The sequence below is a fragment of the Pseudoalteromonas sp. SG43-3 genome (assembly GCF_014164385.1).
Taxonomy (GTDB): Bacteria; Pseudomonadota; Gammaproteobacteria; order Enterobacterales; family Alteromonadaceae; genus Pseudoalteromonas; species Pseudoalteromonas distincta.
This window is the reverse complement of the sequence record NZ_JACJFC010000026.1, coordinates 1-53,874: the sequence shown is the minus strand read 5'-3', so window position 1 is coordinate 53,874 and position 53,874 is coordinate 1. Positions and strand designations below refer to the sequence as shown.

41 protein-coding genes are annotated in these 53,874 nt (G+C 39.4%); 25 read left to right on the top strand and 16 right to left on the bottom strand.

Annotation, left to right across the window (positions count from 1 at the left end):
* Positions 1-380 precede the first annotated feature (380 nt).
* Positions 381-3,308: a TonB-dependent receptor gene (locus tag H5157_RS18450; RefSeq protein ID WP_182725243.1), complete on the bottom strand. Its 2,928-nt coding sequence runs from the start codon at positions 3,306-3,308 to the stop codon at positions 381-383.
* Between the two features lie 529 nt (positions 3,309-3,837).
* Here H5157_RS18450 and H5157_RS18445 point away from each other — a divergent pair.
* Positions 3,838-6,144, top strand: a complete 2,307-nt coding sequence (locus tag H5157_RS18445) for a hypothetical protein (RefSeq protein WP_182725242.1) — start codon at positions 3,838-3,840, stop codon at positions 6,142-6,144.
* 311 nt (positions 6,145-6,455) lie between these two features.
* On the opposite strand, the gene H5157_RS18440 is transcribed toward H5157_RS18445, so the two are convergent.
* The gene (locus H5157_RS18440; RefSeq protein ID WP_182693715.1) at positions 6,456-7,157 is read right to left on the bottom strand and encodes a metallophosphoesterase; all 702 of its coding nucleotides are present in this window, start codon (positions 7,155-7,157) and stop codon (positions 6,456-6,458) included.
* Positions 7,158-7,372: 215 nt separating this feature from the next.
* Entirely contained in the window at positions 7,373-7,621 is a 249-nt protein-coding gene (locus tag H5157_RS18435; protein WP_010554958.1) for a YfhL family 4Fe-4S dicluster ferredoxin, read from the bottom strand.
* A gap of 596 nt (positions 7,622-8,217) precedes the next feature.
* Between H5157_RS18435 and H5157_RS18430 the strand changes: the two genes are divergently transcribed.
* The 3 genes from H5157_RS18430 to H5157_RS18420 all read left to right on the top strand — a co-directional run bounded on the left by H5157_RS18430 (position 8,218) and on the right by H5157_RS18420 (position 12,666).
* A complete protein-coding gene (locus H5157_RS18430) occupies positions 8,218-8,745 on the top strand; it encodes an RNA polymerase sigma factor (RefSeq protein ID WP_182725241.1) in 528 nt (175 codons plus the stop codon).
* 63 nt (positions 8,746-8,808) lie between these two features.
* Positions 8,809-9,786 (top strand): FecR family protein, encoded by a 978-nt coding sequence (locus H5157_RS18425; RefSeq protein ID WP_182692786.1) that lies wholly within the window; start codon positions 8,809-8,811, stop codon positions 9,784-9,786.
* A 24-nt stretch (positions 9,787-9,810) separates the two neighbouring features.
* Positions 9,811-12,666, top strand: coding sequence for a TonB-dependent receptor (locus tag H5157_RS18420; protein WP_182725240.1), 2,856 nt, complete (start codon positions 9,811-9,813; stop codon positions 12,664-12,666).
* On the opposite strand, the gene H5157_RS18415 is transcribed toward H5157_RS18420, so the two are convergent.
* A complete protein-coding gene (locus H5157_RS18415) occupies positions 12,663-14,450 on the bottom strand; it encodes a metallophosphoesterase (RefSeq protein WP_182725239.1) in 1,788 nt (595 codons plus the stop codon). The genes H5157_RS18420 and H5157_RS18415 overlap by 4 nt on opposite strands.
* Positions 14,451-14,630: 180 nt before the next feature.
* On the opposite strand from H5157_RS18415, the gene H5157_RS18410 reads away from it, so the two are divergent.
* The 3 genes from H5157_RS18410 (at position 14,631) to H5157_RS18400 (ending at position 19,696) form a co-directional block, all read left to right on the top strand.
* Positions 14,631-15,692 carry a Ca2+-dependent phosphoinositide-specific phospholipase C gene (locus H5157_RS18410; RefSeq protein ID WP_182725238.1) on the top strand — a complete coding sequence of 354 codons (1,062 nt, stop codon included), beginning with the start codon at positions 14,631-14,633 and terminating at the stop codon, positions 15,690-15,692.
* Positions 15,693-15,713: 21 nt separating this feature from the next.
* Positions 15,714-18,437, top strand: a complete 2,724-nt coding sequence (locus tag H5157_RS18405; protein ID WP_182725237.1) for a TonB-dependent receptor — start codon at positions 15,714-15,716, stop codon at positions 18,435-18,437.
* Between the two features lie 365 nt (positions 18,438-18,802).
* Complete coding sequence (locus H5157_RS18400; protein ID WP_182725236.1) at positions 18,803-19,696, top strand: LysR family transcriptional regulator; 894 nt, start codon at positions 18,803-18,805, stop codon at positions 19,694-19,696.
* 44 nt (positions 19,697-19,740) lie between these two features.
* Here H5157_RS18400 and H5157_RS18395 read toward each other — a convergent pair whose 3' ends face one another.
* A complete protein-coding gene (locus H5157_RS18395; protein WP_182725235.1) occupies positions 19,741-20,613 on the bottom strand; it encodes a DMT family transporter in 873 nt (290 codons plus the stop codon).
* A gap of 258 nt (positions 20,614-20,871) precedes the next feature.
* Positions 20,872-22,257 (bottom strand): tRNA 5-hydroxyuridine modification protein YegQ, encoded by a 1,386-nt coding sequence (yegQ, locus tag H5157_RS18390; protein WP_182725234.1) that lies wholly within the window; start codon positions 22,255-22,257, stop codon positions 20,872-20,874.
* Between the two features lie 275 nt (positions 22,258-22,532).
* Between yegQ and ndk the strand changes: the two genes are divergently transcribed.
* The 9 genes from ndk to der all read left to right on the top strand — a co-directional run bounded on the left by ndk (position 22,533) and on the right by der (position 33,023).
* Positions 22,533-22,964, top strand: coding sequence for a nucleoside-diphosphate kinase (ndk, locus tag H5157_RS18385; protein WP_002961288.1), 432 nt, complete (start codon positions 22,533-22,535; stop codon positions 22,962-22,964).
* A 170-nt stretch (positions 22,965-23,134) separates the two neighbouring features.
* Positions 23,135-24,265, top strand: coding sequence for a bifunctional tRNA (adenosine(37)-C2)-methyltransferase TrmG/ribosomal RNA large subunit methyltransferase RlmN (locus H5157_RS18380; protein WP_002961289.1), 1,131 nt, complete (start codon positions 23,135-23,137; stop codon positions 24,263-24,265).
* A gap of 126 nt (positions 24,266-24,391) precedes the next feature.
* On the top strand, positions 24,392-26,230 hold the full coding sequence (gene pilW / locus H5157_RS18375; RefSeq protein ID WP_182725233.1) for a type IV pilus biogenesis/stability protein PilW: 1,839 nt from the start codon (positions 24,392-24,394) through the stop codon (positions 26,228-26,230).
* Positions 26,227-27,093, top strand: coding sequence for a RodZ domain-containing protein (locus tag H5157_RS18370; protein WP_002961292.1), 867 nt, complete (start codon positions 26,227-26,229; stop codon positions 27,091-27,093). Before pilW ends, H5157_RS18370 begins: the two co-directional genes overlap by 4 nt.
* 5 nt (positions 27,094-27,098) lie before the next feature.
* Positions 27,099-28,217 carry a flavodoxin-dependent (E)-4-hydroxy-3-methylbut-2-enyl-diphosphate synthase gene (ispG, locus tag H5157_RS18365; RefSeq protein WP_154904108.1) on the top strand — a complete coding sequence of 373 codons (1,119 nt, stop codon included), beginning with the start codon at positions 27,099-27,101 and terminating at the stop codon, positions 28,215-28,217.
* A 136-nt stretch (positions 28,218-28,353) separates the two neighbouring features.
* Complete coding sequence (hisS, locus tag H5157_RS18360; protein ID WP_008168943.1) at positions 28,354-29,634, top strand: histidine--tRNA ligase; 1,281 nt, start codon at positions 28,354-28,356, stop codon at positions 29,632-29,634.
* Between the two features lie 19 nt (positions 29,635-29,653).
* The gene (locus H5157_RS18355) at positions 29,654-30,274 is read left to right on the top strand and encodes a tetratricopeptide repeat protein (protein ID WP_002961300.1); all 621 of its coding nucleotides are present in this window, start codon (positions 29,654-29,656) and stop codon (positions 30,272-30,274) included.
* Positions 30,275-30,284: 10 nt separating this feature from the next.
* Positions 30,285-31,463 (top strand): outer membrane protein assembly factor BamB, encoded by a 1,179-nt coding sequence (bamB, locus tag H5157_RS18350; RefSeq protein WP_002961301.1) that lies wholly within the window; start codon positions 30,285-30,287, stop codon positions 31,461-31,463.
* Positions 31,464-31,556: 93 nt separating this feature from the next.
* Positions 31,557-33,023, top strand: coding sequence for a ribosome biogenesis GTPase Der (gene der / locus H5157_RS18345; RefSeq protein WP_024597862.1), 1,467 nt, complete (start codon positions 31,557-31,559; stop codon positions 33,021-33,023).
* Positions 33,024-33,083: 60 nt separating this feature from the next.
* On the opposite strand, the gene H5157_RS18340 is transcribed toward der, so the two are convergent.
* Positions 33,084-33,587 carry a zf-TFIIB domain-containing protein gene (locus H5157_RS18340; RefSeq protein WP_024597861.1) on the bottom strand — a complete coding sequence of 168 codons (504 nt, stop codon included), beginning with the start codon at positions 33,585-33,587 and terminating at the stop codon, positions 33,084-33,086.
* 27 nt (positions 33,588-33,614) lie between these two features.
* Entirely contained in the window at positions 33,615-34,202 is a 588-nt protein-coding gene (locus tag H5157_RS18335; protein ID WP_182725232.1) for a DUF4202 domain-containing protein, read from the bottom strand.
* A gap of 226 nt (positions 34,203-34,428) precedes the next feature.
* On the opposite strand from H5157_RS18335, the gene H5157_RS18330 reads away from it, so the two are divergent.
* Complete coding sequence (locus H5157_RS18330) at positions 34,429-36,156, top strand: DUF885 family protein (protein ID WP_182725231.1); 1,728 nt, start codon at positions 34,429-34,431, stop codon at positions 36,154-36,156.
* A gap of 119 nt (positions 36,157-36,275) precedes the next feature.
* On the top strand, positions 36,276-37,583 hold the full coding sequence (locus H5157_RS18325) for a DASH family cryptochrome (RefSeq protein WP_182725230.1): 1,308 nt from the start codon (positions 36,276-36,278) through the stop codon (positions 37,581-37,583).
* Positions 37,584-37,612: 29 nt separating this feature from the next.
* Here the strand turns inward: H5157_RS18325 and H5157_RS18320 are convergent, their stop codons facing one another.
* Positions 37,613-38,689 (bottom strand): YeiH family protein, encoded by a 1,077-nt coding sequence (locus H5157_RS18320; RefSeq protein WP_182725229.1) that lies wholly within the window; start codon positions 38,687-38,689, stop codon positions 37,613-37,615.
* A gap of 121 nt (positions 38,690-38,810) precedes the next feature.
* Between H5157_RS18320 and H5157_RS18315 the strand changes: the two genes are divergently transcribed.
* Positions 38,811-39,689 carry a LysR family transcriptional regulator gene (locus tag H5157_RS18315; RefSeq protein ID WP_182725228.1) on the top strand — a complete coding sequence of 293 codons (879 nt, stop codon included), beginning with the start codon at positions 38,811-38,813 and terminating at the stop codon, positions 39,687-39,689.
* A 65-nt stretch (positions 39,690-39,754) separates the two neighbouring features.
* On the opposite strand, the gene H5157_RS18310 is transcribed toward H5157_RS18315, so the two are convergent.
* The 4 genes from H5157_RS18310 to H5157_RS18295 form a co-directional block, all read right to left on the bottom strand.
* Complete coding sequence (locus tag H5157_RS18310) at positions 39,755-40,141, bottom strand: hypothetical protein (protein ID WP_139015396.1); 387 nt, start codon at positions 40,139-40,141, stop codon at positions 39,755-39,757.
* A gap of 213 nt (positions 40,142-40,354) precedes the next feature.
* A complete protein-coding gene (locus tag H5157_RS18305; protein WP_182725227.1) occupies positions 40,355-40,813 on the bottom strand; it encodes a thioredoxin family protein in 459 nt (152 codons plus the stop codon).
* Between the two features lie 95 nt (positions 40,814-40,908).
* Positions 40,909-42,876: a hypothetical protein gene (locus H5157_RS18300; protein ID WP_182725226.1), complete on the bottom strand. Its 1,968-nt coding sequence runs from the start codon at positions 42,874-42,876 to the stop codon at positions 40,909-40,911.
* A 243-nt stretch (positions 42,877-43,119) separates the two neighbouring features.
* Complete coding sequence (locus H5157_RS18295) at positions 43,120-44,031, bottom strand: LysR family transcriptional regulator (protein WP_182725225.1); 912 nt, start codon at positions 44,029-44,031, stop codon at positions 43,120-43,122.
* A 174-nt stretch (positions 44,032-44,205) separates the two neighbouring features.
* On the opposite strand from H5157_RS18295, the gene H5157_RS18290 reads away from it, so the two are divergent.
* The 6 genes from H5157_RS18290 (at position 44,206) to H5157_RS18265 (ending at position 51,573) form a co-directional block, all read left to right on the top strand.
* Complete coding sequence (locus tag H5157_RS18290; RefSeq protein WP_182725224.1) at positions 44,206-44,883, top strand: glutathione S-transferase family protein; 678 nt, start codon at positions 44,206-44,208, stop codon at positions 44,881-44,883.
* Between the two features lie 105 nt (positions 44,884-44,988).
* On the top strand, positions 44,989-46,116 hold the full coding sequence (locus tag H5157_RS18285; protein ID WP_182725223.1) for a zinc-binding dehydrogenase: 1,128 nt from the start codon (positions 44,989-44,991) through the stop codon (positions 46,114-46,116).
* Between the two features lie 221 nt (positions 46,117-46,337).
* Positions 46,338-48,896, top strand: a complete 2,559-nt coding sequence (locus H5157_RS18280; protein ID WP_182725222.1) for a CotH kinase family protein — start codon at positions 46,338-46,340, stop codon at positions 48,894-48,896.
* Between the two features lie 77 nt (positions 48,897-48,973).
* Positions 48,974-49,888: a polyphosphate polymerase domain-containing protein gene (locus H5157_RS18275; RefSeq protein ID WP_182725221.1), complete on the top strand. Its 915-nt coding sequence runs from the start codon at positions 48,974-48,976 to the stop codon at positions 49,886-49,888.
* A gap of 1 nt (position 49,889) precedes the next feature.
* On the top strand, positions 49,890-50,477 hold the full coding sequence (locus H5157_RS18270) for a DUF4956 domain-containing protein (protein WP_033022227.1): 588 nt from the start codon (positions 49,890-49,892) through the stop codon (positions 50,475-50,477).
* Position 50,478: 1 nt separating this feature from the next.
* Positions 50,479-51,573 (top strand): OprO/OprP family phosphate-selective porin, encoded by a 1,095-nt coding sequence (locus H5157_RS18265; protein ID WP_182725220.1) that lies wholly within the window; start codon positions 50,479-50,481, stop codon positions 51,571-51,573.
* A 116-nt stretch (positions 51,574-51,689) separates the two neighbouring features.
* Here the strand turns inward: H5157_RS18265 and H5157_RS18260 are convergent, their stop codons facing one another.
* The 3 genes from H5157_RS18260 to H5157_RS18250 form a co-directional block, all read right to left on the bottom strand.
* Entirely contained in the window at positions 51,690-52,175 is a 486-nt protein-coding gene (locus H5157_RS18260; RefSeq protein WP_182725219.1) for a hypothetical protein, read from the bottom strand.
* Between the two features lie 456 nt (positions 52,176-52,631).
* A complete protein-coding gene (locus H5157_RS18255) occupies positions 52,632-53,042 on the bottom strand; it encodes a hypothetical protein (RefSeq protein ID WP_182725218.1) in 411 nt (136 codons plus the stop codon).
* Between the two features lie 114 nt (positions 53,043-53,156).
* A complete protein-coding gene (locus H5157_RS18250; RefSeq protein WP_182725217.1) occupies positions 53,157-53,681 on the bottom strand; it encodes a hypothetical protein in 525 nt (174 codons plus the stop codon).
* Positions 53,682-53,874: the final 193 nt, after the last annotated feature.

The window sequence follows — 53,874 nt, the reverse complement described above, 5'->3', positions numbered from 1 at the left end:
AAGAACGTTTTGAGTCGCTTTAGCGTCTCAAGGGATGCGAATAATACACCCTTTATTTTTCGAGTCAACACTTTGTTTTAAACTTTCTTTTTAGAAGATTTAAAACCGAAGTTTTATTTAACTCTGTGAGTAGTTCGTGCCTCGCTATGCGTTGGCGTTTCCCGTCTCATTGGGGTCGCATTATAGGGAGAACAGATTTTTACGCAAGCGTTTTATTGACAAAACTTTAAATAAAGCACTGTTCGCTGAGAATTTAAGCTAAACGCATTAAAAACACAACATAACCAGCATTTTATTAACATTTAACGCTTATTAAAGTGTTTGTTATGGCCTGCGCTATCAAAAAATACTGTCTACAGACCAGCTATTAAGTCATTTATCTAAAAGCTATAGTTAAAGCCCGCGTAAAAACGACGACCTGAGTAGCTAGTATTGAGTAATCGCGCATCGGTGTCATTTCCTAAACGCGTTACTGATTCAGATTTAGTTAAATTAATAACCGCTGCGGTAAGGCTAAGCCCGTCGTATAAATTTACAGATGCATTTACATCGAGTTGCTCGTAAGGGTCTTGGTATACATTTAATCCGCTATTTAAACCGAGTACTGTTTCGCCGCGCTTATTATAAGAAGCACGTACATTAAAATAACCTCCTTCATAATAAACAGAGGTGTTGTACTGATACTTTGCACTACCTATTAAGGCCGACTGACCAAATTCTTCACCATTAATTGTTACATCTGCTTTATTGGTTTTGTTATAGGTGTAATTTGCGTAAAAGCCAAAACCATTATCAAATGCATGCTGAATAAATACTTCCGCGCCTTTTGATACTGCATCGGTGCCATTACCTACAGTGCTGTAAGGGGCTATATTAATAGTCCCTGCATCCACTATATTATTTTTACCAGCAAAGTTTTGCTCTACGTCGATCACCAGTGGCACAACAAAGTTATCTACTTTTTTATGAAAAAGTGCCAACCCAACAGCAGAACCTTCGCCATAATAATACTCAATAGATAAATCAGCTTGAACTGATTCAAATGGTTTCAAGTTTTTATTTCCGCCACTACCGCTAAAACCAGGAAGCTCGTTAAATGCGGCTCTATCTTCTGCCCATTCACCTGATACATAGGTAATGCGCTGCTGCGCACCTAAATCACTATAGTCAGAACGAGATATTACTTTAGCTATTGCCCCACGAATAACTAAATCGTCGGTTGCATCCCACGCTATATTAAAGCTTGGCAAAACTTGAGTGTCTTTGTTTTGCTGAGTGACTAATTGATAGTCTTCTACAAAACGAGCGTCACCTGTTACTGGCTCACCTGTTTCATCATTTGTGTGATCTAATTGGTAGGTATATAAGTCAGTAGATGAAGTAAGTGTTTTTGTTTGCACAACACGCACACCCAAATTACCTCTGACTTCACTAAATTCAAAATCACCTTGTATATAAAAAGCCGATATTTTTTCTTCTATATCGTAAACAAAATTATCTTCAATGCGCGTATAAGGTACATAACTAGCAGTGACAATATCGCGGTATTTATTCCAGTCGATACTTGGCATTTGGTTTATATCAAAACCACCTGCAATATTATTCTCACTAGTAAATACATTTTGAGCTAATGGCATTCCACCATTCCATTGGTAGCTATCAAAACGGGTAATACCTTGTTCACTTGCTTCCCCTGCAGCAATATCAAAATTTGGATCTAAAAAGAAGGTGTTGCCGGTTTCACGGTGAAGAATTGAGTTGCGGTACTTAACACCGGTTCTAATTGTTTTTAAAAAGCCCCAATCTACATAAAAATCCACATCAGCTTGGTAGTAATCTTCTTCTAGCTCACTGCGTACAAAGCTTGAGTTTGAAGAGCCCGCATCACGACCGCCTCCAACTCCATTTTGTAAATTAACTAATGTATTAGGGTCGATATTAAGTGACACATTATTTTGATTGAGCGACCAGCCAGCCGTTTGAGCTGCGTTTTGAATAGTGGCTGCGTTTTCGCCCGCGTTAGAACTTTTATACGCCGCTTCCCAGCTTTCTTCTGGGCCGCCCTCTGATTGTGTATTACCAATTACAAAGCGCGCTTTAAAATTATCACCTTCATAGGTTAAATTAAAATCAAAGGTATGGGAGGTAGATTCCTCACGTACGTAACTGCCACGCATCCACGGAAATTGCATATCATTTTCGACACCACTTGCCATTGCATCGTATTGCATACCAGTAACAATAGTGCCCGACTCATCAAGATTTACATCCGTCAAAAAATCAGGATTTAAAGACCACTCTGGTATATCAATCACAGATTCTGTTCTGTCTTGCCCAAGTGTAAAACCAAAATAATTAAAGCCAAGCTCTAAACGATTTGTTGGTCGCCACTGGGAACTAAATTGAATCCCTTCGCGCTCACGTTTTTCGTTAAGAACAGAACCTCGAACAACTTGCGGAAACCAAACGCCATCGTAACTGTTGCCGTTTGCATCATTAATAGTATCCCAACCGTTATTGTTATCAACTGTATTACCATGTATATCTGTTGCTTGCCCAGTGCCAGTATAGCGCCATACATTAGCATCAGTACCGCCCGAAAGCGTTCTGTTTGTCCGTTCCTGATAGGTATAGCCAACTAATACACCAAAATTTTCGTTGTCATTTTTCCATGAATATAAACCCGTAAACTGCGGTTCGTACTCTTTTGTAACATCAGCGTAAGTACTCTCTACATTAAATACACCTGAGTTTGCATCCATACTCAGAGGTTTTCGGCTATGCATTAATACAGTACCACCAACCCCACCTTCATCTAAGCGTGCTTCTGGCGATTTATAAACCTCTACGCTTTCAATCATTGAAGACGGTAACAAAGCATAATCAAACGAACGCGAAGGCTCCCCCGGGGAAGACGCAATAAAATTACCATTAAGTTGTGTAAAGGTAAGTTCTGACGATAAACCACGAATACTAACCGATGAACCTTCCCCGCCGTCACGCTCAATTACCACACCGGGTACACGCTGAAGTGAGTCTGCAACGTTTTTATCAGGGAACTTTCCAATGTCTTCCGCGGTAATGGCATCAACTACAGATCCCGACATACGTTTTACATCTAAGTTTTCGGCCATACTTGAACGGATACCACGTACTTCTATTACTTCCATATCTTCTTTATTATTAGTTATATCTGCGTAAGCTTTATTGCTGAAGCCTATTGCCGATAAAATAGAAATACAGAGTGTTGATTTGAATAGTTTGGGTGAAGCGTGTAGTGAGTTATTATTGTAGTTAAGTGCTGTCATGAAGAGTTCTATTCCATTGAAAACTGCTTATATTGATTCAAGCAAGTTAATTAATCATTTTGCTGCAATAAATTGACGAAAATATAAAATTTTTTGCCAATTTTATACAACCAAACTTAATCTTTTATTAACGGGAGCTTAAAATTAAATTAATCGCTTTGATAAATGATTACCTGTTTATAATTAACTTAAATTCAGAATAGTAAATCAATTTTAAGCACTAACCGACTGAACTATCTAGTTATTTAAATAAATACAGTTACATGAAGATATGCTGTGAGGATCTATTTTTTTAAAGTTAAGTGGCTCTTCTAAAAAACATAGACTAAGGTTAATTAAAAGTTTTACTGTAAAAATATCAGATATCCAACCTCTAAATGGTTAGCTTTAATTATTACCAACATTCGGCTATATACTAAAAAAATCACTAAAGATAGCTCTTTTTTGTATCGCTATTTATTCAATGCTTTGTTTCCAATACTCAACTATTTGAATAAATATCCCTAAAAACTTTAATAGGAGCCTATTTATGAAAAGTAATATTAAACTGATCATCACTGCGTGTTTTTTCATTTGGTTTATTGGTGATAGTAACGCCAACAATGCAAAGTCTAACTTTGATCTAGACGGCAATGGTTTATATGATGACTTTGAACGCAATTTACTGCTTGATTTTCTCGGAAACCAGTACCCTGAAATCAAAGCTGATTACGACACTAATAATGATGGCAAAGTCACGGTGCTAGAGCAAACCACTGGTCGACTCCCACTATCGCTGCGTATTCCGAAACGCGCAATTGATAGCACAATCAAAGTTACGTGGGCTTTAAACCTTTTTCCTGAGTGGCTTATGTCTGCTTATTTTCAAGAAGACATTGAAATAGGTAATGTAATAAATCATTCTTCGCGCGGGACAATTACAGCGAATGCAACACAAGCAAAGCTCTCCCTTCAACCATCCAAAACAAGAAAAAATAATGGTGTTGAATTTGCGGAGAACTCTGGGCAATATTTAATAATGCCAGGTCAGCGCGATGCTAGGTGGAATTACAGATGGATGCTTTTTACGTTTAGGATCGATGCTAATACAGGTGATAATGCTGAAACGATTTTATTAGATATTAACCATGGAGAAGGTTCAAATAAGTCATCTCCTAAAATCTGGTATAACAAAACAAACGGTCTAAGTATTCAGTATGTCGGTCTTAATAATAATGGTCTTGATAAACGGATTATGACAACTAAAAATGACGTGATTGCAGATGGTAAAACATGGAATGTTATTGTTGCTGGGATCCGCTATGGTCAAATGTTTGCCTCAGTAAATGGAACACCAATCTCTAGCGAAGCAATCCAACCTGATCGCTTTTCAGGCGAATGGATTAGCAATACTTCCTCATACATTGGCGATAAGGATATTGGTAATATGGCTTGGGCATATGATTCACTAGTCTTTGGTTTGACAGAACCATCAGAAGCAATGGTTCAAAAAATGACTGGCTGGGCGGCTTATCGTCTAAGTACGAATCAATCGTTATTTAGTAACGGAATATCTTCAATTGATCTGCCAAACGAACACCCATATAAAAATATTAGACCTACAATGGATGCTGAAGACTTCCCTTATCGCTATATTCATAATGAAAAAGAATGGACAGCTTGGGGGAGCTCTATTGATAGAGCTGAAGTGCGCATTAATGGTGGTGGAGAACGTGTACCTACAGACGACTTTGAAAGAGTATTTTATGATGACTTTCGTAATAACCGAGTAAAAGCGAGTTTTAGTGGTGAATCTGACCTTTGGTCTGCCCCTGGGTTTAATCCGGCAGTTGGCGCGAGCGCTCAGCTGATGCCTCCTAGTGAAACATTTAATGTTTATCCCCACAATAAAGATGAAAAAAAGCAATCTCTTTTACTACGAAAACAAAACGAAAGATGGAAAGCGAGTGCTTTTTATAGCGTGAATGATCTTGGGCATGGCTATACTTGGACTGGGCCAAAAATTTTTCGAATTCGTAGTATGCTTCCTAAAATAGACAAAAATGATTTGCCTGGGGGGTTATTTCCAGCATTTTGGTCTTATAATCCTGATTTTTTGTTTTGGCGAACAGCAAACCGCATCGAAGTAGATTGGTTTGAATTCGATGGAAAAAATGGAGCTTGGTTAAACGGACTTTCTTCTCATTACCACTATGCTCACGTACCAAACATATTTGCAAAAGATGACTCTAGTTATAAAAGTTACAAAGCATATTGGGGAGAACTGACGGAGCAAAAAAGTAAAATTGAAGGTGGTCTTGAATTTTGGGATGGACAATACCATACCTGGGAATTTGTTATTGATAATGACATGACTTATATAAATGTGACTATTAAAGATGAAGCTGGGAATGATAAGTGGGTTGAAGTTGGTCGTGTGCCAACGGCACCAACTTATCTTGAAAGGCTTGATTTGCAACTTGACTATGCGCTTAGGTCTTACGATGGCAATCCGACGAGCGATCAAGAAAGCTTCACCATAGACTCTATTGAAGTACTACAAAAAACATCAGACATAATAAAAATCCCAAAACCCTTTTTCAGTAAACCAATTATTACAGGGGAAAAAGCTGTTGGTGAAACAATAACTTGCCAAGCTAATTTACAAGATATTACAGATATTCGTTATTATTGGTTTGCTGATGGTTATCCGTTAACATACACAGCAACTAATACTTACGATATTACCAGTGAAGAGTCTGGGAAAGAAATTCGCTGTATGGTAAAAGCGGTTGGCGCACTTAACATGCCAGAAGCTTGGACAGAGAAAGTAGTTATAGCAGAACAATATAAATGACGTATGGGTTACAACGGAGCTTGTATATTTACTAACACAAAATAAATAGCCCCTTCAGTAAAATTTAACCATTAAAGAACTACCATTCTTTACTGGTTAAATTTTTCAAACTGGGGATAATTTAATCTTTGTAAAAAGTAAAAACCACCCCAAAAAAGCTTGTACCGCAGCTATTAGGTATTTAAATAGTTATAATTTTCTGATCATTTGTTTAATGCACATATCCACGCTTGGCATCTTTAGTATTGTGCAAAAAAAAGTACTTTACTGAAAATTAACTTATATGAGGTCAACAACCTACGAACTTTATACTACTTCTCTAATTTATTAATAACATCAGAGAGTTCTAAGAGTGTAGGCTTTCCACCATAATAATTGGTATCTATGTGATAGCTATTACCCACCCAAAAAGGCGCTTTAGTTGAGTTATGTCCATGTATTGAAAAGTCGACTCCATGACTTTTAACTACCTGATCTTGTTTAACTACTTCGCGATCCCACAATAAAGATTGCACAATTAGCGATTTATCATCAGGGTAATTTTCCCAATCCCACGATTGTGCAAATGTATGAGACAACCCAATTTTACAACCACGATACTCAAGTACTATTGAAAGCGGTTTAGTTAGTAACTCATCGCACATAACACTGAGCTTTTCACTTGATACCGACTTGTGCCAATTGCCACCATTGTCAGTCCATAATTTAAAAGCCGCTTTATCATTACTTAATAATGATTCCAACATTAAATGCTCATGATTACCTAATATCATACATGCCCTAATGGCTTGTAAGTATGTAAATAAGTCATATGTTTTATCCCCGCGATCAACAAAATCGCCTAGGCAAAACAAAGTATCTCTTTCAGGATTAAAATTTACGTTATTAAGTGCGTTTTTTAAGGCCGGTAAATCACCATCAAGATCGCCAATTACAAATACTCGGCACTCATCATTAATAAATATGGCTTGTTTTGAAGATACAGCCTGAATAGCGTTAATACCTATATCCAAAATAGACTCCTATAGAATGCAATCTAAAACTTAGATTTATACTTGAGTTTATAAAGCCTAAAGGTAACACAATATAGTTGATAATTAATGAAGGTAATAAGATTTGATTGAAACTAAAAATGCATGACTGCGGGCTTTAGCTACAAGCTAAATAAGCAATTTAGGTAGTGCTTTTAACCTATAGTAAAAGCGGCTTAGCAAAATACCTGAACAAGTTATAAGTTAGTCAACAGCACAAACTTATCAGCCAGCTCATCTAAACTTTCACGCTTATTAGGATCGGGCTTTATGCAGTCAATTGGACATACACTTACGCATGTAGGTTTATCGTAATGCCCCACACACTCAGTACATTTATTTGCATCTATTTGGTATATTTTAGCGCCCATATAAATAGCCTCATTAGGGCATTCTGGGTCACACATATCGCAGTTAATGCACTTACTATTTATGAGTAAAGCCACTAATAAGCCCCTTCAATTAAAATCATTATTAAACATATACATAGATTTAAATGAAATGTTTTTTGACTGCTTTTCATACAATCCAAGTTCAATAAAAAACCTTTGTTTTTCATTAAATCGTAGCACACATTCGTAACTCACCATTTTATTTTTAGGTGTAAATTTCAGCCATAAATTATGCCTATTTTTCTCTGTTGCTTTGTTGATCCTAATCAATAAAAATAGCTGCACTTTTACTAAGCTTGATACTATTATTTTAACTTTTCTATGTCATTTTTTAAGCTAATATAAAACTAGCTGATCTGCCGAAAAGCGCTTAAGCCCTCTAGTCATACGCTAATCTCGCCAAAAGAACATTCAAATAAGTGATAACAAGGGAATATAGTACCTCCAAAAATTTAGTCTTTCTCAAAGCGTTATTTGCTCAAATACTCTATGCCTAAAATTAAACCCTATCTAAAGCGTTAAGATGCTCTAAATGATAATTTATTCTTCGTATCATTACTTTAATTTACTTAATCGCCCAACCGTACCTGTAATCAATTGGTCATATTATTCACTTAGTATTTATTTAAAATAAAATTCTAGACTGAGTAATGAAGACTTTTAAAAGCCCCCTGCCATCGAATTTAAATATTTCTTCTGAACAAAGCGATGTAAAAAACGTTATCAGCCATATTCGTAAGTTTGTTAGTCGTCGAACAAATAATACCGATGACGTAGACGACCTAGTCCAAGAAGCTTTGCTGAGAACTTTAAATAGAAATGACACATTAGAAATTGAAAACTTTCAGGCGTACATAAATCAAGTCGCAAAGTCTGTTATGTATAGTGATTGGCAAAAAAATAAAAGCCAACCAAATAAAGCAGAAGATATTGAGCTTTTTACAGATGATAATAGCGATCCAGAGGCGCAGTCTATTACAGAGCAAAAGCTCGAGCTTGTTAAAAGTGCGTTGGAAGAGTTGCCACCTTTAAGAAGAAAAGTATTTAAGCTTCGACGTATTAACGGATTAAGTCGCGAAGAAATTAGTCTGCAGTTAAATATGAGCCAAGAATCTGTAAAAAAACATATTACGCGCGCAATGATACAAATAACGCTTCACATAGAAAAAAATCAATAAAAATGTCCCCTTTATTACACTTTTACGCTCTTTATATTTAATCAACGCAGGTTAGGTTTTTTAATGAACGAACAACGCTTAGAACAGGCAGCAGATTGGGTAGATCGGATTAATGATTTAAATGATCATGACCGTAAAGAACTATCGCTTTGGTTAAAATGCACAGAAAATAAGGCTGCATTTGAGAAAATAGCCAATGTATTTGGCGATCCTGCTGTTAAACAGGCTCTACACATTTACACTAAACAATATAGTTTACCGACTCCAATAATTACGCCTAATGCTAAACGTTCTAGGGCTTTCCCTATGCTCGCCTTAGCAGCTAGTTTTAGCGCTATTGCTTTTGCAGTGTACTGGCTTTCTATATCTCAACAAGCGTTTACACCAACACCTATTGCAAAAACAGCAGTTGAAACTAACCTACCTCAGCTTTTAGAAGCACGTTTAGGCAAACGTGTATCTAAGTTATTAGATGACGGTTCATATTTACACTTAAATGCAGATAGTGAGTTGACTGCGCACTTACTACCACACTCTAGGCAAATCGAATTAAAAAAAGGACAGGTTTTTTTTGATGTAGCCAAAGATAAAACACGGCCATTTATAATAAATTCCGGACAAGCAAGCATTAAAGTACTAGGTACTTCTTTTGATGTAGAGCGCAATAAGGATGAAGTAGTGGTAACAGTGTACGAAGGCAGGGTAGAAGTCTCGGCCTTAGATAAAGTGATATTAACTCCCTCTCAACAAGCTGTTATAAAAAATGGACATATAGCTGTAGATTATAGCCAGCAGTTGACACAACTCCCTGCTTGGCGAATGGGTTGGATTGATGCAAAAAAAGAACCTCTAACCACTGTTATTAAGCAATTGCAGCGTTATAGCCCTATGGTAATTAAAGTAGATAACGCACTAAATAATACTTTAATTAGCGGACGATTTAATCTCGAAACGCCGCAACAAAGCCTTATGCTAATAGCATCTACTTACAACTGGAATGTAGAAAAAAAGAGCAACGAACTTCATTTAACGCGACCTTAAATGAAGTATGTTGATTAAACTCTTATGCTAAAACATGTATGTACATTAGATAAACGTATTTTAGTGTACTTTTTTATTGCTGTTAGTTGCTTAACAGCAATGCCAAGTGCCGCAAAAAACATACATACGTTTGTTTATATACCTGCCGGTTCTCTCAGTGACAGCTTAAGAGAAGTAGCAAATGCATATGCAGTCTCTTTTAGTAGTAACCCTTCCCTTATCGACGACAAAACTACATCCACCTTAATTGGCGATCATACACTTGCTCAAGCACTAGATTTTTTATTAATAGGCAGCGAGTTAACATATAAAATTCAAGACAAGGGTTTTGTTATTTTTCAACAAAAAATAACGACCAATAAAGAAACACTTGAAGAAATAACAGTAAAGGGTATCCGCTATTCGTTGGCTCGCTCACGAAACTTAAAACACAATAATAAAACGATTAGCGAAGCCATTTCTGCACAAGATATTACCGACATTCCCAATACTAACTTGGCTGAAGCCTTACAGTATATTCCGGGTGTAGCCATTACTCGCGAAGCAGGCGAAGGTCGCCAAGTATCAATACGTGGCAGTTATCCTGATTTTAGTTTGGTAACACTCAACGGTATGCCTGTATTGGCAAATAATGATTCACCAATGGATAGTCGAGTGCAAAAACAGCGCGATCGTTCTTTCGACTTCAATATTTTACCTGCCGAACTATTTAAACAAATTCATGTAATTAAAGCCTATTCTGCCGACAAAATTGCAGGTGGAATATCTGGCACTATGGCACTGCAAACTATAAACCCCTTAGATAATGAAGGATTTAAATTTATTATTACACCAGAAGTCGGCTACAACGACTATGTGGGTACAGGCGCAAAACGCTATTCAAGCTTAATTTCTAACACGTGGAATAATTGGGGGGTACTTGCAAGCGTTGCGTACACAAACAGAGAATCGTTAGAGCAAGGCGCTAATACATTTCGCTGGCGAAATATTGCCATAGAAGGCGCTGATCTCTCGGCGTTAACTCAATCACAAGCTCAGCATTTAACTCAAGGCGATTATATAATCCCTCGCGGTAATCGCTACTCGGTATGGCAAGCAACCCAGCAGCGATTTGGGGCAAACCTATCTGTAGAGTATAAAAACGAAACCACGCATTTTGATTTTGATATGCTCTCAGGTTTTTTAAAAGGAGAGCGGCATGAATATCATTTATACCCAAGGGGGGATCAGTCTACGCCTATAATTAAAGGGCTAACAACAGTGACAGACATTCAAGCTAATGAAAATAATGAGCTTGTGTATGCACGTTATGAAAATGCACGAGTGGCAACCGAAAGCCGAACTCAAAAAATAAATACGGCATATCAGCAAGGCGTGCTGTCATTTTCCCAGCAACTAGATAAAAATTGGAAAATAAACGCCATATTAGGAAACGAGCGCTCAAAGTATGACATTCCTTACAGCAATAAAATTTATACCCAAGGTATAAGTGACGTTACGATTGATTACCGTAAAACGCCATTTTATGCCGATATTAAGTACAGTGAAAATTTAAAAAATCCGACAATGTGGCAAATGCATCATGGTGATATAGAGCAATATAATTCAAATAGTGAGTACACGTTTGCAAAGTTAGATTTTCAATATGACGTTAATAGTTTAATAACTCTTCAATTTGGGGCTGATTGGACGCTGTTTGAAAATGAAATGAATAACGCACAGCAAAACGATATTTTTTTTAATGAAATAGCCGATACACCACAACAGTTAACTGACCTTCCTGTATCGTATGTTTCATCGCAAATTGCACATAAAAAACAGCAGTGGTTAAAAATAAACACTAATGAGGCACTTAAGCTTTATGGCATTGACCCATTTAATGTACAAACCAATAATTTTTTAATCACGACCAAAGCAGAACATATAAAGGAATATAGCAGAGGCGCTTATACTCTATTAAGTACAGAGCAAGAAAAATGGGAGGCTCATATTGGTGTGCGTTACCAATCAGAATCTATAACATCTTACACTCAAGCGCCCTACTCCCCTATTTTGTATAACTTATGGTTGCCAACGTTTAATGGCTCATATTTTATCAACGATAATTGGCGATTTCGTGCAGGACTTTCTAAAAACTATTCAAAACCATTACTAAATTCACTCAATTTTGATGGCTCAAACGATACCCCCAATAGTACAAAATACATATTTAACTCAAATCTAAAACCTTACTTATCTTATAATAGCGATATTTCCTTAGAGGCTGATTTTAGTAGTCGCAGTTCGTTTAACATATCACTTTTTTATAAAGATCTAGAGGATTACATAGTCACAACACAAGCGCCTTTATTTGAAGATTCGCCGCCTACAACCTCCGATAGTCAATTACTTTGGCTAAGTAATGCAGAAACGGCCTATCAGTGGGGAGCCGAGGTAAGTTTAAACTACTTAATACATAATTCTGATTGGGGCATTAATATACAAGCGGCTTATAATAAAGGTAAAGTCACCTATTATGACTCAAATAGTGGCACTGCTTTATTTAAAAAAAACCTGCCTTTTTTATCTAAAATTACCGCATCTAGTATGATTTTTTACGACCACCCTAAATTCAATTTTAAACTCGGCGCTATTTTTAGAGATAAATATTTAGTGCGTGCTGGGAGCCTTTTACTCGATGAAAACGAAACCGGATTTATGCCGACCACCTATTGGGATGCAAGTGTAAATTATTATTTTTCTAATTATTGGAAACTTAAATTTAGCGCATTTAATCTCAGTAATGAACAAGAGCGACAATACAGTAATTCAACCCTCAGAGCTTACAACTCAACCACAAGTGGACGTACCTTTTACTTAGGGTTGAGTTATCAGTATTAAATGATTTTTCCTGTTTTTAAATCAACGCGGAAATTCTCCCCCTGGGTATGTTGACTAAATTTTGCCATTACTTTTATTAACAGGGCTAAGTATTGCTGTATTTGCGTATCTGTTTTACATGTCGATTGTGCTAAAAAAGTATTTAGTTGTTGATAAGTAACACGCTTTTGAGGTGTTATATCTGCTGTTACATCACCATTTCTTAATAAATAAAAATCTTGAAGCCATTCTTTTGTCGATACAGCTTCAAGCTGAGAGAGCAAATTAGGCGGTGCTTCATTTAAACATTGCATATTTGTAAACCAATCGGCTAAATGATGATTGTCATTTAACCATGCCACTAAATTTTTAGGCCAATCGCGTTTTAAAAAACGCTGTTTAATCAGCCCAAATAAATGTTGCTTGGTAAAATCACCATAACTCTTTGAGTTCAAAATAGTGCGGTCAAAATTACTAAGATTATGCAAGTTACGATACTGCCATTCCTTTTCATATAAACTAAATAAGTTATTAAAACCCGGCACATCGTCTAATGTATGAGTACTAATAAGCGCGGTTTGCTTAGCTAAATTTAGCTCTACAACTTTATAGGCCGCTTTGTAAGCAGCTAAACTTGGCACTTGCACATTAACTAACTGGGAGTGCTGATTACTGGTTATCAGCGCCGTATCATTTAAATGCATATGCCCTGCAAAATGGAGCGTTAACCCTGTATCTGCCAGTATTTTTGCTGTACGTGGTGTTGGCACTCTTGGTAGAGAAAAATGACCACGGCTAAACACTTTATGTAATTCGTCATTTGCATTGTCGTAAAACTCCCCCATTGGAAAGTGACTAAATGCAACCAGTGTTTTATTTCGTGCTTTGGCTCTTTTTACAACGGTTTTTATCCACTTTAACAATAAAGGCTTTGCATCAATTAAAGCATTATAGCCGGCATCAGACGACCCTTTAAAAGTGAGCGGTGAGTTTTGCCATTGCGGTACATACACATTGGCATCTATTGCCATTAACCAAACACCTTTTATGGGCTCAACTAAGTAGCTCGCATCTGGCATCGTTATACAATGATTAACATCATTAGGGTCACACCATATAAACTCTCGGTTTTTATAAGGTGTTTCATATAGCACGTCACTTTTATGTTTGCTAAATCCAAAGTCATTGAGTGTGCTTAGTATTTCAGCGTATCCCCAGTTTTTTAAACCATCATCACATACTTCCAGCTTAGCCATACACTTTTCATGTTGATAACTATAAACGCCAAACTCTTTACCTTGAGCCGTTAAGAAGTCAGCTTTACCTGCCGGAGTTGTAAATGGCTTTACGGGATCGTGATTACCCGGTATCGCAAAAAAACGCATTCCATATTTCTTTTCATAATGACCTAAAATACGCGCCAGTGCCCGCACATTAATAGGTTGACCATCATCAGTAAAATCGCCAGGTAAGGCGACTAGTTTTATTTTTTTTTCGGCTAATTCATCTAATACATGTAAAAAAACAAAATAATTTTCATTAAAAAGACGTGTTGAATGAAGCTGGGCAAGCATACTACGCACTAGTAATGGTTGCTTTGAGGTAACGTCCTTTGGTAGTTCTATATTATCTACGTCATGTAAATTAGCAAAAATATCATGTAGATGAATATCAGCTAAAAATGCCACTTTAACCGTCTCCATCTGCGACGCACTTTTAACCTCAAAGTACTCAATAGCACTTACTTTGCATGTAATACATAACCCAATCCATAGTGCTAACCATAGTACTTTGACTCTAATCATGATGGCTTTATCCCGTTTTTATTTCACTCATTATTTAGAGCGAGGTAATGGATAAAAGGGGACATAAAATTTTATAAACATGCTTTTCTATTATGAAACTTTTATTAAATGCATATTTTTGTGTCCCCTAATTTATAAATGCTCGCTCTTAGATAGCAAACTCAACAATTGAGACGTGCTATGCCATTTTTTATTTTTATTATTTTTGCAGGTTATGTAAGCAGTGTTAGCGCTAAGCCATTAAACACCCTGCAAATGATTGGCTCACATAACAGCTATAAAAAAACATTAAACGTAAGCGTTAAACATAAATTAAATGATTTAAGCCCCAAGCTAATGGACCGTATTGATTACGGTCATTCATCTATTATTAAACAGTTAAATAGCGGTGTTCGCCATTTAGAAATTGACGTTTTAAAAGACCCTAATGGGGGTTTATACATAAAACCTTGGGCTAATACTTTTGCAACAACGCCTTTGTTTAATGAGTTAGAAAAAAAGCAATTAGCTACTCCTGGATTTAAAGTAATGCACATTCCCGACATTGATGTGCAAAGCCATTGTGTGTTGTTTAGTGGCTGTTTGAATACATTGAAAGCATGGTCAGAGGCAAATCCGCAGCACTTTCCAATTGTTGTAATGCTCAATGTAAAAGAAACACGCTCTGATTTAATTTTAGGAACCCAGCCACTTAAATTTACACCGAAAGATTATTATTTACTCGATGAAGTAATTCAAAAATCGTTACCTAGCTTATTATTCACGCCAGATGATTTACGCAAAACGCCATTATCTTTAAACCAAACAGTCATTAAGTTTGGGTGGCCAAGTACACGTGCCTTAGCAGGTAAGTTCATATTCTTATTTGATGGCAATACACAACAATCCGCACTTTATAAACAAAATAGGCCTTCGTTAAAAGGGGCTAGCATGTTTGCCCATTATGATGAAAACCACCCCGAAGCTGCTTTTATGATTGTGAACAACCCTATACGCGACTTTTATAAAATTCAGCAACTTGTATTAAAAGGCTTCATGGTGCGTACCCGCGCAGATGCAAATTTAAGTGCCACTAATTCGCAACGAACAATGCAGTTTAATGCTGCAAAAAATAGCGGCGCACAAGTAATTTCAACCGATTTTATACCCGGCTCGCCACAGCAGGCGCGCTTTAACTATGTGGTGCAATTTGACGAAGGTCATTTAGTGCGCACAAACCCTTTTATTAATAATCAACTTTAAATTAAAAACCAAGGAAGCATCATGTTGAACAAACCATCTCGTACGCTTTTAGCAACGGCTATAATGAGTTCATTAGGCGCGTCTAATTATGTGTATGCAGAACAATCTGCGCAAACAGAAGTGGAAGAAATTGTTGTACAGGGTTATCGCAACAGTTTGTTAAAAGCAAAAGATTTAAAACGAAATGCTGTGGGCGCACAAGATTCTATTGTGGCTGAAGATATTGCAGATTTTCCCGATCTAAATCTAGCAGACTCACTACAACGTGTACCTGGCATTGCCATAACTCGAGAGGGCGGCGAAGGCCGACAAATTTCGTTACGAGGCTTGGGTCCAAACTTTACACAAGTACAACTCAACGGTATGGAAGCTTTAGGTACATCGTCTTCAGCAATGGATAGCCGAGGTTCCGTAAGTCGCTCTCGCGCTTTTGATTTTAATATATTTGCTTCTGAGTTATTTCAACGCGTTGATGTGAAAAAATCATTTTCAGCCGAAATGGATGAAGGCGGCATAGGCGGCACTGTTGGGCTTCATACAGCTAAACCATTTGATTTTGATGGTTTTAATACTGCTCTATCAGGTCAACTTGGCGACAACTCACAAACCGATGATGTTAGCCCACGAGTTGCAGCGCTTATCTCAAATACATGGGATGATAAACTTGGTGCATTATTTTCAATTGCATACAGCAAACGTGATGTAAATGAGCAAGGTTACAATACTTATCGCTGGCGCAAAAAAAATGCATCAGGCTCAGATATATCTGAACTATCAGATGAATTACAAGATAATATTAACAACGAAGAAGTGAGCTTTTCACGTGGTAGCCGCTATTCATTATTTGAAAACGAACAGGAACGTTTAGGGACGACCCTTGCTCTGCAATATCGCCCAAATAATAACCTTGAATTTAGTTTTGATGCTTTATATGGTGAACTGAATAATGATCGCAGTGAATACCACTTACAAAACCGAGGCTCAAGCTCAACAGCTCTTGGCTGTACAGGCCCTGCTTATAACAACGAGCAGGTATGCTCAAAGCTCACAGCACTTGAAATAAATGAAAATAACGACGCTATTTACTCAGTATACGAAGATGCCGCAATACACTCAGAAAGCCGCAGCCAATATGCAGACACTAAAATAAGTCAATTTGTATTAAAAAGTGACTGGCAAATTACAAACGATTTAAATATGACCGCTCTCGTGGGGCGCTCAGAAACCAAATTTAATACAGGCAGTGTTAAAGTTTACCTAGAAACATTTGGCGATGAAACTATTGATTATCGCAAGGATGCTTATTATGGGGAAAATACATACGGGTTTGATCCTACTGACAGTAGTTTGTTCCGCTATCACGAAATTGATATATCTGAAGAAGAAATCACCAATACATTTGATTCTATAAAATTAGATTTTAATTACACGCTTAACAATACTTCAAATATAAAGTTCGGTGTATCTAATAAAAAGTTTGAAAGTGAAAACGGTGAAACTAAATCTGATAACGTTAACCGCAGCGATTGGGAAAATGGCGTACTGGATGACACGGTAGATTCAAGCCTTACATTTACCAATAACGCGCACAATAAACAACAATGGGTAAGTGTTGATGTACTAGGCACTCTAGCGAGTATGAATATCGACCCTAATTTAAATAACCCTGATTTTACCGATAACGTACAAGAAAAAACCTTTGGCGCTTATTTGCAGTACGAAGCTGAATGGGAGCTAGGCTCAGGTTACTTAATGGGTAATGCGGGCGTGCGTCATTACGATACGACTACCAATGCTATAGGGTTAATAAATGGAGAAGTAGTTGACGTTGAAAATACCTATTCAGGGTTACTACCCGCTATAAATTTAGTGTGGGATAGTAATAGCAGTTTAGTGCTACGTGCAAGCTATGGCGAAAATCTCACCCGCCCTTCGCTCGGTGCATTAGTGCCAACAGGTGTAGTACAAAATGATGCCACATCAACCAATGGCCTTAGTATCAGCTCAGGAAACCCAAACCTTAAACCCTACGAATCAGTTAACTTCGACTTTTCAGTCGAGTACTATTTTGAAAACATTGGGTATGCGGCCGTAAGTTACTTTCATAAATCTATCGATAACTTCATTATCACCGAAACATATGATATCCCATACAGCCAGACTGGCTACCCAGTTAGTTTATTAGGCGACGTAGACGAAAGCGGTAATCCGCAAACAGCAAATACTGTTTTTACTGTTATTCAGCCTCAAAACTTAGATGAAAGTGATATTAGTGGCTGGGAACTGGCCTTTCAACGAGATCTCGACTTTTTACCTGCCCCGTTTAATAACTTAGGTGTTATTGCTAATTATACATTTGCTGATGGTGAAGCACTGTACCGTAATGTAGGTAATTCAGGTATTGATCAGTATAAATCATTCCCAGGACTTTCAGAACACTCTGGTAACTTTACAGTATATTACGATTCTGACTCATGGGGCGCACGTGTTGCAGCCGCTTATAGAAGTGACTATATTGCAGCGGTACAAGCGGGTAACGGCGATGAAGACGAAAACGGTTTTCATGCCAGTACATACATAGATGCATCAGCATTTTATCAGGTTAATGAAAAGCTAAAGCTCACTATAGAAGCCAGTAATTTGACTAATGAACGAGAAGAGCAATATTCAGACTCCAATGATCGTTTATACAACACAACGATTAATGGCCGTACTGTTTATTTAGGTGCAAGTTATCGTTTCTAAATTATAAAAATGAGGCTCTACTTTTGTGTAGAGCCTCTCATTATTCTTTAGGGATTCATCAAAAAAGACGAATTATAAAAATGATCACTTAATTAAGCGAATTTATATAGAGCACTCGATGTAAATCACTATTTGTAAATCTACTTTCAACGGCTCTAACAAGAACGATTTAAAACTACTTTTAATTTATTTAGATGAACAGATTGAGTTACGTTATTTACCAGTCCCCCTTATTTAAGAGTTATTAAATTAAAATCACATAAAATTTGATTGCCTAATTTCAGTTCTCCCCCCTTTAATCTCTAATGAAATTTTAAAGCGTCGCTGTTAATATTGCCTACATCCTAAACAATAAAGTAGTTCTGATGGCAGCTAGTTATTCTCTCGATGATTTACGTTACTTTTGCACCATAGTAAAACTAGGTAGCTTTAAAAAAGCATCAGCAAATCTTGATATGTCACTATCAACCTTAAGCCGCAGAATACGTCTATTAGAGCAAGCTCTTCAATTAACGCTACTCAATCGAGATGCTCATAGAGTAACGCTTACGCATACTGGTGAGTTATATTACGACCGCTATCGCAAGTTATTTAACGAAGTAGAGTGTATAGAACAAGCACTTTGTGATGAAAAAGACCAACCTAAAGGGAAAATTAGGATCTGTGCCCCCATTTACATGGGTAAACATTTTTTAAGTCCTATTTTTTGTGATTTTTTACTGCAGTATCCCGATATTCAACTAGATTTACGCTTTTCAAATAACCTTATTGATATTGAAAAAGAAGGGATTGATATAGCATTTAGAGTAAGAAAACCTGCCATTGATAATTGGGTTATTAGAGAGCTTAAACTTATTCATAATGTGCTTTGTGCTCACCCAGACCATGATTATCAATCCATCACTCATCCTAAACAATTAGAGCAGCACCCAAAAATTGCGTGCGTTGGGTTGGTTCCGTGGCAATTAAACAATCAGCCAACGAGCGAAGAGTACAGTTTTAATCCAAACACGCATGTCCGGTTAGAAGTTGATGAAATTCAAATGATGAAACAAGCCGTTGAGTCTGGTGTAGGCATTAGCTACATTCCTGATTATATAGCATTGCCACTTATTAAAGCCGGAAAGCTTAAACGCATTCTTCCTGATTGGCAAAGCAAAGGGCAGCCATTTTCTATGCTTTATCGCGACAGAAAACAAATCCCTTATCGAGTGCGTTTACTCATAGAGCATACACTGCAACACTTTACTAATATGTAGCAGTGTATACTTTTTACAGCAAAGTGATTAAGCTCATTCGTCTTTTAAAAACTAAGCCTTAGTACAATTACACCTAAAAATGCCGTTGTTAATCCTATCACTTCTTGGCGTGTAAAAGACTCTTTTAGGATGATGCGTGAGTACAACAAAATAATTAAAATATTCATACCTGAAATCGCTGAAACTAGCCCTGTATTACCAATAGCAAAAGCCGATATTATTGCAACCATGCCAGCCACATTAGTTAAACCAATAAGTAACCCGCACGAAAATGTTTTACCAGCAGACCAATACGCTTGAGAAGCGCCTTGCTCTGCTAACATTTTTTTGCGCTTTACTAACCAACTAATAGCAAAGAGAAAACTACCAAACCCGAACATCGACGTTAAAGTGGCGAATGTATCTGCCTCAAGGAGTGTTGATTGCTTACCCATTAAATCATTAAATGCAAAGGACAGAGCAGCCAGTAATCCCCATTGCGCACCTTGTAGGTTACTCAATGAGATATCGCTGGAGTAGCGAATAATATAAAGGCCGCCAAAAATAATAAAAAAGCCGATTAATTGAATAACGGTTAAGGTTTCTTGCCATAATAAAAAGGCAAACAAAAGGACAAATAAAGGCGTTAGCCCCGATAGAATACTAATTAAAGACGCCTTTCCGACTGAAAATCCTTTATGCAAAAATCCATTAGCCGCAAAAGATCCAAAGCCTAAAGCAAGCCCAACCGTAATATCTGCCCAGCCGTACCATGTATGTTCAAATATTACAGTACCTAACGCGCTGATTATGAACCCTACAAAAAAAACACCGAATAATAATAGATTACGGTTAATCTTTTTTTGCGACGTCCATTGGTACATTATCCCTCGAGCACCAAAAAAAACAGTTGCGAGTAATGCAAAAATTATCCACATACTAAAATGATTCCTTTAAAAACAACAATAGAGTATCTGTGCTGAGCGCTTTAACAACACGTGTTAAATTTGTAAGGCTAGTATATTTACTTTTTAAATTTTATAAATAAGCATTACTGGCAATATAGGTTTCATAAATGACATTTACATGAATGCAGGTAGGCAATTTTCGTAAAGGGCGTCATAGGCATAACTGCTCAGCTCCACTCTATAAATTATATAAGGTAATAAAATAGCTTTGAGCAGTTACTGAAGAGGCTAACTAGGTTGTTTAAATGGATTACGTGTATCTTGGTGATCCTCAAGATTACGCATTAAAATAGCGTGATCTAAGTTAATGCCGTTATCTAGCGGGATTTTTACAATGTGACCGGAGCCTTTAGCATCGCTAATACTTTCGCCTTTTTTGTTTTCCATATCTTCAAGCGTAAAAGTAAAGTTACCTTGTGGTGTCATAAGCTCTAAAGAGTGACCAGTACAAAATTTATTTTTAACGTCTATTTCAACTAATCCATTTTCGCAGCGCCCAAGTACTTCACCCACAAATTGCTGCTTAGTTGATACAGAGTGACCGTATTCATAGTTTTGATAATCTTGGTGGGCATGGCGTTTTAAAAAGCCTTCGGTATAACCACGATGCGCCAAGTTTTCTAATGTTTTAAATAAGCTAGTATCAAATGGTTTACCAGAAGCCGCATCATCTATTGCTTTACGATAAACTTGTGCAGTGCGCGCCACATAATAAAATGACTTAGTACGCCCTTCTATTTTTAAACTATGTACACCCATTTTTGTTAACTGCTCTACGTATTGCACAGCGCGTAAATCTTTGGAATTCATAATATACGTGCCGTGTTCATCCTCAAACGCAGGCATATACTCACCAGGGCGACCTTGTTCCTCTAGAATAAATACATCGTTGCTTGGCGCGCCTTCACCCAGTGTAGGAATCATCTGTTTGGGGTCAATTTTATGTACCATTTCGCCAGTTTCGTTCTCAACACCAGGTTTTACATCGTAATCCCAGCGACATGCATTAGTACACGTGCCTTGATTTGGATCGCGCTTATTTATGTAACCAGAGAGCAAGCAACGCCCCGAATACGCCATACACAGTGCGCCATGTACAAATACTTCAAGTTCGGTGTCTGAGCAGAGTGTGCGTATTTCGGTTATTTCTTCGAGCGACAGCTCTCTTGATAAAATAACCCGTTCGATCCCCTGCTTTGCCCAAAATTGTACACTCGCGTAATTTACCGCATTTGCCTGTACTGATAAGTGAATGGGCATCGCAGGCCATTTTTCACGAACAAGCGTAATTAAACCAGGGTCCGACATAATCAGCGCATCGGGCTGCATCGCAATAACTGGCTCTATATCACGTAAATACGATTTTACTTTCGCGTTATGCGGCGCAATATTAGACACCACATAAAACTTTTTATTTTGCGCATGCGCCTCACTAATGCCTATTTGCAGGGTCTCTAGGTCAAACTCATTATTACGCACACGCAAACTATAACGAGGCTGCCCCGCATAAACCGCATCTGCGCCATAAGCAAACGCGTAGCGCATGTTTTTTAAACTGCCTGCGGGGCATAATAATTCAGGAATAAAAGGCATTGAAGAAATAACGGGTAACATGTGCGCTCCATACATCGAACTGGGTTTAAACCAGTTGCATGAGTTTTACCAATTTGATTGAAAAATTAAGCATTAATCCAGTGAAATTGGTGTTATTGAAAAATACATAAACACAAGCGCAGCAGTATAAATATGGCTAATAACTTAAATTTGATCGAGATCATAAAACAGCAATCAAACTGGTTTTTAATAAAATTAGGATTTTTCACTTAAAACGCGTATAATTCGCGCCCGTTAATATTCACACTTTTACTTAAAATTATTGGAGCATAAAGATGGCTTTAGAGCGTACTTTCTCAATCGTAAAACCTGATGCAGTTGCTAAAAACCACATTGGCGCTATCTACAACCGTTTCGAAACTGCTGGTCTTAAAATCGTTGCAGCTAAAATGGTTCACCTTTCACAAGAGAAAGCTGAAGGTTTCTACGCAGAACATAGCGAACGTCCTTTCTTTGGCGCTTTAGTATCTTTCATGACATCTGGTCCAGTAATGGTTACAGTTCTTGAAGGCGAAAACGCTGTTCTTAAAAACCGTGAAATCATGGGTGCTACTAACCCTGCTGAAGCACTAGCTGGCACTTTACGTGCAGACTACGCTGATAGCATCGACGAAAACGCTGTTCACGGTTCTGATGCTGTTGAATCTGCTGCTCGCGAAATCGCGTACTTCTTCGCTGACGAAGAGCTTTGTTCACGTACTCGTTAATTCGAATTCGTTAACAAAATGAAAAGGGCTTTCGGGCCCTTTTTTAGTCATTACGCAAAGTATTCATAAGTGCATTTTTTGATATTTTACTTAATGATTAAAGTGAGTGAATTGTGTACAATTCGTCCTCGTAAATTTTTATCTCCACCGTCACCGATTGAGGTTGTTTCATGACCGAGCAAAAAAAGATTAACTTATTAGATTTAAACCGAGATGCAATGCGCGAGCTATTTGCATCGTTCGGTGAAAAGCCGTTTCGTAGTGACCAGGTGATGAAATGGATTTATCATTTTGGCGTAGATAACTTCGACGAAATGACTAACGTAAATAAAAAGCTTAAAGAAAAGCTTAAAGCTGAGTGCGAAATTGTAGCGCCAGAAATAACAGTTCGCCAACAAGCAAGCGACGGTACTATTAAGTACGCGCTTATTCTTGAAGGCGGCCAAGAAGTAGAAGCCGTTTGGATCCCTGAAAAAGAGCGCGCTACGTTATGTGTATCATCACAAGTAGGTTGTGCGCTTGAATGTACTTTTTGTTCTACTGCTCAACAAGGCTTTAACCGTAACTTAAAAGTATCTGAAATTATTGGCCAAGTTTGGCGTGTAGCTAAAGATATAGGCCTTGATGGTCATAGCGAAAAGCGCCCAGTGACTAATGTTGTAATGATGGGTATGGGCGAGCCTTTACTTAATCTTAAAAACGTAGTGCCAGCAATGGAACTAATGATGGACGATTGGGGCTTTGGTTTATCTAAGCGCCGCGTAACATTAAGTACTTCAGGCGTTGTACCTGCTCTTGATTTACTAAAAGAAAAAATTGACGTAGCACTGGCTATATCTCTTCACGCACCCGATAACGCACTGCGTGATATTTTAGTGCCTGTTAATAAAAAGTACCCTATTGAAGAGTTTTTAGCGGCGTGTCGTCGTTATATCGACGGTTCAAAAGCTAATAAAGACGTAACTGTTGAATACGTTATGCTTAATGGCATTAACGACAGCACTGATCAAGCGCATGCATTAGTACAAACGTTAAAAGGCACACCGTCTAAGGTAAACCTTATTCCGTTTAACCCGTTTCCGGGTAACGAGTACACACGCTCAAGTAATAGCCGTATCGACCGCTTTTCAAAAGTACTACAAGCTGCAGGTGTAACCTGTATTGTGCGCCGTACTCGCGGTGATGATATTGACGCAGCTTGCGGTCAGTTAGTCGGTGACGTAGTTGACCGTACTAAACGTTTAGCTAAAAAGAAAATCCGCGACGATAATGCGATTGCCGTTAATATCCACCAAGCATAATCTGTAACAGCCTTATATGAATAAACCATATAAGGCTGTTAAGTTGTTTATTTTTAAATAAATGATGCAAGAGTAAAGCTTTTAGGTAAGATAGGCGACATGGACTAAAAATAAAGAGATAAGGTAATGCGATCTATACTTGCTATAACACTATCAACACTTGCCCTAAGTGGCTGTGTGAGCGAAAGTAGTTATAACGGCAGTAATAAACCCGTCGTCGAAAATAAAGTTAATAATACTGGCGCAGCACGAACACGAATTGCTTTAGCCCTACAGTATTTAAAAACGGGTAATAATTCTCAAGCCAAATACAATTTAGAACGTGCAGCAGCATTTGCTCCTGACCTACCTGAAGTACATTACTCTCTTGCTTATTACTACCAACAAGTGGGCGAAAACCCGCTAGCTGATAAAGCCTACCAAAAAGCACTTGAAATCAAGCCAGACGATCCTAACACCCTCAATAACTACGGTGTGTTTTTATGTGGTATTGATGAATACGATCGTGCAACTGATCAATTTTTAAAAGCCATTGAAGTACCAAGTTATATTCGCGTTGCCGAAAGCTACGAAAATTTAGCCCTGTGTGCTATTGAATTTGATGACTTTGAAAATGCAGAAAGCTACTTTCAACAGGCACTTAATCACAGCTCTCAGCGTACATCTACATTAATTAGCTTAGCCGCACTGTATTACGCTAAAAGTGACTTGTACAAAGCCAGTGAACTTTTAAAACGCTATGAAAGTACGGGTCAAGTATCTTCTCGCGCATTAATGCTTAGCTATCTTGTAAAAAACCGAATGGGCAGAATTGAAGAAGCTGAAAAAATTTCCAACACTATTTTGCAAACTTACTCTACCAGCAACGAAGCCTATGCGTTAAAAGAGAAAAGAACACGTTTTAATGAGTTTGAAATACTGCGAGAAAAATACCGTAAAGCGCAGTTAAAAGAACTAAAAAATGACGCAAGCGGCGCGCACGTTAGTTCAAAACCAAAAATAAAAGTTATTAGAAAGAAACGTTCGCCAGAGGACGGTTCAACAAGCTTGGTAACAAACAACGAGCAAAAAACAGATAAAAAGCTCGCAACAGCAAATAACCAAGATGTAAATCCAGTTATAGCAAGAGAAGAGCAAGCTCAAGCATTGCCAAATACGCTCAGTACGCAAGCCGACGAAGCAACCGTAATAGCAAAACAAGTAACGACCCAAAAAGAAGAGGCTCCTAAAGTCGTCGCGCCAAGCAATCCTACCGATACATCGGCTGTTATGCTTGCACTTACTACTGAGCACGACTCTGCAGATTCTATAGTAGCAGCGCCTGAAAAAGCGCAACCTGTTTTAGAACCTCAAAAAGAAGTTATAGCAACAAAACAACCGGCTAAAGCCGATGACGAGGTAACAATAATCTCGTTTGGCGCACCTAAAACAGGCCAGTTTAATTCGCAGCAAACTAGTAACTACAGTAATTCTGCACCTGCAGTTACGAATCAAAAAAACAGTAGTGACGTGGTATTCTACGAAGCGACTAAAAATACAACCGTTTTTGAAAACAGCAACTATCAAAATAATGCTGATATTGAATTTAAAAGCTACGAAGCAGTGCAAAAAACTGAGCTTCCAATGCTTAATCCAAAAGTATCGCCTTTACGCGTGCCATTTCATGTAATTGCTGTTGGCGAAAACCTATTTAGCATTTCGGTGCGATACAATGTTAAACTACAAAAACTTCTGCAATGGAATGGTTTAAAAGAGTCGGATCGGGTAATGAATGGAAGTAAAATATACCTAAACGATCCTAATATTTATTACGAAATTAAAGCTGGTGATTCCCTTTACGATATAGCTACCCAGCGGCATGTATTAATTGATGAATTAATGCGATGGAATAAATTAAGTCCTGATATAGCATTAAAACCAGGGCATAGACTTTTACTAGTGGATCCAGACTCATACACATTATGAATGAAGAAAATACGCAAACACAGAGCGAACAGCCAACTGTAGGCCAAATACTAAAAAATCATAGAGAGCAAGCAAACGTTAGCATCGCAACTATTGCTGCACCGTTAAAGCTGTCTGAACTTCAAATTAAACGCCTTGAAAATGATGAATTTGCGTTACTAGGCCCTATCACTTTTGTTAAAGGCTATATAAAAAATTATTGCCGTGAATTAAAAGTCGATAGCGCACCTATATTAGCAATGATGCCGGCCCCACCAGAGCCGACCAAGCCCGCTAATATGCAAAGCTTTTCGCGCCGAACAGAAAAAGAAGCAAGCGACAGCCGTTTAATGTTTTTTAGTTATTTAATTTTAGCGATTGTTATTGGCTCATCTGCTTTATGGTTTTGGCAAAACGCCACCCCCATTGAAGAGCAAACCAGTAAAATAAACGTTGCCAACTCAATAATGAGTGAACGACAAGCAGCTCAACCCAGTATTTTACAGCAACAGCAACAAGCCGAAATTAACGACGAATCACTATTAGAATCAAAAGATACGCTTGAAACATCAACAAGCTCAGAAGCCGTTACAGAAACGGCTCCTATTACATCTAACAACGAAAGCCAAGAAGATGCTAGCAGTACAATTGTTATGAACTTTAACGGCGAAAGTTGGGTTGAAATTTACGATGGCGAAGGCGAAAAAATAGCATTCGGCGTTAAAAAAGCAGGCTACATTATGACCGTAAGCGGAACGCCTCCTTTTTCAGTTGTGCTTGGTAAGCATGACGCTGTAGACATTACTTTAAACGGCGAACCTGTAGATGTTTCTGCATTTCCTAAAAACCGTTTAGCCAAATTTACATTACCACTAGCAGAGTAGTCGCTATGTTTTCAGAATCCCCAATTAAACGCAGAAAATCCACCCGTATCAATGTAGGTAACGTCCCTATTGGTGACGGCGCCCCTATTGCTGTGCAATCAATGACCAATACCGACACCATGGATGTTGATGCAACCGTTGCACAAATTCAGGCAATACAAGATGCAGGTGCCGACATAGTGCGTGTATCAGTACCGACTATGGACGCAGCTGAAGCGTTTAAAAGTATTAAAGAACAAGTGACTATTCCGCTAGTAGCCGATATTCACTTTGATTACCGTATAGCCTTAAAAGTGGCAAAGTACGGCGTAGATTGTCTGCGCATAAACCCAGGTAATATAGGTAGCGAAGAGCGTATAAGAGCTGTGGTCGATTCTGCTCGCGAGTATAACATTCCTATTCGTATTGGTGTAAATGGCGGCTCACTTGAGCGCGACTTACAAGAAAAATACGGCGAGCCTACACCTGAAGCCTTATTAGAATCAGCAATGCGCCATGTAGATATATTACGCCGCCTTGATTTTGACCAATTTAAAATATCGGTAAAAGCATCAGACGTATTTTTAGCGGTAGGCGCCTATCGCTTACTCGCTAAAGAAATAGACCAACCACTGCATTTAGGTATTACCGAAGCGGGCGGCATGCGATCTGGCTCGGTTAAATCAGCCGTAGGTTTAGGTATGCTACTTGCCGAAGGTATTGGCGATACACTGCGAGTGTCGCTTGCAGCTGACCCTGTTCAAGAAATTAAAGTAGGTTTTGATATTTTAAAATCGCTGCGCATACGTTCGCGCGGTATTAACTTTATTGCCTGCCCAAGCTGTTCTCGTCAAGAGTTTGATGTAGTAAGCACCATGAACCAGCTAGAAGAGCGCCTTGAAGATATTATTGAGCCTGTATCGGTTTCGGTAATTGGTTGTGTTGTAAACGGCCCAGGTGAAGCCCTTGTGAGTGATATTGGCCTTGCCGGTGCAAACCGTCGCTCTGGCTTATATATTAATGGCGAACGCCAAAAAGCGCGCATTGATAACAACAACATTGTTGACCAGCTTGAAGGTTACGTGCGCGACTTCATTGCTCAAAAAGAGCAGCAAACACCTATCGATATTAAAATAGTCGAATAAATACCGTATAAAGCGCCAAACAGCGGTGTTTGGCGTTTACCTTTATGACCAGAACGCTATAATAGCGGGTCAATTTTTAGCATTCTTGTTGTGTAAGCATTTTTTATTACACATAAACAGCATTTAGGATTTATCAGTGGCAAAACAAATTCAGGCAGTTCGCGGTATGAACGATTGTCTGCCGGGCGATACACAAGTTTGGCAGAAAGTAGAAAGCATTTTACGCGAGACAGTAGCATCGTTCGGTTATCAAGAAATTCGTTTTCCTATTGTAGAGTCAACCGACTTATTTAAACGCTCTATTGGTGAAGTTACCGATATAGTAGAAAAAGAAATGTACACCTTTGCCGATCGCAATGGCGACTTATTAACACTTCGCCCAGAAGGCACCGCAGTATGCGTACGTGCTGGCAACCAAAATGGCTTACTATATAACCAAGAACAACGCCTTTGGTACATGGGTCCAATGTTTCGTCACGAACGTCCGCAAAAAGGTCGTTACCGTCAGTTTCACCAATTTGGCTTAGAAACATTTGGTATTGCCACAGCCGACATAGACGCAGAAGTTATTTTATTAACAGCGCAACTATGGGAAGCCTTTGGTATTACTGACCACGTTCGTTTAGAGCTAAATTCTTTAGGCTCTAACGAAGCGCGTGCAGATTACCGTGATGCGTTAGTAGCCTACCTTGAGCAACACATTGATGTGCTTGATGAAGACTCAAAACGTCGTATGTATTCAAACCCATTACGCGTACTTGATAGCAAGAACCCAGACGTACAAGCAATTTTAACTGATGCGCCTAAATTGTCTGAAAACTTAGACGCTGAATCAAAAGAACATTTTGAAAATTTATGTGAACGTTTAGACGCTGCTGGCGTCTCATATACGGTTAATGAAAAGTTAGTACGTGGTTTAGACTACTACAACCGTACCGTATTTGAATGGGTAACCGACAGCTTAGGCGCACAAGGCACAGTATGTGCTGGTGGTCGTTACGACGGCTTAGTTGAACAGCTTGGCGGCAAAGCAACGCCAGCAGTTGGTTTTGCAATGGGTCTAGAGCGATTAGTGTTATTACTACAAGCGCTTGAGTGTGTAGGTGACATTCGTCGTAATGCTGATGTATATTTAGCAGCAATGGGCGACAAAGCAAGCATTCAAGCTCCTGCAATTGCAGCGCAACTACGTAAAGACGTACCAGGTTTACGCGTTATGGTGCATGCGGGCGGCGGCAACTTTAAAAAACAATTAAAACGTGCTGATAAAAGCGATGCACTTGTTGCAGTGATTATTGGTGAAGATGAATTAGAAAAAGGCGTTGTGACCATCAAGTATTTACGCGAGCGTAAAGAACAAGTCACATTAGAATTAGAACAAGCTAAAGCGCTATTAGCTGAGCTTATTAACGGCTAAGCGAACATTAGAGGTAAGAATGGATATTTATTCAACAGAAGAACAACAAGCAGAAGCCATTAAACGCTTTTTCCGTGAAAACGGCATTTCACTTGCACTAGGCATACTTGTTGGCCTTGGTGGCTTATATGGCTGGAAAGCATATAACCAAAACCAAATTACTACCGCTGAAAAAGCATCAGATTCATATACAGCGCTTGTTGAAAGTGATGATGTATTATCTTCAGCTGATGCGTTTATTAGCGAAAATAAAGATACAAACTACGCAACACTTGCTGCATTTGTTGCTGCAAAAGACGCTGTAGAAGCAAAAAAATTAGACGTAGCAAGCGAAAAGCTAAGCTGGATAGTGTCTAATACTGAAAATACAGAATTAAAAGCAATTGCGATTACACGTTTAGCGCGAATTCAAATTGCACAAACTAACTATGACGATGCATTAACTACATTAAATGCACCATTACCTGAAGCATTCAATGCAAACGTTGCCGAGCTTAAAGGCGACATTTACACACAGCAAGGTAACAAAGATCAAGCACGTACTGCATACCAAGCAGCAATAGATGCGGGTGGATTAACAAGTAACCCACTATTACAAATTAAGTTAGATGACCTAGCAGTAACTAGCCCAGCGGCATAAGGTTTTAGGCATGAAAAAATTTACAACAGCAGCCCTTGCCCTATGTATGGCAACACTGATGGGTTGTTCATCAAGTGATGATGAAGATGAACTAGTACTTCCTGAAATTGTAAACCAATTTGAAACTGACGTTGTTTGGCAAGAATCTGTAGGTGATGGCGTAGAGCATTACTTTTCTCGTTTAACACCAGCTGTTTACAAAGATACTGTATATGTTGCTAGCCGCGAAGGCCAAGTAGAAGCGCTTTCGCTTACTAACGGCGATACCAAGTGGGAAACCGATGTACGCCAAGATTTATCGTTTTGGCCATGGGCTGACAACGGTAATGCAAAATTATCAGGTGGTATTTTGCAAGCCTATGGTAAAATTTATATAGGTTCTGAACACGGCTTTATTATTGCTCTTGATCGCGAAACCGGTGAAGAAGTTTGGCGTAAGAATGTACCAGGCGAATCACTGTCTAAACCGACAGCAGGCGATGGCTTAATATTTGTAAATTTAGGCTCTGGTAAATTGTTAGCCCTTCACCCAGATACGGGCGAAGAGCGTTGGAGTTTTGAACAAGAAGTTCCACCACTAACATTACGCGGACAAAGCTCGCCAACTGTTGCTAACGGTGGTGTATTAGTAGGCCTTGAAACAGGCAAGCTAAGCGTTTTAATTTCAGACAGTGGTTACTCAGCATGGAGCGCAGAAATTGCGGTTGCTAAAGGCGCATCAGAATTTGAACGCCTAGTTGATGTAGACACTCAACCGCTTATTAGCGGTCCATACGCTTACGCTATAGCTTACAACGGCAACTTAGCTGCTGTAGATATTCGCTCTGGCAACGTAGTTTGGAAACGTGAGTACAGCAGCTACCGCGAAATTGCGATGGATGCACAAACAATTTATTTAGTAGATAGCGATGGTGTTATTTACGCATTAGATAAAAATTCAGGTATTGAACGTTGGAGCCAACCCGCTCTACGTGGTTGGTACCTAACAGGCCCTGCAGTTGCAGGTAGCCACTTAGCTTTAGGCGACCAAGAAGGTAACCTACATTGGCTAAATAAAGAAACTGGCGAGCTAGTATCTCGAGAAGACTTTGACAGCTCAGGCTTTTTTGTTGAGCCAGTTGTTGCCGACGATAAGCTAATTTTATACACCCGTGATGGTGAAGTTAGTATGGTAAAAATACCAAACTAACTGACTGCTATTAGTATAACCTGCTAATAGTTAATTGTTTTTTGTAAGGCTTCGCACTGCGAAGCCTTTTGTTGTTTTTTAAAGAGGTAGTTTATGCTTCCCGTGATCGCTCTAGTTGGGCGACCCAATGTGGGCAAGTCCACATTATTTAACCGTTTAACACGTACTCGTGATGCACTCGTAGCCGATTTTCCAGGTTTAACACGAGATAGAAAATATGGCCAAGCTAGTTACGATGGCTATGAATTTATCGTGGTAGACACGGGCGGTATTGATGGCTCAGAAGAAGGCATCGAAATCGAAATGGCAGATCAATCTCTGCTAGCCATTGAAGAAGCCGACATTGTTCTGTTTTTAGTAGATGCTCGTGTAGGTATGACCGTAGCTGACCAAGCCATTGCTAATCACTTGCGTAAACAAGAGAAAAAGTGCTTTGTTGTTGCCAATAAAACCGACGGCATTGATGCAGATTCAAACTGTGCTGAATTTTACCAATTATCATTAGGTGAAATACATCACATTGCAGCTGCACATGGCCGTGGTATTACCCTATTACTTGAACAAACACTTCAGCCGCTTATTGCTGAACTAGCTGCTCAAGATGAAGAAGTAACAGGTGATGACGAAGAATTAATCGACCTTTACGAAGAAGGCGAAGGTGATGATACCGATCATCAAGCGTTTGCTGACAAACCTGTAAAGCTTGCTATTATTGGTCGCCCTAACGTTGGTAAGTCAACACTTACAAACCGTATATTGGGTGAAGATCGTGTAATTGTATATGATATGCCAGGTACAACGCGCGATTCTATTTATATTCCAATGACGCGTAACGACAAAGAGTATGTGTTAATTGACACAGCCGGTGTTCGTAAGCGTAAAAAAGTAAGTGACGTAGTTGAAAAGTTCTCAGTAATTAAAACACTTCAAGCAATCGAAGATTGTAACGTGGTTTTACTTGTTGTGGATGCGCGCGATGGTATTTCTGATCAAGACTTAAGCTTATTAGGTTTTGCGCTTAACTCAGGTCGTTCGCTGGTTATTGCCGTTAATAAATGGGATGGCCTTGACGACTACGTTAAAGATCGTATTAAAACAGAGCTTGATCGCCGTTTAGGCTTTATTGACTTTGCACGCTTACACTTTATATCTGCACTTCACGGTACAGGTGTTGGTCATTTATTTGAATCGGTTGATGAAGCGTACGAGTCAGCAACTAAGCGTATTAGCACCGCAATGCTTCGCCGTATTATGGACATGGCTCAAGCCGATCACCAGCCGCCACTTGTTCGTGGTCGTCGTGTTAAGCTCAAATATGCGCATGCCGGTGGTTATAACCCGCCACGTATCGTAATTCATGGTAACCAAGTTCACGATTTACCAGATAGCTACAAACGCTACCTTATGAACTACTACCGTAAAGCACTTAAAATTATGGGCACCCCAATCAAAATTGAATTTAGAGAAGGTGATAACCCATTTGCAGGGCGTACTAATAAAGTAACGCTTTCGCAAAAACGTAAAATACGTGCGTTTGCAAAAGAAAACCGTAATAAATAAACTGCATAAGCGTTAATCTATTACAGAAAAACGGCGTACTTTTTAGTACGCCGTTTTTTATTACTGAAAATTAAGTAATGCTAATTGCACCAGCCGCTCAACTGTCGTGTCTTGAACATTTTTAGGCGCTTTGGGGTAATACTTTGATTTTGGCGGCTTAATAGTTATAAACCCATGATTGGTCGCCATTTCGTGGGCTAACAGCTTACGCTCTCGGGGGGTTAAATGGTTTTCGTGTATTTTTGCCAGCTCGCCGCTATCAAGCCATATGCCTGCACAACCAGGGCATTCGTCTATCTCAACCACTTTGAGCGGCGAAAAATACCGGCGCATCATCACAATACTTGGGCATTTAGGGCAATTTACTCGCGATGAGACTTCGCCCTCACCTTCGGTATAATTACTCAAATACTTAAGTAAAACCTGACCATGCTTTAACTCCGGCGAGCTAAACTTAAAAATTTGGCTGTTATCAAAAAATACGCCGCCTTGCGCTGACGTAAAAACAGTAATCCCGCCAACAAGTAAAGGTTCAAGTGGCGTATTACTACGAGGACAATACATTTAAAATTCCTTTTTATTTATTTTCTTTTACTCAAGTGCTTTATGAATAAGCCCAACAAGCGGGCCGGGCAATGTAATATTACCTGCAAGTACAAACTCATGCGCGTCATCTGACATTTTTTGCCATGTACGGCGAATAATACCAATCCATTTTTCTTCATTGTAATCTGGTTTTGCATTGGCAAACCCAAGCATATAATGTTCAATAAATACAAGGCTTGCTACATCTTCTACTAATTGGCTGTCTGGGTTACGTTTAATATTTTTTTTAGCGACCGCATCGTACACTCGGTTTTGCTCAGCTTCATCGTAACCAGCTTGCTTCATGAGCGCAACCACGCTGCTAGCATGAAATATATAAAGTGCACTGCGCCACTGATGATAGCCCTGTTTGTTCATTTCAAAATCACTACGTGGCGACTTCCAACGCTGAATATGCTGTGCACGCACTGCAATTTGCATGAGTTCATCGGCATCTGGTTTAAAACGAATTAACATTTCGCTCATGCGCAAGGCGTATAAACTTTCTTTTGGAAAGCTTTGTCCATTGTGCTGCTCAGTATTAGGGTCTTGGTCGTTTGCTTCATCAATTAAGGTAATTACTTTATTAAACATGACGATCATTTTTTATAATAAGTTTTAGTCATTCTAAACGCTGATAAAACAATAAACTAGTACGCCAATCAGTTACGCAGTGAAATTTGTTCAATCAAAAAGTAAAACCAAGAGTTACAGGTTATAAAAGTAAGCGCATTGATTAAGTTAACTTGGTACTATATTGAGCACAAATTAAAATAAAAAGCGCGATAAATAATAACTAACTCGCCAATAACGGATGACTATGTTTAAAAAAAGTATTCTAGCTATATGCTTAGCGGTTGCATCGCTACCAAGCTTAGCCGACACTAACACTGATTTAAAAACCATTATTGATAACCACTGGCAAAACGCCAAAGCTGAAAAAATATTTTTTCGTACCGACCCAGACGGCTGGAAGCCAAACGGTACATTGCCAAATTGGAGCGAGCAAGCCATTGCAAAGCGCCAAGCTTATAACAACAGCGTACTAAAAAGCTTAGCCAGCATTGACCCAAAAACGCTCAACAACGAGCAGCTAATGAACTACCGCTTATTTAAATATGAGCGAAAAACCGAGCAGCAAAGTTACCTTTTTCAAGATAAGTATTTTCCGGTTAATTTTTTAAGTGGCTGGCATACTTATTTTGCCGAAGCCCCCGCTAACATGGCATTTTTAACACCCGACGATTACAACGCATTTTTAATCAGCCTTGCCGACTACCCTCGCTTTAATCAGCAAAATATTGATTTAATGAAAGAGGGTATAAAAACAGGCTTTACTCATTACTGCAAAACCTTTGAAAATTACAGCCAAAGCATTAGCGCGCATATTGTTAAGCAACCTGAAAACAGTGCCCTTTACGAGCCCTTTACACGTATACCAAACACGTTTACAGCAGAGCAAAAATCTACATACCAAAACAAAGCTAAGGCCTTAATCAGCTCAAAAGTAGTACCTGCTTATCAGCATTTTTACGACTTTTTTGAGAACGATTACATGCCTAACTGTAGAGTGCAGCCGGGTATTTCAAGCGTTAAAGGCGGGCTTGAGTATTACAAATATGCAGTTAATTACTACACCACAACAGACGCCACGCCAAAGCAAATACACGAACTAGGCTTAAAAGAAGTCGCGCGTATAAAAACGCAAATGCAAAACATTATTGATGAAGTAGGTTTTGATGGCACATACAGCGATTTTTTAGAATTTTTAGCGACCGATAAGCAATTTTACGCAACAGACGCGCAAGACCTGCTAGAAAAAACCGCTTTTATTACGCAAAAAATGTATGGCAAGTTACCAACCTACTTTAATCATTTACCGCGTAATACCTTTACTATTAAAGGCTCAGCGAGTCGCGGCGCGTTTTATATGCCACCTGCTGATAACCGTTCCCCCGGCACTTATTTTTTAGCCTCAACACCTAAACTACAGCCTTTATATAATTTAGAAGCACTTAGCTTACATGAGGCAATACCAGGGCATCATTTACAAAACGCTATTGCTATGGAGTTAAATGTACCCGAATTTAGACGCACACTTAGCCACTCTGCATTTGGCGAAGGTTGGGCACTATACACAGAGCGCTTAGGTAAAGAAGCCGGCTTTTATCAAAGCCCGTACAGCGACTTTGGTCGTTTAGGCTACGAAATGTGGCGTGCAGTAAGACTTGTTGTTGATACCGGTATTCATGCCTTTGGTTGGAGCCGCCAAAAGGCTATTGACTACTTGGCAGATCACACTGCTTTGCCACAAAGCGCGGTGGAGGATCAAATAGATCGTTATATATCATGGCCAGGCCAAGCGCTTTCGTACAAAATGGGCGAAATAAAAATACGCGAACTGCGTGCAAAAGCCGAAAAAGAACTAGGTGCTAAGTTTGATATTCGCAGCTTTCACGACACTGTTATAGGCCAAGGCTCGCTGCCTATGGAAGTATTAGAAGACGTAATAAACGATTGGATAGAAAAACAAAAATCGGCTATTTAACATTAAAGGAGGCGGTATTATTTGCCGCCTCTTTTTAAAACCCTCTTAAACACCTCAAAACTAATCCCTACCCGCTTTTGCTTCGTAAAGCTCTAGAGTTTAAAAACCTGAGCAAACCTATGAGCAAACGTATTTTATATTGGCTACAAAACGATTTACGAATAGACGACAACCCTATTTTAAGCGAACTTGCTACTGAGCAATGCGCGCTTGATATTGTATTTGTTATAAACCCGCACTGGTTTAAAAATAATAACTATCAACAAAAGCCATATGGCGTGCACAAACAGCAGTTTTTAATGCAATGCTTGTACGAACTACAACAAGCACTTATTGAGCGCGGGCAAACCCTGCATGTGCTTGAAGGCGAACCTGTATCGCTTTTGAAAGCGCGTATTAATGAGCAAAATATAGATAAAGTTGTATACAGCGAGCAATTTGGCCTGTACGAGCAACGCCAAATAAACTTACTCAAAGCACATTGCCCTAATACTAAATTTACAGGGTCGCAGCAAGACACGCTCTTTAAGCAAAGTGACCTCCCCTTTGATTTAAACGAATTACCTAAACACTTTACCCCGTTTCGTAAAAAGGTAGAGGCCGCCACTAGCCCCATTTCACTTTCAACATTACCAAACGGTTTGCTCCCTCAGCCAATAACCTTGTGCGCTAAAAAACCTTTAGAGCGTATAGCAAATAATGGCGTAATGCATGGCGGGTTTAAAAGTGCGCAAACACATTTAAAACAATACTTTTCAGGTTTACTACCAAGTACTTATAAAATAACTCGAAACGAGCTTGATGGCTTTAATAACACCACAAAATTTAGTACCTGGCTTGCTTTTGGTTGTGTAAGTGCGCGGCAAGTTTATAAAGCAGTTGAGGCGTACGAACATAACCAAATAACAAACGAGTCTACCTACTGGATTAAATTTGAATTGCTATGGCGAGAGTATTTTAAATGGCATGCACTTAAGGCAGGTAAAAGCCTGTTTAGCTTTAAAGGCCAAAAGCAAACAAAACCCCTTACTACATTTATGCCAAACCGCTTTGCTACGTGGTGTAATGGCTCAACACCCTACCCATTAGTCAATGCCATTATGAATGAGCTTAACGCTACGGGTTATATATCAAATAGAGCAAGGCAAATTGCAGCCAGCTGCTTAGTGAACGAGCTTGGCCTTGATTGGCGCTATGGCGCAGCATATTTTGAACAACAATTAATTGATTACGATGTAGCCGCTAATTGGGGTAATTGGCAATATATAGCAGGTGTAGGCGTAGATCCGCGTGGTGGTAGGCACTTTAATATTGAAAAACAAACGTTACAGTTTGACCCGCACACTGTTTACACTAATAAATGGCAAGGCAATGAAAATACCAGCACGCAGCTGGATACCTTAAACGAAGTTGATTGGCCAATTTAAGCCGCCAATCAACTTTTACAAAGTAACGTTTAAAACAGCTCAGCAATACCCACATTAATAGCGTAACCACCCAAGGTTAAAAACAAAAATAAACAGCCTGCTAATAACAGCGGTTTTATACCCGCTTGGCGAATAGCGCCAACATGTGTGCGTAAACCTAAAGCCACCATCGCAATGGTGAGTAATATATTATCAAACCAAACAACTGCGCTTGTAGCGACTTGAGGAATAACTGATAGCGAATGTACACCACTTGCCACAATAAATAACACAGCAAACCAAGGGATTGTAATACCCGCTTTTTGCTCGCCGCCAGGCGCGTTTATATTTGCATGCTTTTTACTTTGCCAAAACGATAAGCCCACTAAAAATGGCGCAAGCATCATCACCCTTAGCATTTTTTCTATAACGGCGGTATCTGCAGCATTGGCGCTTACAGCTGTGCCCGCTGCAACCACTTGCGCTACTTCATGAATAGTTGAGCCTACAAAAAGACCGTAAGCGTGCTCGCTCAATCCCATGTAATCAAACATAATTGGGTAGGCAAACATGCTTAACGTGCCAAACACCACCACCGTTGCTACAGCTACCGATACTTTATGCGCCTGCGCTTTTATTACAGGCTCGGTTGCCATTACAGCTGCTGCGCCACAAATAGAGCTACCTGCGCCAATTAATATGGTTGTTTGTTCATCAAGCTTAAATACGCGCTTACCTAACTGCACTGCCAAAATAAATGTGCCTAACAGCATTACAACATCGGTTAATAAGCCTTCCCAACCTACGCCCGCTACTTGCGCAAAAGTAATTCTAAACCCAAACAACACAACCCCCGCTTTAAGCAATATACTTTTAGCGTAATCAACACCTATATCGGTTTGCGTAGCAATACGCGAAAACACACTGTTACCCACAATAATGCCAAGCACTATACCAATAGTTAAAGAGCTAAATTGCGCACTTTGCATTATGGGTAACTTACTTAATGCAACAGATGCCCCCGCCAAAACCACCACCAGCAGCATACCTAACCACCAGCGCGTATCGCCATATTGCTTAGTATTAATACCCAAAGGCTGAAACCCATTTTTAATAGCGCTAAGCATAATATTCCCTCAATTGAACAACGTTAAACTGTTGACTTCATTTTAAGAAAGCGCAAAATATAACTCCAATACATTAAAATCATGATTCGATAACTTAAAGTTATGTAATTTGAGAGGCACAATGAACTTGCATGCACTTCGGGTGTTTTATACGGTAGCAAAGCTTGGTAGTTTTTCAGGCGCAGCTGAAGCGCTTTTTATAAGCCAACCGGCTGTATCTAAAGCGCTAAAAGAGCTTGAGCACCAATTAAATATTCAACTTATAGAGCGTGCATCTAAAGGCAAAAAACTTACCTTAAGCGAGGGCGGCCAAGCCTTGTATGATCATGCACGTAGCATTTTTGCCATTGAAAAAGCCGCCATTGAAGATATCAAATCACGCACAGGGCTTAAGCGCGGCACACTCGTTATAGGCACTAGTACAACCATTGCCAGCTATTGGCTACCGCCCTACTTAGCTAAATTTTGCGCGCAGTACCCTGATATAAAGGTAGAAGTACAAGTGGCTAATACAGCGCAAATTGAGCACGCCCTACTTGAATGCACTATCGATTTAGCACTGGTTGAAGGCACACCAACCGAGCCGCATATAATAAGTAAGCACTGGCAAAACGATTTAATGAGTGTTGTTATACCGAGTAACTTTAAGCCCACGAAAGACTTAAAAGCATGGTTAAACAATCAATTTTGGCTACTGCGCGAGCCGGGCTCGGGTACTTTAGAAATGTCGGTAAAGTTATTAGCCCAACATGGCGTAATAGCAGAGCGCAGTATGCAATTGGGCAGCAACGAAGCCATAGCAAGGGCCGTCGCTCAAGGAATGGGCGTGGCTTTATTGCCAAATGTAGTTACTGAGGATTTAGTGCAGCTAGGCAAATTAACACGCCTGAGCCAAAAAAATAACGAGCAACTCTCTCGGCCTCTTTATCAACTGCATTATAAAGACAGACCGTCTTCACATGCTGCGCAAGCGTTCGAAAAAAGCTTGTTTAGTGAATAATGTTTGATCTGAGCTGTAAGCCGAGTAAGAAAACGGTTGTGTAACATTAATCGCTTATTGTGGTGTTACCTTAATTTATTATATATAAGCCAACTAGTTGAACCCATTGAAAGTACTAATAAATGAAGAACCAATGTTTCACGATTAAATTCACTAAATAAACTGAGTAAAAAAACTGGAAGTATGCTTAAGATTAAAACTACAGGTAATTTAAATAAATTTAACTTTTGGAGTAATAAGCTAATAGGTAATCCGTAAATGAACATTAAAGGATAAAAATAAAATAAACTTCCCACCCCTATTGATACACCAAAACCAACACCTGAAATTAATGAACTCACAGAAGTATAGTTTTCGATACCCGCATAAAAATAACAAAAACCAAGTACTGGTAATGCAATTAAAGGACTAAGAATCGCAGCAATCAAATTTTTACGTAGATCCTTAGACATATTAAGACATACCACAACGAGCTTGTAGATTAATTCGTTTTTTATTTGTTTTAATTGATATACAAACCATAGCTGAATTCCTATTTTGGCTCAGCCAAAGAGGTAAATTTTGGCCTTACACATTAAAGTACCAAGAGACTAGTTATATGAGTCCAGCAGCTACCTCATAAACCTATTTGCTAAATCGGTAAACCAAATACGAGCAAGCTGAATTTACAAACCCTGAGTTAAGTCTTGCGCTAACGTACCCGTTGGCTTTTCAATTACGCGTACCAACTCTTCGCCATTTTGTTTAACAATAAACGTTGGCGTGTATTGTAAGTCGTGAGCCTGTGCAATGCCTGCATCGTCTTGCTTGTTGTAACCTACGGCCACATAGTCAATGCTTGCAAGTTGTACTTTCGATGCATCAAGTAACTTAATGAGTTTTGGCACTTCGCGTTCGCTGTCGTGGCACCACGTACCAAATAATACAATTAGCTCCTTGCCTTCTAGCTTTTGCATTAATGAAATGTCTTGTGCTGTTGGCGTAAACGCCTTGTATTGCTCGTTAAACTTGTCGTAGTCGCTTAGCAGTGCTTGCGTACTTATCTCGCCCGAAAATGGCGCTGTAGCAGCGCAGCTTACAAGCGGCATGCTTAAAGCGCACAGTAAAATTAATTGTTTAAACATAAGGTTGCTCTTAATTTAGGTATTAATTTAGGTATTAATTTAGGTATTAAACGACTATACCCAATATTGAGTGTGGAGTGAACAACTCAAAACCGTTACTTTTTATCCATAAAAAAGTTAACTTGCGATAAGTTAGTTAAATATTCTCGCCTTACGTTTTTATTCTCAGCTAGCTTATCTAAATCACCAATTAGGGTAACTAGTTTATTATGAGAATGGCTGCTTGTTTTTTTAAACTCGTCTTGCTTTTCGTCACTCTCAACACGCTCTTTTTTATTCATGTTGTAGCTGTTTTCGTTTTCTTCAAGCCAAATATCGTCAATTAAACGAATGTCACTTTTGCTAATGGTTTGTTCTTGCATCGCCATTTGCAGCTCGTATTGATTGGTTTGCGGATTAAACTCAAACATTTTTGTATCAACATCAACCTCGTGAGACTGAACAAGCCCCACAAGTTCTTTATTTTTAACCGCAGACCCTACGTTATAACTCTCTTCTTTGTTGTAGTAATCAGGGCGACTGTATTGATAATCAAAGTGGCTACTTACATTTTTACTTTGCGTTACACCGCTAAGCTCCCCTAATTGGCTTTGTTCAGTCGCTTGGCTTAGCTCAATTGTACTTTTAGGCTGATAATCGCCGTTATCAAGCGCATAAGAAAACGTGGCATCAAAATCAGCGAGCTTAGAAATACCCGCTCCTAATGTATTTGGCGCTTTATTACCAAGCCCTTGGTAACGGGCATCGTTTGTAATCATGTTATCAACCAAATCGGCAACCATGGCGCGCCCGTCATTAAAGTGCTGATCTGCAAGTGACTCCAAATTGCTATAACGCTCAGCCGCCGCTGACATACTCGCAAAAGCGCCTTTAAACAATGCAAAACCTTGTTGCATTGCCTCATCGCCACTTTTACCAAATGCCGATGTTTTATCATCTTCAGTACTGTTTACTCGGCTATCTTCTAGGCTTTGATCGAGCGACGCTAAATACTGCTGCATTTGCTGCGTGTCTTTAGCGCCAATGGTTGACATATCGAATGCAAAATCAATGTCGTTTTGACCAGCTGCGGCTTTAAACACAAGTGCTTGCTGGTTTGATGCTTCATCAATGGAGTAACTCAAATCAAGCGTGTTTTCTCCTGTATCAAGCGCATCATTTTGCGTTGTCGAAAACGACACATTAAAACCGGCTAGCTGCTCACTACTAAAGCCCGCTAAAAAATCTAAGCTCATGTCTGTTTGATTTGGCACTATAAGAGGATTGAATGAATTTTCACTCACTTTAAAAAACTCATCGGCCATTTCACCAACACCCGCCATAACCTGCGTTAAAGCCGTATGTTCAGCCTCAGATAAATTGCCATTAACTTCGTAACTTATGCCAAAGCCATCTATCGCTTCACCTGTTTTTTCGTCATAACCTTGCGATGAGTTAAAGGTAATGTTTATAACATCGCCTTCTTTAGTTTTTACCGAGAGCTCAAACAGGTAGTTATCGTCATCCTCGTATTTTGCGCGATTAAGGCTTTCCATGTATGGATTAAGTGAGCGCTCTACACGTTGCTGGCTTGAGGCTAAAAACGTTTTTTGCTCATGCCCAAGCTGACCTAAACTCGATAAAATATCGCTGGTATTAGCATAAGCACCCCGAATATTTTTAACCGACGTATTTAATCGCTCAATTAATTGGGTACTGTTTTCGTTTTTTAATAACCCCTCATGCTGAGAGCTTATTACGGTGCGCAGGGCGAGTTCTTCATCGGAGAGTTTATAGTTAAGCATGCTGGGCGTGCTTGAAATAGTAAATAACGAGGCAAGTTGATGCTTTAAAACGTCCTCTACCTTTTGATTACTGACTAGTGCTTCATCAAGAGTTTCATTATTTAACTGGCTTAATAACCCACCGGTTATTTTTGGCGCGTTAGTTTGTAAATAATTAATAGCTTGAAGGTCGCTGCTGGTGTGTAGCGAAGGACTCACAGAGCTTTGGTTTGCGTTATTAACTGATTGGGCAAGTAAAGTGCTTAAATTAGCGTGGCTGCCAAGTGCATTATTAACCATGATTATCCTTAATCGCTAAACCCTGTTAAGTAATTTATCGGTCACAGCATTAAAAGCTTTAGCTTAAGGAGACGTTTTTTACCTATTATTTATACAAACAACCCATTAATAAATTAAATAAGCATAAATGACGTAAATCTAAACCGGATAAGCGTAGGTCGGATAAGTACAGCGCCATCCGACAATTCACCACTTTATTTATTTACAACACGCCTAACTCTTAAGCGTTATTCTGCTCGCTCATTACTCTTCATTTTTTTCTTTTATTCTTTGTACTAAAAAGTCGACCGCCGCTTTTACCTTTGGTACTAAATAGCGCTGCTTTTGATACAACAAATAAACCGCCATAGTCGCATTTTGGCTTATCGCTAATTCATGCTCAAACTTAAGCTCTTGCAACTGGCCAGACTCAAGGTATGAGTCGAGCGCCCACCGAGTTGACATTAAAATGCCCTCGCCATTACATGCTTTTTTAGCTAGCCACGATCCGTTATTTGAAATAGCGACCGCAGGCCCAGAAACGTCGTGCCATTGATCATCCACTTTGCATAACCAAGGCGTTGGCCCCGCTGGCGTTTTAAAATAAAGGCCACTGTGGCCCTTTAATTCCATAACATTAGTAGGCACACCGTATTTTTGTAAATAGCAGGGTGACGCAACAGGAATAAAGCCGTTATCCATTAGTTTTATTGCTAGCACGCGTTCATTTGGCGCATAGCCACCGCGAATCGCAATATCAACATCGTCACGCCCAAGTGTCGACAGCTCATCACTTAAGCTAACATCTAATATAATTTCGGGGTATAGCGCGCTAAATTCATCAAGCAGAGGCAGTAATATTTTGTCACCAAAACTTACCATTGAGCTTATACATAATCGCCCCATTGGTGTTGTTTGATAACTGCGAACAGTTTCGTGGCTTTGCTCTAGCTGATTTAATATTTGCTGAACATCGTTATAGTAAATTTGCCCAACTTCGGTCAATTTAACTATGCGGGTCGAACGCTTTAAAAGCGTCGCCCCTAGGCTTTTTTCTAAATCAGCAACTCGCCTCGACAACGACGAAGGCGGCACATCAAAAGCTTTGGCGGCTTTGGTAAAACTGCCCGTTTCAACCACCTTAATAAAATACCGTATGGCTTTTAGTTGATCCAAGTTGCCTCTCCATTAAATAAAATGCTTTATTGTCTTAAAGACAAAAGTGATTCGCATTTTCCCCTATATATAAGCAAATTAAAACAAGTAATAATGTACTCAACCTAAAGACAGGGACTTAAATTGCATTTTTTGGCAATGAGTATCTTCACGTTAATGATGGAAAGCTGACTTATGATTACTTTGCACGGTTTTGCTGCTAGCAACTATTACAACCTAGTTAAACATGTACTTTTACACAAACAACTGCCATTTAAAGAACACCTTGTTTACGGCGGTAGCGAAGAGTTATTAGCAATCAGCCCTGCAGGCAAAGTGCCTGCAATCACAACAGCTAATGGCCTTAATATTTCTGAGTCGAGTGTTATTTGCGACTTTATTGAAGAGTTGTACCCACAAACCCCGCTATATCCTAAAGATGCAGGTGAGCGCGCAGTTGTACGTCAAATTATGAAAATGGCAGAGCTCTATTTTGAACTGCCAAGCAGACGGTTTATCCCTTATGTATTTTCAGGCGCTGAAGTACCTGAAACCACTAAAGCCGAAGTACGCCAAGTATTAACGCGTGGCGTAACCGCTTTGAGTAGCGTGTGTAAGTTTTCACCTTGGATTGCAGGCGAGCAATTTACAATGGCAGACATTTACGTTTATTACGTAAACACCATAGTTAGCGCCTTTGGCTCAAGCCAGCTTGATTGGGATGTACTTGCACAAGTACACGGCATGAAAGAGTGGAACGAATCAATGAGCCAATTAGCTATTACCCAAAGCATAGAGGCCGATCGGCAATCAAATATGGCTGAATTTATGCAAAAAGTGAAAGCGCAAATTCAAGCAGCCAACGCTAAATAACGCGTAGCTACAAAAGTATCTATTCTAATTTTTAATTACTAAGACAGATCGCCAATACAATAATGCTATTGGCTTAACAAATTTAATTCTTTGCAGGAGACACCTATGACAGATAAAAATATCCAACTTACTTCAACTATCAGCGAAGACAATAAACTTACACTTGCCTTAAAAAACATCGAGATGCCAAAGCCAAATGCCGATGAAGTGGTTATTCGTATTGAAGCTGCACCATTAAACCCATCAGACTTAGGCGTTTTATTCAGCGCAGCTGATATGTCTACTGCAAAGCAATCGGGTACTGATGAAAATCCAGTAATTACTGCCGATGTTCCAGCTCAATTTATGCCATCACTTAAAACTCGTGTTGGAAAAGCAACCCCTGTAGGTAATGAAGGCGCAGGCACCGTAGTAGCTGCGGGGTCATCACCTGCTGCACAAGCATTAATGGGTAAAACCGTTGCAGTAATTGGCGGCGGTACGTATCGTCAATTTATATGTGCCAATGTACAAAGTTGCCTAGAGCTAAAAGAAGGGACTACTGCTAAAGAAGGTGCATCATCTTTTGTTAACCCACTTACCGCACTAGCAATGGTAGAAACCATGCGCGCTGAAGGCCATAAAGCCATTATTCACGCCGCAGCGGCCTCTAACCTTGGCCAAATGCTAAACCGTATTTGTATTGCCGATGGCGTTGATTTAATTAATATTGTTCGCAAACCAGAACAAGAAAAATTACTGCGCGATATGGGTGCAAAATATATTGTTAACTCAAGCAGCGACACTTTTCTTGCTGACCTAACAGCTGCAATAATCGAAACCGGTGCAACTATAGCGTTTGACCCTATTGGTGGCGGCCAACTAACAAGTGACATTCTTAACTGTATGGAAGTTGCAGCTGCGCGCGATATGAAAGAGCACACAATTTATGGCTCTGATACATTTAAACAAGTGTACATTTATGGCGCACTAAACCGCGGCCCTATTACACTAAACCGTAACTTTGGTTTTGCATGGGCTGTAAACGGGTTCTTGTTATTTAATGCCTTAGGTAAATTAGGCACAGATACAGTAATGAAAATGCGCAAACGCGTTGCTGATGAAATCACCACTACATTTGCGAGTAACTACACGCACGAAGTGTCATTAGCTGAGGTATTACATTTACAGTCAATCGCGGCTTATTCTAAACAAGCCACCGGCGAAAAGTACTTAATTAAACCTCAAGCTTAATTAAATATTCTTCGTTAAAAATTAAAAAGCAGATGCTAATTAGGTATCTGCTTTTTTACGTTTAAATATACGCACTCTACTATTGCTAGGTTTGCAGTTAACGCGTCCTTAAAGCTGTCATAAAACCATCACAAAAACGTAATTTACTGAATGTTTACACATTGTTTGCACCTTTTATTCTTATAGTTTATCCACTTTAATAAAATAATAAGCGTGCCTACATGAATATAAAACCTTTTATATTTTATTCAGTTATTGCCTCTACTACATTATTGTATGGCTGCGGCGGTGCTGAGCAAACTACCGACACTAGCACAGAGCAAAGTACTGATTCATCATCAACAATCACGTCAACTGGCTTAATTATAAATGAAATTGTCGCAAGCCCAAGTGATACCTCCTACGATTGGATTGAGCTATATGCCACTGAGGATATAGCCGATTTGTCGGTATTTTCACTTGTTGATGATAACGCCGACAGAGAGCCTCAAGCATTACCCGCAGTAGCGCTTTCGCAAGGAGAGTTTATTGTTATTCAAGCCATTGATGAAACCGACACACCGCCCGATAATGGTTATTACGTTACCTTTAAACTAGGTAGCGACGACGCTGTTACGCTTTATGAAAATAGCACTGCGGTGTCTGTACTTGATTGGGAAGAAGGCGAAGCCGCTGAAGGTTTTAGCTACGGCTTATACACCGACGGCACCGGCACCGCGCAAACATTAACACCAACACAGGGCGCAGCTAACCAAACAGCCGACACCTCAACACTTGTTACCACGCTAATTGCTGAAGATGCCCCACTGCGTATAAACGAAGTAGTAGCAAAAGACAGCAGCGGCTCCGAGGACTGGATAGAGCTTTATGTAACAAGCAGTAGCGATGTTTATTTAGCTGACTACACACTAAGTGATGACAATAACGAGCAATTTGCCCTACCCGACATTACTTTAGCGCCCGGTGAGTTTTATCGTATTTACGCCAGCACCGATGATTTAGGCGACCTCCCAAGCGTAGCGTTTAAATTAGGCTCAAGCGATACCGTAAGCCTTTACAGTAACAATGTAATTATAGAGCAGTTATCGTGGAAAAAAGGCCAAGCCTTGAGTGGTTACAGCTATGGCCGCTACCCAGATGGCAGCGATGCAACAGCGGTATTAACTCCAACAGAGCTTAGTCAAAATAGCAAAGCAACTCACGGACCACTCGTTATTAACGAAGTGGTGGCAAGCGCTGCAGACGATGGCAACGACTGGTTTGAGCTATACAATAACAGCGAAAATACTATTAACTTAGCCAACTACCAAGTTATTGATGAAAGCGACGACATAGACCCAGTAACCCTGCCCGACATAGATTTATACGCAGGCCAATACATTACTATTTATGCCACCGATGAAGATCCAGGTACTTACTACGTACCCTTTAAACTAGGTAAAGAAGACGAGTTAAGCTTAATACTCAACGATGAAGTAATTGACTACATTGATTGGGACGAAAGCGATGTAGCCACAGGCTTTAGTTACGGCCTAAGTAACAGCACCGACTTTACTCATGCGTTTTTAACCCCTACTCCCGGTAGTGAGAATACCGTTGCAACCGCATTTACACCCACAGCTGTTAATACGCTTTCTATTACAATTACCGACGAAAACTGGCAAGACATTCTAGATAACCCACTTGATGAGGAATATCACGAAACTGCTATTACTTTTAACGGTGTAACACTCGATAGCGTGGCTATTCGCACTAAAGGCGGCTCAAGCTTAAGCAGTGTTGCCAACTCTAGCAGTGACCGATACAGCTTTAAGGTCGACATTAACGAATACGTGTCGGGCCAAAAGTTTTTTGGGCTAAAAAAATTCACACTGCAAAACTCGTTTAACGACCCGTCGTACATGCGTGAAGTAATTGCCTACGACCTAATGGACGAAATGGGCGTACCAACGCCTGAGCATGCTTACGTTAACTTTTATGTAAACGGCCAACTATTTGGTTTGTACTTAATGGTAGAAGCCATAGATGGAGAATTTGTAGAAAAACACTTTGCCAACAGTAACGGCGATTTATACAAGCCTGATGGCACAGGCAGCGATTTATTATGGCTAGGTGACGACATACAAAGCTACACCGACATAAACTTACAAACCAACGAAGACACCACCGATAACGGCGCATTTATTAACTTTGTAGAATCGCTCGATGACGGCGAAACCAGCGCCATAGAGGTAGATACACTTTTACGATATATGTCGGTTAGCACTTCGCTTTCTAATTTAGATAGCTACCACGGTACGCTTGCTCATAACTATTATATTTACGATGACGATGGCGTATTTAGCATTTTGCCATGGGATTTTAACGAGTCATTTGGCACCTTTAACATGAATTGTAATGGCGTAGATGTAAGAGAGCTCTACATTGATGAGCCAGTAAGCGGCGCATTAAATGAGCGCCCGTTAATTGCTAATGTATTTGCCGAGCAAAGCAACCTTGATGTGTACCACAGTTACTTAACGCAACTTATTAATGGTTCACTTTCAAGCGACACATTTAGTGCCCGCGTAAATGAAATAGCCGACTTAATCCGTGAGCACGTACAAAACGACCCCACTAGTTTTTACGGCTCAGATTACTTTGAGCAAAACCTAACCTCTACTACGGGGCAGTTTTACGGTTTAACGTCGTTTATGCAGTACCGCGTAGCAAATATGACCGCGCAGCTTGATGGCACATTGCCTTCAGCCGGCGACGGCAGCGGCTTTTGCTCTAGATAAACAACCCATCCTTCATGCAGTGCCAGCACGCTGGCACTGCACTCTGTAACTTTGCAATTTAATAATCTGAGAAAATTATGACAATTCAAGCACGTTTAAAGGATGAATTTTTTGAAAAGGACGCTTCAATTGCACCTGTAGCAATTACTGCAATAAACACTAAAAATAAGCAGGCCCAACCTGAAAAGCCAACCGCTGATAGCCCATTATCAACATTAATTAACGAGCTACTCACCCCGTTTGAAGGCTACGGATTAAAAGATCTTAATAACGCCAACTTAATGAACCGTGTAGACAGCAAGTTTATGCTGCCACTGTCTTTTTTACCTGAGCTACTAACTCACTTACATGGCCAATACCGTGTGCTTGATATACAAGGTAAGCGTTTATTTTCTTACTATAATCAGTACTTTGATACGCCCGAGCTTGATTTATACAAAGCCCACCATAACGGTAAGCTTAATCGATACAAAGTGCGCCAAAGACGCTACGTTGATACCGCCACCGAATACCTAGAAGTAAAACTAAAAAACAATCAAAGCCGTACGGTTAAAACACGTATCAAGCTCGAAAAAAACAACGAGCAAGCTCATTGTACTGCGTTTATGAAAGAACAAATGAAAAACAGCTTTGCACATTTAAACGTAACCCAACAAAGCGGCTATAACCGAATAGCCTTAGCCAACGAAGAAAAAGCCGAACGCTTAACGCTTGATTTTAACCTGTGGTACAACACCCCAAAAGGCGATAACAAAATAACCCTACCGGGCTTTTTTATTGCCGAACTTAAGCAACGCAAAAAAACAAAACACTCGCCATTTTATAAGCTGATGAGCAAACACCACATATTCCCTGCCTCGTTTAGTAAATACTGCATTGGCTGTGCTTTGCTCTACCCCGAGCGCTTAAAAGTAAACCGCTTTAAACCCGTTTTAGCCCGTTTAAAACACCTTAACTGCACTAACCCGCTTTTACCTTTAGAGAATAATTAAAATGACAAAATTAGATCTTATTTTTCTTTCCCGTTTTTTAGTAAACATCCTATCGCTGGCTGTACTTTGCTATGGCTGTTACTTTCGCATAAGTAAAAATGCAGTGGTGGCAGGCTCGTTTATTTTATTTGGCGTAGGCGTTTTTATTATTACCTTTTTGCTGCACGGCGTTGATATGTCAATGGAATTTGCATTTGGTCTATTTGCCGTATTTACCATGCTAAGGTACCGCACTGAGTCTATTTCGATTAAAGAGATGACCTACTTATTCCTCGTTACAGCCATTGCTTTACTTACCTCTGTAGGGCAAATGAGCTTAATTGAGCTAAGTATTCTTAACGGCATAATTTGCTTAATTGCCTTTGTAATTGACTCAAGCATATTTGTAAAACGCTACGAAGTACAAAGCGTTTGCTACGAGCGCATAGAAAACATAACCCCGCAAAACCAAGCCACACTCATCAACGATTTAAAACTGCGCACAGGCCTAAACGTAGTTGCTGTAGACATAGAGCACATCGACTTTTTAAAAGATGTAGCTCAACTTAAAGTGAGCTACTTAGCCGAAAAACAAACAAAGGTAGCCTAACATGACCTCTAAACTAACTATCTCTACAGTGGCGCTTTCAACACTTTGTTGTTTTGTTAGTAACGCAAGCTTTGCCAAAATTAACGATGATATAGACCTAAGCGGCTATATCATGCTCGACTACAACAAGTTTGATACCTCATTATTAGAGGATCAATACGACAGCAACAGCTCAGAAAGTACCTCAGAAATACGCCGCGCTCGCCTAAGTTTTAAATCAGACATAAGCAAAGACTGGAAAAGTAAATTTCAACTTGGCTTTGCCGATGGCGAAACCGAAATAAAAGACGCCTACCTAGAATACTCAGGCTGGAAATATGCTGATTTAACCATAGGCCAGCAAAAAGAAGGTTTTGGCCTAGAAAAACTAACCAGCTCTCGTAATTTATTAATGCTTGAACGAAGCATGATAAGCGAAGCGTTTTCGCCAGGGCGAAGTTTAGGTATTAGCCTATCGGGAGAGATAGCCTCAGTAAATTGGCAACTTGGTTATTATCAGCCAGACGAAGACGAAGCAACTTCAGCTATTACAGGGCGCGTAGCTTGGGTGCCATGGCAGCAAGATACCAACCTATTACACTTAGGCGTCGCATTTAGTGAGAGGCAGTACGACGGTAACGAATTTAGAGTAAATGAGCCACTTGAAGTTTATACCGCCGACTCATTAATAGAAGGCGATAAAATTAATGCCGATAACCTCTCGCAGCAAGGTATAGAGCTGTTATGGATTAAAGACAGATTGACCATGATGGCCGAGTGGCAACAAGCACAAGTAACCAGTATTGAAGAGTCAACCAATGATTACGAAGGCGGCTATTTGCAATTTGGTTATCAGTTATCGGGCGGATACCGCAAGTATAAAAACGCAAAACTAGGCGCAAGCTCAGAGCCAGGCTGGGAGCTCACTGGCCGCTATAGCTTACTTAAGCTCAAGCAAGAAAACCAAGACGCAAAAACCTACGCACTTGGTGTTAACTACACCGTAAACAAAAACATAAAGTTTATGGCCGACTACATTAAAGCCGACTACTTTAGAGCGGGTGGTACTATCACATCGGGCAATGCAATCTCATTAAGGCTGCAATATTCGTTTTAATGCGTTTGCGTGTTAAGCCAGTTAATCTAAAACTATAAAGCCCTATGCTAAACGTTACGTTTAGCATAGGGCTTTATAGTTACTTAGTAAATAATATTTAAGTTAGTTTATAAATACTAATTACCAGCGCCTGCAAATTGTATTGGGTAATCCATATCGCCGCTGCGGTTAATACTGTTACACAGATTTTTATTAAAACTACCCAGTGATGGGTCGATGGTGTGCTCATTAACTACAATACCGTCACTTCGCCTTTTAACCTCAATAGATCCGATTGTTTTAATCGCTGATAAATTATCGCCTACGTTTTTAAATATAAAATACTCTATGTGTTCAGCAATAGATTCTGCGTTTTCGATATCTCCTTTAACGGCAGGCACTTGGTAGTTAACACCATTACACGTTAAATCATAAACTTTTACTAATTCTAGCTCGTCAGCTCCTTGCACATCAGCAATAACTTTAATCGTGGGCTGCGCTGCTGTTTCAAGTAAGTATTGTGTTTCACTCATTTCGCTTAAAGAAAACGAATCAACGCTTTTAGCTATAGAACAGCCCGATAATAAAGTAAAAACTAAAAACACTGCCCTATTAAAAAACACCTATAAATACCTTATTTCTAAAATTTATTTGCTTAGTATTACCATAACACTAAGAGAGGTTCTAAATATAACCTCTAAACAGCTAAAACAACCTCACTTATATTCTTTCTCATTCAAGCTTGAAACAGGGCTTTATATAAGGCGAGGCTTTGATAAGTGAATTTCCAATAGGAAGTTGGAATATTTCCCATTCAATGCTGGAATTGAGCTTATTTCTCAATTAACGCTGGAAGGGATCACCCGTACGTTGCTAGCCACTCAAGTACATTAAAGGTTTAAGGATATAGTTAATTTGATAGGCGTACTCTGGCAAACTTCGCTAGTGCGACATCAGCAGGCACTGGCCAACCTTGATGTATGAAGTCAAAATTTGACTCTTTTGACCCAAAATTGTTGGCTAAAATAGGCGACGCAGGAGCAAAAGCCCACTGTTTTTAGTCCTTGTTGATTTTCTTGTTAGCAGTACGATAACTCAAACTCTGAATTATTTAAAATACTCTCGATAAGTTTCTGATAGCTATTGGGATTACAAACATAACCAGAATAGTTTTTGTTATTAAAACTAAATTGATGGAGAGAAGAAAGCACAATTTTTTGACTATGCAGATACTCCTCAAATGAGGTAAGACTCACGGCAGAACAAGAAAAATTAAAGAGACCATTTATTGATAATTCAGTTATTACACCTTCAGATACTTGGGTATAAAACCACTGTAATTTAGAAAGTTGATTACTAAGATCTCGTAAACACAAAGATACGGCTTTCTCGGCTGTTTTCGATGAACTTTTGACCAAGGCATTAGATGGAAGATGAATTACACTCCCAATAAAATTTCCTGATTTTTCCTCGATACCTATTTCTAACACTGAACTTTCCTGTACTGCTAACGCTTTGCCAAGGGGCAAATGCGAACGTTGTTGGGCGAAGCCCAGTGAGTATTTGTCCCAGCCGCGCTTTTTGCGGCGAACTTTGGCAACTTGTTAGGTTCCGGTTTTAGGGATGTTACATTTGATCATAAACCAATTCTTTTCGCTTTCGTTAAGCATAGCGAACCCCATATTTTCTTCGCCGAAATGGCAAATTCTTGTTTTTGATGGATTTCCAAAAGAAAAATAGCCTTCTCGACGCTTTCCGCTGTCTTCATAAGAAAATGCCTTCATGACAAACCAAACACCATCAAAGTACTGAAACCAAATTAATTTGATTCCTTTACTTTTAGCGAATGAAATGAATTCATCAAGTCGGCCATCAGAAACTTCTACTTTCTTTTTAGTCCCTTTCATTGAAACGACATTTACCGGCAGGTTTTTACCATCATCTTCATCTATCCACTGAACAAGCTCAAATTTTCCTTTCTCAGCCAACTTAATCAAATGCTCTAAGCTACTATGATGTTTCGACAAAAAGCCTTCTGCTCTTTTTTCTGCCTTGTTTTTGAAAGGATTATACTCGTCAGAACACCCCAGCACTAAAAAACCAACAGCAAGAATCGTGAGTAATCTCATAGGAACCTAACACTTTAGTATTTATGCGACACGCAGTTTGTGTTGCATAATCGCTTGTTGGACTGAGGCGCTACCTGCTCGGTGTGTCAGAGTTGGTGTTGTTTATGCTATGGGAATTTGCTTTTTGGAGGCTCTCACTTTCCTAGCTGATTTAATCAGCTTAGCTAGTGTTATGTAAGCTTTCCCTGCATTG

What these genes read in the sequence shown, in the direction of transcription:
- H5157_RS18395 (WP_182725235.1), bottom strand. Translation starts at nt 20,613, where the DNA reads ATGTGGATAATTTTTGCATTACTCGCAACTGTTTTTTTTGGTGCTCGA.
- H5157_RS18285 (WP_182725223.1), top strand. Translation starts at nt 44,989, where the DNA reads ATGACAGATAAAAATATCCAACTTACTTCAACTATCAGCGAAGACAAT.
- H5157_RS18265 (WP_182725220.1), top strand. Translation starts at nt 50,479, where the DNA reads ATGACCTCTAAACTAACTATCTCTACAGTGGCGCTTTCAACACTTTGT.
- H5157_RS18315 (WP_182725228.1), top strand. Translation starts at nt 38,811, where the DNA reads ATGAACTTGCATGCACTTCGGGTGTTTTATACGGTAGCAAAGCTTGGT.
- H5157_RS18410 (WP_182725238.1), top strand. Translation starts at nt 14,631, where the DNA reads ATGCCATTTTTTATTTTTATTATTTTTGCAGGTTATGTAAGCAGTGTT.
- H5157_RS18275 (WP_182725221.1), top strand. Translation starts at nt 48,974, where the DNA reads ATGACAATTCAAGCACGTTTAAAGGATGAATTTTTTGAAAAGGACGCT.
- H5157_RS18280 (WP_182725222.1), top strand. Translation starts at nt 46,338, where the DNA reads ATGAATATAAAACCTTTTATATTTTATTCAGTTATTGCCTCTACTACA.
- H5157_RS18380 (WP_002961289.1), top strand. Translation starts at nt 23,135, where the DNA reads ATGACCGAGCAAAAAAAGATTAACTTATTAGATTTAAACCGAGATGCA.
- H5157_RS18415 (WP_182725239.1), bottom strand. Translation starts at nt 14,450, where the DNA reads ATGATTAGAGTCAAAGTACTATGGTTAGCACTATGGATTGGGTTATGT.
- H5157_RS18450 (WP_182725243.1), bottom strand. Translation starts at nt 3,308, where the DNA reads ATGACAGCACTTAACTACAATAATAACTCACTACACGCTTCACCCAAA.
- H5157_RS18370 (WP_002961292.1), top strand. Translation starts at nt 26,227, where the DNA reads ATGAATGAAGAAAATACGCAAACACAGAGCGAACAGCCAACTGTAGGC.
- H5157_RS18250 (WP_182725217.1), bottom strand. Translation starts at nt 53,681, where the DNA reads ATGAGATTACTCACGATTCTTGCTGTTGGTTTTTTAGTGCTGGGGTGT.
- bamB (WP_002961301.1), top strand. Translation starts at nt 30,285, where the DNA reads ATGAAAAAATTTACAACAGCAGCCCTTGCCCTATGTATGGCAACACTG.
- yegQ (WP_182725234.1), bottom strand. Translation starts at nt 22,257, where the DNA reads ATGTTACCCGTTATTTCTTCAATGCCTTTTATTCCTGAATTATTATGC.
- H5157_RS18310 (WP_139015396.1), bottom strand. Translation starts at nt 40,141, where the DNA reads ATGTCTAAGGATCTACGTAAAAATTTGATTGCTGCGATTCTTAGTCCT.
- H5157_RS18405 (WP_182725237.1), top strand. Translation starts at nt 15,714, where the DNA reads ATGTTGAACAAACCATCTCGTACGCTTTTAGCAACGGCTATAATGAGT.
- H5157_RS18270 (WP_033022227.1), top strand. Translation starts at nt 49,890, where the DNA reads ATGACAAAATTAGATCTTATTTTTCTTTCCCGTTTTTTAGTAAACATC.
- der (WP_024597862.1), top strand. Translation starts at nt 31,557, where the DNA reads ATGCTTCCCGTGATCGCTCTAGTTGGGCGACCCAATGTGGGCAAGTCC.
- H5157_RS18325 (WP_182725230.1), top strand. Translation starts at nt 36,276, where the DNA reads ATGAGCAAACGTATTTTATATTGGCTACAAAACGATTTACGAATAGAC.
- H5157_RS18335 (WP_182725232.1), bottom strand. Translation starts at nt 34,202, where the DNA reads ATGTTTAATAAAGTAATTACCTTAATTGATGAAGCAAACGACCAAGAC.
- ndk (WP_002961288.1), top strand. Translation starts at nt 22,533, where the DNA reads ATGGCTTTAGAGCGTACTTTCTCAATCGTAAAACCTGATGCAGTTGCT.
- H5157_RS18355 (WP_002961300.1), top strand. Translation starts at nt 29,654, where the DNA reads ATGGATATTTATTCAACAGAAGAACAACAAGCAGAAGCCATTAAACGC.
- H5157_RS18330 (WP_182725231.1), top strand. Translation starts at nt 34,429, where the DNA reads ATGTTTAAAAAAAGTATTCTAGCTATATGCTTAGCGGTTGCATCGCTA.
- H5157_RS18425 (WP_182692786.1), top strand. Translation starts at nt 8,809, where the DNA reads ATGAACGAACAACGCTTAGAACAGGCAGCAGATTGGGTAGATCGGATT.
- H5157_RS18305 (WP_182725227.1), bottom strand. Translation starts at nt 40,813, where the DNA reads ATGTTTAAACAATTAATTTTACTGTGCGCTTTAAGCATGCCGCTTGTA.
- H5157_RS18340 (WP_024597861.1), bottom strand. Translation starts at nt 33,587, where the DNA reads ATGTATTGTCCTCGTAGTAATACGCCACTTGAACCTTTACTTGTTGGC.
- pilW (WP_182725233.1), top strand. Translation starts at nt 24,392, where the DNA reads ATGCGATCTATACTTGCTATAACACTATCAACACTTGCCCTAAGTGGC.
- H5157_RS18320 (WP_182725229.1), bottom strand. Translation starts at nt 38,689, where the DNA reads ATGCTTAGCGCTATTAAAAATGGGTTTCAGCCTTTGGGTATTAATACT.
- H5157_RS18445 (WP_182725242.1), top strand. Translation starts at nt 3,838, where the DNA reads ATGAAAAGTAATATTAAACTGATCATCACTGCGTGTTTTTTCATTTGG.
- H5157_RS18430 (WP_182725241.1), top strand. Translation starts at nt 8,218, where the DNA reads ATGAAGACTTTTAAAAGCCCCCTGCCATCGAATTTAAATATTTCTTCT.
- H5157_RS18420 (WP_182725240.1), top strand. Translation starts at nt 9,811, where the DNA reads ATGCTAAAACATGTATGTACATTAGATAAACGTATTTTAGTGTACTTT.
- H5157_RS18300 (WP_182725226.1), bottom strand. Translation starts at nt 42,876, where the DNA reads ATGGTTAATAATGCACTTGGCAGCCACGCTAATTTAAGCACTTTACTT.
- H5157_RS18400 (WP_182725236.1), top strand. Translation starts at nt 18,803, where the DNA reads ATGGCAGCTAGTTATTCTCTCGATGATTTACGTTACTTTTGCACCATA.
- H5157_RS18290 (WP_182725224.1), top strand. Translation starts at nt 44,206, where the DNA reads ATGATTACTTTGCACGGTTTTGCTGCTAGCAACTATTACAACCTAGTT.
- ispG (WP_154904108.1), top strand. Translation starts at nt 27,099, where the DNA reads ATGTTTTCAGAATCCCCAATTAAACGCAGAAAATCCACCCGTATCAAT.